This window comes from Citrobacter sp. Res13-Sevr-PEB04-36 (assembly GCF_015672735.1).
Taxonomy (GTDB): Bacteria; Pseudomonadota; Gammaproteobacteria; order Enterobacterales; family Enterobacteriaceae; genus Citrobacter.
Genome location: NZ_JADABY010000037.1, coordinates 57672 through 115342 on the forward strand (window position 1 = coordinate 57672; position 57671 = coordinate 115342).

A 57671-nucleotide genomic window follows, 5' to 3' on the forward strand; every position below is an offset into this window, starting at 1 on the left:
ACGGACGTGCACCAATAAAGGCAGGCAGGAACGAGTGGTGAATATTAATAATCTTATTCGGGAAGCGTGAAACAAATTCTGGGGTCAAGACACGCATATATTTCGCCAGTACCACATAATCCGGCTGGTGGGCATCAATAGCATCGGCCATTTTTTGGTCGTGCTCTTCGCGTGTTAATCCTTCGTGGCTGACCAGCTCAAAAGGAATATCAAAACGTTCAACCAGCGAGCGCAGCGTGTCGTGGTTGCCGATAACCGCCGCAATTTCAACATCGAGCCCGCCATAATTGGCTTTCATTAACAAATCACCCAGACAATGCGCTTCCTTGGTGACTAAAATAACGATACGGCGACGGCCTGCTGGCGTAAGTTCGCGAATGGATCCTTCAGGCAGGGCGCTGTCCAGATCGGTCAGCAACGTGACATCATTAAAAATGCCTTCCAGTTCCGTACGCATAAAAAAGCGCCCGGTACGGTGGTCAACAAACTCGTTGTTTTGCACGATGTTCAGTTCATGCTTGTAGCAAATATTGGTGATGCGTGCGATCAAACCTTTTTGGTCGGGGCAGATAGTGCGTAGAACTTTACGTTGTTGTGAATGCATTGCCGGGGTATTCCTGTTGAAAATGTTTGCGTAATAGATGCTGTCGGGCGTGGGTTAGCCGCAGCACTTTTTAAATTTTTTACCTGACCCGCAAGGGCAGGGATCGTTACGGCCAATTTGTGGGCGCGTACCATCAATATAATACCACTGGCCGTTTTCTTTTAAAAAACGAGAGCGCTCGATAATGGCCCCTGTTTTCCCCTGTTCGGAAAAACGTGCCACAAAGCTGACATAGCCGGTATTTTCTGTTTCCGACGTCGTCTGTTCAAAAACGGTAAGTCCGAGCCATTCGGTGTTGGCAAATCCCGCGCTAATATCATCGCGAAACGCAGCAGCATGACAGTCGGGATGCCAGGTCTTAATCAGGTAATCTGCGTCTTTCATCACAAAAGCACAGTAGCGAGAACGCATGAGGTGTGACGGCGTAGGTGCTACTTGCGCGCCAGACACATAACGGTAGCAACATAGGCTATACTCGACAGCGCTACCACAGGGACAAAGCTGAGACACAAAATACTCCCTGGAATAAAAATACGGCGTAAAAACGCCACGGTGGCACTATGTTAACTGAGCCGTAGTGATGTTGCTACGTCTGCAAGCCAGGGGAAGTCTGTAGGTACAATGAGAAAAATAAAAATTGGGCTGGCGCTAGGTTCCGGCGCGGCGCGCGGCTGGTCGCATATTGGTGTGATTAAGGCCCTGAAACACATGGGCATTGATATTGATATAGTTGCAGGGTGTTCTATCGGCTCGTTGGTTGGTGCCGCCTATGCCTGCAATAAATTACCTGCCCTCGAACAATGGGTCTGCTCGTTCAGCTATTGGGATGTATTACGTCTGATGGATCTCTCCTGGCGCAGAGGCGGATTGCTGCGCGGTGAACGCGTGTTTAATCAATACCGTAATGTCATGCCTGTGGCGTCAATCGAACAATGCCAACGTCGCTTTGCTACCGTTGCCACGAATCTGAGCACAGGTCGCGAGCTGTGGTTTACCGAAGGTGATTTACACCTTGCTGTCCGGGCTTCCTGCAGTATCCCTGGTCTGATGTCACCCGTTGCGCATAATGGCTACTGGCTGGTTGATGGCGCGGTGGTTAACCCTGTGCCGGTCTCGCTGACGCGCGCGCTGGGCGCCGACATCGTCATTGCAGTTGACCTGCAACATGATGCCCACCTCATGCAACAAGATCTGCTTTCCTTTAACGTCAGCAATGATACTGAGTCGAGCGATGATGAGCTTTCCTGGCATGCGCGTCTGAAAGAGCGGCTGAGCAACATTACCGCCCGACGAACCGTCACTGCGCCGACGGCGATGGAGATTATGACCACCTCTATTCAGGTGTTGGAAAACCGGCTTAAACGTAATCGTATGGCCGGCGACCCGCCAGACATTCTGATTCAACCATTTTGTCCGCAAATATCCACGCTGGACTTTCACCGTGCCGGCGCGGCGATCGCTGCCGGGCAGCTTGCGGTAGAGAAAAAAATGGATGAGTTGCTGCCACTGGTGAAGACCAACGTCTAACGCATTTTTTATCAACACTTAAGTCAATTCTGACAGGCGTGAGTAGCAATAGCATGCCACTATTGATTAAAGCCAGTCAGGGGGGAGAATATGACGCAGCCATTGGTCGGAAAACAGATTCTTATTGTTGAAGATGAGCCTGTATTTCGCTCACTTCTGGATTCTTGGTTTTCCTCTTTGGGAGCGACAACAGCTGTAGCGAGCGATGGGCTTGATGCGCTGGAATTATTGGGGCGCTTTACACCCGATCTGATGATCTGCGACCTTGCGATGCCGAGAATGAACGGTCTCAAACTGGTTGAATACCTGCGTAACCGTGGCGATCGGACACCAATCTTAGTTATCTCCGCGACAGAAAATATGTCCGATATTGCCAAAGCGCTTCGCCTCGGCGTTGATGACGTACTGTTGAAGCCGGTGAAAGACCTCAACCGGCTGCGAGAAACGGTTTTTGCGTGCCTCTATCCCAACATGTTTAACTCTCGCGTTGAAGAAGAGGAGCGGTTATTTCGTGACTGGGATGCCATGGTTGGCGACCCCGCCGCTGCGGCAAAACTGCTGCAAGAGTTGCAGCCGCCGGTTCAACAGGTTATTTCGCATTGTCGCATTAACTACCGCCAACTGGTTGCGGCCGATCAACCGGGTCTGGTACTCGATATTGCGCCGCTGTCAGAAAATGATCTTGCCTTCTATTGTCTTGATGTGACGCGGGCAGGGGATAATGGTGTGCTGGCGGCGCTGTTGCTGCGGGCGCTGTTTAATGGGCTGCTACAAGAGCAACTGGCACATCAGAATCAACGGTTGCCGGAGCTCGGCGCACTCCTGAAACAGGTTAACCATCTGCTACGACAAGCCAATCTTCCTGGACAGTTCCCGCTGCTGGTAGGGTACTACCATAGCGGATTAAAAAACCTGGTCCTGGTCTCTGCTGGTCTGAACGCGACCTTAAATACCGGCAGCCACAATGTGCAAATCAGCAATGGCGTCCCGTTGGGAACATTGGGGAACACATACCTTAACCAGCTAAGCCACCGCTGCGAGTCCTGGCAGTGCCAAATTTGGGGGGCTGGAGGTCGCCTGCGCCTGATGTTGTCTGCGGAATGAACAATTGAGAGGCAGGGGACGAAATTGCTTCACATCCCTGTCTTTTGGAGTGCTACTATCAGCGCCAGATTTATTCGTATTTATCTTAATTATAATGACGCGCGTCCTTTTCAGACCTGAAGCTTGTCGCGGTACTGATATACTCGGATGCGATACAGATTGATGAACACGTTCAATACATGAACAGTCCAGGAGAGTTTTAAATGGCTGCCCTTAATTCGAAAGTCAAAAAAGCCGTTATCCCTGTAGCGGGATTAGGAACCAGGATGTTACCGGCGACCAAGGCAATTCCTAAAGAGATGTTACCGCTGGTTGATAAACCATTAATTCAATACGTCGTCAACGAATGTATTGCTGCGGGTATCACTGAAATTGTCCTTGTGACTCACTCGTCTAAAAATTCTATTGAAAACCACTTTGATACCAGCTTTGAACTTGAAGCTATGCTGGAAAAACGTGTTAAGCGCCAGCTGCTGGAAGAAGTGCAATCTATTTGCCCTCCGCATGTGACAATTATGCAGGTACGCCAGGGGCTGGCAAAAGGTCTGGGACACGCTGTATTGTGCGCGCACCCGGTTGTTGGTGATGAACCCGTAGCGGTCATCCTGCCGGATGTTATTCTGGACGAATACGAATCTGATTTATCCCGCGATAACCTCGCTGAAATGATTAGTCGCTTTGATGAAACGGGCAGCAGCCAAATTATGGTGGAACCTGTAGAAGATGTGACCGCTTACGGTGTTGTGGATTGTAAGGGTGTTGAATTAGCGCCGGGTGAAAGCGTACCGATGGTTGGTGTTGTTGAAAAGCCGAAAGCCGACGTCGCGCCATCTAATCTTGCTGTTGTAGGTCGTTATGTTCTGAGCGCAGATATCTGGCCTCTGCTGGCAAAAACGCCTCCGGGCGCGGGTGACGAAATTCAGCTGACCGATGCAATCGATATGTTGATTGAAAAAGAAACGGTTGAAGCGTATCACATGAAGGGCAAAAGCCATGATTGTGGTAATAAGCTGGGTTATATGCAGGCGTTCGTCGAATATGGTATTCGTCATAATACCCTTGGCGCAGAATTTAAAGCCTGGCTTGAAGACGAAATGGGTATTAAAAAGTAACATCTCGTTATTAATCTGCACACAACGGCGCTGTTTATCTGGCGCCGTTTTTTTATACCTATATTGGGTAGGGTTGTGCGAAGTACAGGTAAAAAAAATCCCGCCAGTGGGCGGGATTTGAAGCAAACTAATTGTGGATTAATCCTTGATCAGGAAATCGTCCAGCTGTTTACCTTGTTCTTCCATCGCTTTTTTGATCACAGCTGGTGTACGACCCTGGCCGGTCCAGGTTTTCGTTTCGCCGTTTTCATCAACATAGCTATATTTAGCCGGACGTGCTGCGCGCTTAGCTTTAGCACCGGTTTTAACCGCAGCCATGCTATTCAGCAGTTCGTTCGGGTCAATACCGTCAGCAATCAGCATTTCACGATATTGTTGCAGTTTACGCGTGCGCTCTTCAACTTCAGCAGCGGCAGCGCTTTCTTCTTCGCGACGCTCGCTAACGACAACTTCTAATTTTTCCAGCATTTCTTCAAGCGTTTCCAGAGTGCATTCTCTCGCCTGCGCACGAAGAGTACGGATGTTGTTCAGAATTTTAAGTGCTTCGCTCATTGTAGTAATCTCAAACTTATATTGGGTGGGGTTTGTTGAGCTAATAATAGAGCGATAAATTCAGATGTGCAATAGCCAGGAATGTAAGGAATTCAAAATTGCGCTTTATTTAGTACCTGCATTAATTCTTCACCGTTAAATTTTCTACGATGTAGGGCATAAAAAAGGCTTATTGGTACGGTGGATACTCATCGTTCAGGAGTGAAATTTCAAGATTTAGGTCACATTTTACGGTGTTGCAATTGTATCTGTTTGCAGTAATTTCAACCTTTTGTATTAGTTTTGCTTACGGAAATTCGCTATTACGAGGACACCTCAGTGGGATTCAATAACAATAACCGCAGGGTTTCTTTATTGAACTGTGATGATAAGCATTGTTGATGAATTTCAAGGGCACTATTTGTGAAAGAATGTGTATATACCGTCATAAATCGGATTGTTCGAGCATTGGCGCTGTTCATTGGTCTTCGCCCTGAACTTAAGTATGTTCTCTAAGTCTTCCTGTAGTACGTCATATTTAGGGTGTCGATGAGTGATGTTGACGCGATGTTTTATACGAGTGTGGATGACAACGTCGCGCAGACATGTTTGTGAATTATGATACAATCCGCGCATATTTATTTACCCAGGTGAGGGCCGACGGTCAATGGCACAGCTATATTTTTACTATTCTGCTATGAATGCGGGGAAGTCGACCGCTTTGCTGCAATCTTCATACAATTACCAGGAACGTGGCATGCGTGCCGTTGTATATACAGCGGAAATTGACGATCGGTTTGGGGCAGGAAAAGTAAGTTCACGTATAGGTCTGTCGTCACCAGCAAAACTGTTTAACCAAAATTCATCATTGTTCGAAGAAATTCGCGCGGAGAATGCGCAACAAAGAATACATTGTGTGCTGGTCGACGAGTCGCAGTTTTTGACGCGCCAACAGGTTTATGAATTATCCGAGGTTGTCGATCAGCTGGATATTCCGGTTTTATGTTACGGGTTACGCACCGATTTTCGCGGTGAATTATTTGGTGGCAGCGAATACTTGCTTGCCTGGTCAGATAAGCTGGTCGAATTAAAGACCATTTGCTTCTGTGGGCGCAAGGCTAGCATGGTATTACGTCTTGATCAGGCTGGACGACCTTATAACGAGGGCGAGCAGGTGGTTATCGGCGGGAATGAGCGCTATGTATCAGTATGCCGCAAGCACTATAAAGAAGCGCAGTCTGAGGGCTCTCTGACGGCTATTCAGGAAAGACACAGCCACGATTAACCTGCGCTTTTCTGGGCGCTGATAACACGCAGGGTAGGCTTGCTGCATTCGCAGTGAGCGCTACCCTACAGTCACCTCTTCAGGCGCTTTACCCACACGTCTCTCAATACCCTACTGGCATGGCTATTCGCCGCAATGGCCTGCATGAGTATTTGCCCGATGAAGCTGCAACACGCAGACGAATAAATATCCGTCGGCATAGCCCTGTCTCTTGATCAGATCTCCTGATCAAGAGACAGGGCCTGGCTGGGGGTTTTCTGTGCACAAAAAAAAACGGTCCCGTGAAGGGACCGTTTAGGGTAATGCTAAAAGTCAGGCGTTTGAATTAAGCGGATTTCTTCGCTTTTTTCTCAGCTTTAGGCGCTGCAACTGCTTCAGTCTTAGCGGCAGTTTCACCTTCGCTGTATTCACGACCGTAGAAGGTATCCAGCAGGATCTGTTTCAGTTCAGAGATCAGTGGGTAGCGCGGGTTAGCGCCGGTGCACTGGTCGTCAAACGCATCTTCAGACAGTTTGTCAACGTGAGCCAGGAAGTCAGCTTCCTGAACGCCCGCTTCACGGATGGACTTAGGAATACCCAGTTCAGCTTTGATTTCATCCAGCCATGCCAGCAGTTTCTGGATTTTCGCTGCGGTACGGTCGCCCGGTGCGCTCAGACCCAGATGATCTGCGATTTCAGCGTAGCGACGACGTGCTTGCGGACGGTCGTACTGGCTGAAGGCAGTCTGTTTAGTCGGGTTGTCGTTCGCGTTATAACGAATAACGTTGCTGATCAGCAGGGCGTTCGCCAGACCGTGAGGAATGTGGAACTGTGAACCCAGTTTGTGCGCCATGGAGTGACATACACCGAGGAAGGCGTTAGCAAACGCGATACCGGCGATAGTCGCTGCACTGTGTACACGCTCACGTGCTACCGGGTTCTTAGAACCTTCGTGGTAGGACGCTGGCAGGTTTTCTTTCAGCAGTTTCAGTGCTTGCAGAGCTTGACCGTCAGAGAACTCAGAAGCCAGTACGGAAACGTAAGCTTCCAGGGCGTGAGTGACGGCATCCAGACCACCGAAAGCACACAGTGACTTCGGCATATCCATCACCAGGTTGGCGTCAACAATTGCCATGTCCGGGGTCAGCGCGTAGTCTGCCAGCGGATATTTCTGACCGGTCGCGTCGTCGGTAACAACCGCAAACGGAGTGACTTCAGAACCGGTACCAGAAGTGGTGGTGACGGCGATCATTTTCGCTTTTACACCCATTTTCGGGAACTTATAGATACGTTTACGGATGTCCATAAAGCGCAGTGCCAGTTCTTCGAAGTGGGTTTCTGGATGTTCGTACATGACCCACATGATTTTCGCAGCGTCCATCGGGGAACCGCCGCCCAGCGCGATGATCACGTCTGGTTTGAAGGAGTTAGCCAGCTCAGCACCTTTGCGCACAACGCTCAGCGTCGGGTCAGCTTCAACTTCAAAGAACACTTCAGTTTCAACGCCAGCAGCTTTCAGAACGGAAGTGATCTGATCAGCATAGCCGTTGTTGAACAGGAAGCGGTCGGTCACGATCAACGCACGTTTGTGACCATCGGTAATCACTTCATCCAGCGCGATTGGCAGTGAGCCACGGCGGAAGTAGATAGATTTCGGAAGTTTGTGCCACAACATGTTTTCAGCTCGCTTAGCAACGGTTTTCTTGTTGATCAGGTGCTTAGGACCAACGTTTTCAGAGATGGAGTTACCACCCCAGGAACCACAACCCAGAGTCAGGGAAGGTGCAAGCTTAAAGTTGTACAGGTCGCCGATACCACCCTGAGAAGCCGGGGTGTTGATCAGAATACGCGCAGTTTTCATCATCTGACCGAAGTGAGCAACGCGTTCTGGCTGGTTATCCTGGTCAGTGTACAGGCAAGACGTGTGACCGATACCGCCCATTGCAACCAGCTTTTCAGCTTTAACAACAGCGTCTTCGAAGTCTTTTGCACGGTACATTGCCAGCGTCGGAGACAGTTTTTCGTGAGCAAACGGTTCGCTCTCGTCAACAACTTTAACTTCACCAATCAGAATCTTGGTGTTAGTTGGCACGGAGAAACCGGCCAGCTCAGCGATTTTGTATGCCGGTTGACCTACGATAGCCGCGTTCAGTGCGCCATTTTTCAGGATAATGTCCTGAACAGCCTTCAGCTCTTTACCTTGCAGCATGTAGGCGCCGTGGCTGGCGAAACGTTCGCGAACGGCATCATAGACGGAGTCAACAACTACAACGGACTGTTCAGAAGCACAGATTACGCCGTTGTCGAAGGTTTTGGACATCAGTACTGATGCTACCGCACGTTTGATATCAGCCGTTTCGTCGATAACAACAGGGGTGTTACCTGCGCCTACGCCGATTGCCGGTTTACCGGAGCTGTATGCAGCTTTAACCATGCCTGGACCACCGGTCGCAAGGATCAGGTTAATGTCCGGGTGGTGCATCAGGGCGTTAGACAGTTCAACGGAAGGTTGATCGATCCAGCCAATCAGGTCTTTTGGTGCACCAGCAGCGATAGCAGCCTGCAGAACGATGTCTGCTGCTTTGTTGGTTGCATCTTTAGCACGCGGATGCGGAGAGAAGATAATGGCGTTACGCGTCTTCAGGCTGATCAGTGATTTGAAGATTGCGGTAGACGTTGGGTTAGTGGTCGGCACGATACCGCAGATGATACCAATCGGTTCAGCGATGGTGATGGTCCCGAAAGTATGGTCTTCAGCCAGAACTCCACAGGTTTTTTCATCTTTATAAGCGTTGTAGATATATTCAGATGCGAAGTGGTTTTTAATCACTTTATCTTCGACGATACCCATGCCGGATTCGGCAACGGCCATTTTCGCGAGAGGAATTCGAGCGTCTGCGGCAGCCAGAGCGGCGGCACGGAAGATTTTGTCAACCTGTTCTTGAGTGAAACTGGCATATTCACGCTGGGCTTTTTTTACGCGCTCTACAAGTGCGTTAAGTTCAGCGACATTAGTAACAGCCATAATGCTCTCCTGATAATGTTAAACTTTTTTAGTAAATCATCTGCTCGCTACGAGAGTATAGACAGATCGACGAAAATTTGTGTAACGTTTTGAAAATCAAACGGTTAATTAACGTTCACCTTGCATTGATTTACTAAAAGAGCTTATACGGTAGCGTCATCTAACTCTAACGCGTTTCCTCCAGGTGGCGTAAGCAAGGTTACTCACTTCTGAGTAGTAATTGCGTGATCTGGATCAAGTTTACGCAAAGCTGACACCTTTCAGCATGCTCTTTTAGCGGTTGTCGGCAAATGTTAATAAATGGATGTGGTGAATGAGGTTAACATTAGCATATTTAATACATATTAATAACACTGAGTATTGGTAGCACGTTTACAGAGATATACGCAGATAGAAGGTGAAGAATGCTGTCAAAAGGCGTATCGTCAGCGCGGTTTTTAACATTTTTTATGACTCATTTTATCCGGCTAACGCTTCGGAGCTAACCGTGATCCAAACGCTATTTGATTTTCCACTCTATTTTAAATTTTTCATTGGGTTATTTGCGTTGGTTAACCCCGTAGGGATCATCCCTGTCTTTATCAGCATGACCAGCTACCAAACCGCAACTGCGCGTAACAAGACCAACCTGACGGCAAACCTGTCGGTGGCGATCATCCTATGGACCTCGTTGTTCCTCGGGGATGGGATCCTGCAACTCTTCGGTATCTCGATTGATTCGTTCAGAATTGCTGGTGGGATTCTGGTAGTGACCATCGCGATGTCGATGATCAGCGGAAAACTCGGTGAAGATAAACAAAATAAACAGGAAAAATCAGAGACCGCCATCCGTGAGAGTGTCGGTGTTGTCCCGCTGGCATTGCCGTTGATGGCGGGACCGGGTGCGATAAGTTCAACCATCGTTTGGGGAACTCGCTACCACAGCGCATTAAACCTGTTCGGTTTCTTTGTGGCGATTGCCCTGTTTGCTCTGTGCTGTTGGGGGCTGTTTCGCATGGCGCCCTGGCTGGTACGCTTGCTGGGGCAAACGGGCATCAACGTCATTACGCGCATTATGGGCTTACTGCTCATGGCGTTAGGGATCGAATTTATCGTTACCGGTATTAAATCCATTTTCCCTGGCTTGCTTGCCTGACGGGACCGTTCGCTACTAACGGAGTTGACCACCAACTCCGTTCTTTTCATTATCAGTAAAACTTCTCACTAAAGTTGAAAATCAGCGTTGAAATTGTAAAAGAAGCCGATCGTCAACTCCTCCATTATGCATTGATTTAAAAGATAATTATTTTTTAATCTGCACCGCTAGACAGAGTGCCCTCTGTTATTTTGCTAACATCATACTCTGGGGCTTGCTGAAGGATTATCGAAATGTTATTAGTTATTTCAGCATCTATTTTAGATGAATGTGCTAATTAATAACCAATTGTTAAATTTATGTGCACATTCACGACAGATTGGTACCGGACAGGGTTGCCAATCCTGATAATGATGCAATAGATTGTTTATCATGGATTTATTATAAAAATATCTCATTTTGATACCCATTTTTGTGCAATTTTTTTTCGATAAAAGAGAATTGCTTAACAAATCTGTAAAATGTATTGGCGGTTAAGAAACGCATTTGATACTTTCCGGCCAGGTATTTTGCAGAAGATTTAACGTTGATGAGAATTGTTTCCATTTTTCTTCCATCAACAGAGTAACCACGTGTGTCCGGCAGGGGAGGCACGTAGATAATCGACGCAAGGCGGTCGTACGAATCGCCAAAATAAATAAAGTCGGTGATAGCAAGCAGTAAACAATAAACCACCTGACGGCAGAAAATCTCCGGTGCCGTACAGGGATCCGTACAGGATTAACAGTCTGGTTAAAAAACCAGCCATAATAATGAGGGAGTACAACACAATGACTAACATCACTAAAAAAAGTTTAGTAGCGGCGGGGATTCTATCTGCGCTAATCGCTGGGAATGTTGCCACGGCGGCAGAAGTACCCGCGGGAGTTCAACTGGCTGAAAAGCAGACGCTGGTGCGTAATAATGGCTCGGAAGTTCAGTCTCTCGATCCACACAAAATCGAAGGCGTACCGGAATCCAACATTAGTCGCGATCTGTTTGAAGGTTTATTAATCAGCGACGTTGATGGCAAGCCATCACCGGGTGTGGCTGAAAAATGGGAAAATAAAGATTTTAAAGTCTGGACGTTCCATCTGCGTAAAGACGCAAAATGGTCGGACGGCTCCCCCGTTACTGCACAAGATTTCGTATATAGCTGGCAGCGCCTGGCAAATCCAAATACCGCTTCTCCATATGCCAGCTATTTGCAGTATGGGCATATCGTTAATATTGACGATATTATCGCCGGTAAAAAACCGATCACCGATCTCGGTGTAAAAGCCATTGATGACCATACTTTTGAAGTCACACTCAGCGAACCGGTTCCGTATTTCTACAAACTGCTTGTTCACTCATCTGTTTCCCCGGTGCCTAAAGCGGTTGTGGAAAAATTTGGTGATAAATGGACCCAGCCTGCGAACATTGTTTCTAACGGCTCCTATAAATTAAAAGATTGGGTCGTCAACGAGCGCATTGTGCTTGAGCGTAATACCAACTACTGGGACAACGCCAAAACCGTGATTAACCAGGTAACCTACCTGCCAATTTCTTCTGAAGTGACTGATGTTAACCGCTATCGCAGCGGCGAAATCGACATGACCTACAACAACATGCCGATTGAGTTATTCCAGAAACTGAAAAAAGAGATCCCGAACGAAGTTCACGTTGACCCGTATCTGTGTACCTACTATTACGAAATTAATAACCAGAAACCGCCGTTCAACGATGTTCGTGTGCGTACTGCCCTGAAGATGGCGCTGGATCGTGACATTATCGTCAACAAAGTGAAGAATCAGGGCGATCTGCCAGCTTACAGCTTCACTCCGCCGTATACCGATGGCGCAAAACTGGTTGAGCCAGAGTGGTTCAAGTGGTCACAGGAAAAACGTAACGAAGAAGCGAAAAAACTGTTGGCTGAAGCTGGCTTTACTGCAGAAAAACCGCTGACCTTTGATCTGTTGTATAACACCTCCGATCTGCACAAGAAGCTGGCTATTGCAGCCGCTTCTATCTGGAAGAAAAATCTGGGGGCCAACGTTAAGCTGGAAAACCAGGAGTGGAAGACCTTCCTCGATACCCGTCATCAGGGTAACTACGATGTTTCTCGTGCCGGCTGGTGTGCGGATTACAACGAACCGACCTCTTTCCTTAACATGGTGCTGTCAGACAGCTCCAACAACACCGTTCACTATAAGAGCGCGGCATTTGATAAGCTGATTGCCGATACGCTGAAAGTGACTGACGAAGCGCAGCGCAGCGAGCTTTATTCGAAAGCTGAGCAGCAGTTGGATAAAGACTCTGCGATTGTACCGGTGTATTACTACGTCAATGCCCGTTTGGTGAAACCATGGGTAGGTGGATACTCCGGTAAAGACCCGATGGATAATATCCACGTTAAAGACTTGTATATTATCAAGCATTAATGGCAAGACGTGGGGCGACCATCGTTGCCCCACAGTGTCTTTTTCTTCGAACTATAAATACCTCTCTGGCCGCATAAATGGCTTAAAGAGGTATAAAGGCACACGCCAGAAGGTACGGGCAATGTTAAAATTTATATTACGTCGCTGTCTGGAAGCGATTCCGACGCTATTTATTCTTATTACGATCTCATTCTTTATGATGCGTCTTGCGCCGGGAAGTCCTTTCACCGGTGAACGCGCGTTGCCGCCAGAAGTACTGGCGAATATTGAAGCGAAATACCATCTTAATGACCCTATCACCACGCAGTATTTCAGCTACCTGAAGCAACTGGCGCATGGCGATTTTGGACCTTCCTTTAAGTATAAAGACTATACAGTTAACGATCTGGTTGCCTCGAGCTTTCCGGTTTCGGCGAAGCTGGGTGCCGCTGCCTTTATCCTGGCGGTACTCGTTGGCGTCAGTGCCGGAGTTATTGCTGCGTTGAAGCAAAATACGCGCTGGGATTACACGGTGATGGGGGTGGCGATGACCGGGGTGGTTATCCCCAGCTTTGTGGTGGCCCCCTTGTTAGTGATGATATTTGCAATAACGCTGAAATGGTTGCCCGGCGGTGGCTGGAACGGCGGGGCGCTGAAATTTATGATCTTGCCGATGGTGGCGTTGTCGCTGGCTTATATCGCCAGTATCGCCCGTATCACCCGCGGGTCGATGATTGAAGTGCTGCACTCCAACTTTATTCGTACCGCACGGGCGAAAGGCTTGCCGATGCGGCGGATTATTTTTCGTCACGCGTTAAAACCCGCACTGCTGCCGGTGTTGTCCTATATGGGCCCGGCATTCGTCGGCATTATTACGGGGTCGATGGTGATTGAAACTATCTATGGTTTGCCGGGTATTGGTCAATTGTTCGTTAACGGCGCGCTGAACCGCGACTACTCATTGGTATTGAGCCTGACCATTCTGGTCGGGGCGTTAACGATTGTGTTTAATGCGATTGTCGATGTGCTGTATGCCGTTATCGACCCGAAAATCCGTTACTGATACTGGAGCTCGCTATCTATGATGTTAAGTAAGAAAAACAGCGAGACGCTGGAGAATTTCAGTGAAAAGCTGGAGGTTGAAGGTCGCAGCCTGTGGCAGGATGCGCGTCGACGCTTTATGCATAACCGCGCGGCGGTAGCAAGTCTGGTGGTGCTGGTGGTTATCGCGCTATTTGTGACCCTCGCGCCAATGCTGTCGCAGTTTACCTATTTCGACACCGACTGGGGAATGATGTCCAGCGCGCCGGACAGTGAGTCCGGGCACTACTTCGGTACTGATTCCTCGGGGCGTGACCTGCTGGTACGCGTGGCAATTGGCGGACGTATTTCGCTGATGGTCGGGATTGCCGCGGCGCTGGTGGCGGTGATTGTCGGCACGTTGTACGGATCGCTGTCAGGTTATTTGGGCGGCAAAATTGACTCTGTCATGATGCGCCTGCTGGAAATCCTCAACTCCTTCCCATTCATGTTCTTCGTCATTTTGCTGGTGACCTTCTTTGGGCAAAACATTCTGCTGATTTTTGTGGCGATCGGTATGGTCTCCTGGCTGGATATGGCACGTATCGTGCGTGGCCAGACGCTGAGCCTGAAGCGCAAAGAGTTTATTGAGGCTGCGCAGGTGGGTGGGGTTTCGACCGTGCGCATTGTTATCCGCCATATTGTCCCGAACGTGCTGGGCGTGGTGGTGGTGTACGCATCACTATTAGTACCAAGCATGATCCTGTTCGAGTCCTTCCTGAGCTTCCTGGGATTGGGGACGCAAGAACCATTAAGTAGCTGGGGAGCGTTGTTAAGCGATGGCGCTAACTCAATGGAAGTCTCGCCGTGGCTGCTGCTGTTTCCGGCAGGTTTCCTGGTGGTGACGTTGTTCTGTTTCAACTTTATTGGCGATGGCCTGCGTGATGCCCTCGACCCGAAAGACCGTTAAGGAGTGCAGCCATGAGCGTAATTGAAACCTCGACCGCGCCGCTCGCGCAACAACAGGCTAACGCACTGCTGGACGTGAAAGATCTGCGCGTGACGTTTGCCACCCCCGATGGTGATGTCACAGCGGTAAACGATCTGAACTTTTCGCTGCGTGCCGGAGAAACACTGGGTATTGTCGGTGAATCTGGTTCGGGGAAATCGCAAACGGCGTTTGCCCTGATGGGACTGTTGGCGGCCAATGGTCGCATCGGCGGTTCCGCGACGTTCAACGGACGTGAAATTTTGAATTTACCGGAACGCGAGTTGAATAAACTGCGTGCCGAACAAATTTCGATGATCTTCCAGGACCCTATGACTTCCCTGAACCCGTATATGCGGGTCGGAGAGCAGTTAATGGAAGTGCTGATGCTGCATAAAGGCATGAGTAAGGCGGAAGCGTTTGAAGAGTCCGTCAGAATGCTGGATGCGGTCAAAATGCCGGAAGCGCGCAAGCGTATGAAGATGTACCCACACGAGTTTTCTGGCGGGATGCGCCAGCGTGTGATGATCGCTATGGCACTGCTGTGTCGGCCAAAGTTATTGATCGCCGATGAGCCGACAACCGCGCTCGATGTCACAGTCCAGGCGCAAATTATGACGCTGCTGAATGAACTGAAGAGCGAATTTAATACCGCGATTATTATGATCACCCACGATCTGGGGGTGGTTGCCGGGATTTGTGACAAGGTCCTGGTGATGTATGCCGGGCGTACTATGGAATATGGCAGCGCGCGCGATGTCTTTTACAAGCCCGTCCATCCGTATTCCATCGGTTTGCTCAACGCGGTGCCTCGTCTCGATGCTGAAGGGGAAGAGATGCTGACCATTCCTGGCAACCCGCCAAACCTGCTGCGTTTGCCTAAAGGGTGTCCGTTCCAGCCTCGTTGTCCGCACGCCATGGAAATCTGTAGCAGCGCTCCGCCGCTGGAAGAGTTTAGCCCAGGCCGTCTGCGCGCCTGCTTTAAACCGGTGGAGGAACTGGTATGACAACGGCAACTGAACAACGAAAAGTGCTGCTCGAAATTGCCGACCTTAAAGTCCATTTCGATATTAAAGACGGCAAGCAGTGGTTCTGGCAACCTTCAAAAACGCTGAAGGCGGTTGATGGCGTGACCCTGCGATTGTATGAAGGCGAAACCTTAGGCGTGGTGGGTGAATCAGGCTGTGGTAAATCTACTTTTGCCCGTGCGATTATCGGTCTGGTGAAAGCCACCGATGGCAAGGTAGCCTGGCTGGGTAAAGATTTGCTGGGTATGAAACCCGATGAGTGGCGGGCGGTACGCAGCGATATTCAGATGATTTTCCAGGACCCACTGGCCTCATTAAACCCACGTATGACCATCGGTGAAATTATCGCCGAACCGCTGCGCACTTATCATCCGAGCCTGTCAGGGCAGGAAGTGCGAGACCGTGTGAAGACGATGATGATGAAAGTGGGGTTGCTGCCGAATCTGATTAACCGCTATCCGCATGAATTTTCGGGCGGGCAGTGTCAGCGTATCGGGATTGCTCGCGCGCTGATCCTTGAGCCAAAATTGATTATTTGCGATGAACCGGTTTCCGCGCTGGATGTGTCGATTCAGGCGCAGGTAGTGAACCTGTTGCAACAACTACAGCGAGAAATGGGATTATCGTTAATCTTTATTGCCCATGACCTGGCGGTGGTTAAGCATATCTCTGACCGTGTGCTGGTGATGTACCTGGGGCATGCAGTGGAACTGGGCACCTATGACGAGGTGTACCATAATCCGCTGCATCCTTATACCAAAGCACTGATGTCGGCAGTACCAATTCCCGATCCCGACCAGGAGAGGAACAAAACCATCCAGCTACTGGAAGGCGAATTACCGTCACCAATCAATCCGCCGTCTGGCTGCGTGTTCCGTACCCGTTGTCCGATTGCCGGACCGGAATGTGCAAAAACGCGACCTGTTCTGGAAGGAAGTTTCCGCCACGCTGTTTCCTGCCTGAAAGTAGACCCGCTATAATCGGGAGGGCTGACAAAGGTCAGCCCTTCTTATAGGTGAGGTGAATGTGTCTGGTTTTGTGTCCTCTGTCCGCCGCGCTGTCTATCGTAAATTATTCGATTTAAACACGCGCTCAGGCCGCCGTTTTGAAGGTCTGTGCGCGCTGTTTGCGTTGCTTAGCGTCATTGTTATCTTCGTCGAGTCGGGCGTCGGGACGCAATATCATTTAACGTATGATGAATGGCGTTCTTTTGTCTGGCTGGAAATTTTTATTACTCTGGTCTTCACCGCCGAATACTTACTGCGATTATGCTGCTGGGCCAATCCGGCAAAATATGTGTTTAGTTTTTGGGGCATTATTGATTTGGCCACCATTCTGCCGCTGTATGTGATGTGGCTATGGCCAGAAATGAGTCTGAACTATGTGTTCGCCTGGCGAGCGATGCGGGCGATTCGAGTGCTACGGATCCTCAAATTGCTGCGTTTTATGCCCTCGCTGATGGTGTTTTGGGGAGCGATAAAAAGCGCGCGCCACCAGTTGATCCTGTTCTATTCATTTATCGCCATTTTGATGATCATTTTTGGTGCGCTGATGTACCTTATCGAAGGGCCGAAGTACGGATTTGATACGCTGAATGCGTCGGTGTACTGGGCAATCGTGACGGTAACGACGGTTGGGTATGGGGATATTGTGCCGCACACACCGTTGGGACGTATAGTGGCGTCGGTACTTATCCTGATCGGTTACTCCGTGATTGCGATACCTACAGGGTTGATTACCACACATATGAGCAGCGCGTTTCAGCATCGACAGAATCAGCGTCAATGCCCTCAGTGCCAACAGCATCAGCACGAGCACAGCGCGCAATTTTGTAACCGTTGCGGCAGTAAGCTTCCGGATTAAATAAAAAAAGCTGCGAGAGCAGCTTTTTTGTTTGGCTTATTCGCGCCAGAGAATATGGCAGAGCTTGTGATCTTTTTCGCGGCATAACAGGACGCGCGCGAAAATATCGTTAATCTCGCCATCTTCTGAATCAGCCAGCCCAATGACCACTTCGGCAAAGAAGTCAGGGTTCAGGTCAAAGTCGACATGCTCCTGCCAGTCTTCCGCTGGGTCAAATAACTCTGCGCCGCCGCGTTCTTCAAACTGCAAATTGAACAGCAGAACGTCAGCAGGGTCGAGATTGTCTGTCGCCAGTTCGAGAAAAATATCATAAGCCTGCTCAAGCGTTTCGTCTTCAGTCAGGCGATTGTTTAAATCCATATCCATAATGACTACCTGTTTACCGTCTCTTGGGCACGTTTTACAGCAACGGGCTAAAGAAGTAAAACAGTCGCTCGGTGATCCGTTGCCAGAGTGGCCTTTTTAACCACAACCGCGCATCAAGCAGGCGAGAACGGGAGATATAATCGTCCTGAACTGCCGCGAGATCGGCACCAAATCCGGCATCGTCAATCACCAGTGTGATTTCAAAATTCAGCCACAGACTGCGCATATCCAGGTTTACGGTACCGACCAGACTCAACTCGCCATCGACCAGCACACTCTTGGTATGCAACAAACCCCCTTCAAATTGGTAAATCTTAACGCCAGCTGCCAGCAGCTCGGTGAAAAAGGCCCGGCTTGCCCAGCCAACCAGCACGGAATCATTTTTACGGGGGAGAATAATGCTCACATCCACCCCACGCTGCGCCGCCGTACAGATAGCATGCAGCAGATCGTCGCTGGGCACGAAGTAGGGTGTGGTCATAATTAAATATTCACGCGCAGAGTATGCCGCGGTCAGTAACGCTTGATGGATCAAATCATCAGGAAAACCCGGGCCGGAGGCAATGGTATGAATCGTGTGCCCGCTGGCCTGCTCAAATGGCATAATATTGGCATCAGGGGGTGGAGGTAAAATGCGCTTACCGGTCTCAATCTCCCAGTCACAGGAATAGACAATCCCCATCGCGGTGGCGACCGGACCTTCCATCCTCGCCATCAGATCAACCCATTGTCCGACGCCGGCATCTTGCTTAAAGAAACGCGGGTCAACCATGTTCATACTGCCGGTGTAAGCAATATAATTGTCGATCATTATCATTTTACGGTGCTGTCGCAGGTCCATACGGCGTAAGAAGACACGCATCAAGTTAACCTTCAGCGCCTCGACGACTTCAATACCTGCATTACGCATCATTGCGGCCCACGGACTGCGGAAGAACGCCACGCTGCCTGCAGAGTCCAGCATCAAACGACAGTGAATACCGCGTCGCGCCGCGGCCATTAAGGATTCTGCAACCTGATCGGCCATGCCGCCGGGTTGCCAGATATAAAACACCATCTCAATATTGTGCCGCGCCAGTTGAATGTCACGGATCAACGCCTGCATTACGTCATCGGAACTGGTGAGTAACTGGAGTTGGTTTCCTTTAACGCCGCCAATGCCCTGACGGCGTTCGCACAGCTTAAAAAGAGAAGAGGCGACGCTGCTGTTCTCCTGAGCAAAAATATGCTTACAGGCTTTCAGATCGTTCAACCATTTGGCCGTTGAAGGCCACATTGCTCTGGCGCGCTCGGCACGACGTTTGCCCAGATGGAGTTCACCAAAGGACAGATAAGCAATGATCCCGACCAATGGCAGAATATAGATGATCAAAAGCCAGGCCATTGCGGAGGGCACTGCGCGTCGCTTCATTAAAATGCGTAATGTTACGCCAGCAATGAGTACCCAGTATCCCAGAATGACCAGCCAACTCACCACGGTGTAGAAGGTTGTCATAAATTTAAAAATCCTTTTGAAAGCGTATTGTTAAGAGTTTACGCATCAGGATTCATCTGGCAAATAAAAACACGGGAAAACTACTGGTCTGCATTCGGTCAGGCGGTATAATGTCCGCACTGTGACTGTAAGAGTAGTTAACATGAAGCGTAGTAGAACGGAAGTAGGGCGCTGGCGGATGCAGCGTCAGGCTAGCCGCCGTAAAGCGCGTTGGCTTGAAGGACAATCGCGCCGCAATATGCGCATCCACACCATCAGAAAGTGCATTCTAAACCATCAACGTAACTCGTTGCTGTTTGCAATCCACAGCATCTGATCAAAAAGGGCACCGCTGGTGGTGCCCAATGACCACAGCACAACCCGCTATCTTTTTCCCCTCGGGCAGTTCATATTCTGCGATATTCAATCGGCACGCTTATTCATTTATTGATTGCTCACGGCGGATGTATTTGTAACAATGCGCCAGAAATGACTAATTATTATAAATATTCACCAATAATTTTTGTACGATAATTGATAAATGGAGTTTAAATGAAGTATTTAATGGCGCTGATGCTGAGTATGATGTTGTCTGGCTGCACGGCAACTGACTGGATTGATGCTGCTGGTGGCATCATGCAGGCAACAGATAAAAATCAAAAAGATGCCAGGACTAAGCGAATAAATGCGGCTAATAAAGCTGCTGGATATTAAACCCTCAACGAGTTAATGCCACTTCTGGTGATGCAATCCAGAAGTGGTGTTGGATTTTCCAGATAGACAATATGGTGTATCATATTGTTTTAATTGATCATTTTAAACTGGTTTGATGTTTTAACTCGCATGGCAGATCACTTTGCAGAAGTGAAATCCATAATAAAATCATCACGAGAAACCGTTAGTTAATGGAGAATTGACAGCATTTCTCTGCTCTATTATACGTCTGTCGAAAAGGCCATCATTATATATAAAGCGATTCGCTGCATAACATTTACCAGATACTTTAATTCTCTAACCACTAAGTAGTACACGCCATGGCGGGTATTGAAAATTGCAATAATAAAGGTGCATTGATTGTTATCTATTCATATGCACCCTTTTGAATATTATAAGCGGATAGATAGTTACCCGATTTATTAATGTAGGCGTAACGTTGTTGCTTAAAATACTTTCTTATATGGTTTTACTGAAACTTGCGCATAAACCCCCGCAGCCACATAAGGGTCGGCTTCAGCCCACGCCTGTGCTGCTTCTAACGATTCAAATTCAGCAATGACGGTTGAGCCGGTAAATCCGGCCGCGCCTGGGTCGTTGCTATCCACGGCGGGCATAGGGCCTGCAGTCAACAGGCGACCTTCGTCATGGAGCAATTGCAGACGTGCCAGATGCGCTGGGCGTACGGAAAGACGTTTTTCGAGAGAATTGGCGATATCTTGAGCATAAATAACGTACAGCACGGATAGAGCTCCTTGAACGGTAAAAGTCGTTAATTACGTTATTGGAAAGGCCTTATAACTGCAACGGAAAGATAACTGATTTGTTAAGCCCCTACTTCAGAAGTGGGTTTTTATCATAAAATCGCGTTTTAAATGCCGCTTACCGTCATGGGCTTATTGAATATGATTGCTATTTGCATTTAAAATCAGGGCCTGGTTTTTTAACTGAAACGATTATGACTTCAATGACCCTTGATTTACCTCGTCGCTTTCCCTGGTCGACGTTCCTTTCCGTCGGCATTCATGGTGCTGTAGTGGCAGGTCTGCTGTATACCTCGGTACATCAGGTTATTGAACTGCCTGCGCCCGCGCAGCCGATTTCTATCACGATGGTCGCGCCTGCTGACCTCGAACCGCCGCAGGTCGTTCAACCGCCGCCGGAACCCGTCGTGGAGCCTGAACCGGAGCCCGAACCGATTCCTGAGCCGCCAAAAGAGGCTCCGGTCGTCATCGAGAAACCGAAGCCGAAGCCAAAACCGAAACCCAAACCGGTGAAGAAAGTGCAGGAACAGCCGAAGCGTGACGTTAAACCGGTTGAATCGCGCCCAGCTGCGCCGGTTGAAAACACCGCACCAGCGCGGTCGACCACCAGTACCGCACCAGCCACCAGCAAGCCGACAGTCAGTGCGCCTGCAGGCCCGCGTGCACTGAGTCGTAATCAGCCACAGTACCCTGCACGTGCGCAGGCGCTACGTATTGAAGGTCGCGTAAAAGTAAAATTTGACGTGACGTCTGATGGCCGGGTTGAGAATGTGGAGGTACTTTCCGCACAGCCTGCCAATATGTTTGAACGTGAAGTGAAGAATGCGATGCGTAGATGGCGCTATGAGGCAGGTAAACCTGGCTCAGGACTGGTGGTGAACATTGTCTTCCGCCTGAACGGTACCGCACAGATCGAGTAAGATGTTGGCCGGATGAGACGCTACGCCGCCATCCGGCAATTATCACTGTGATGGCCTGATAGCGACGTTAACGCGTCTAATCAGGATGATGCGGGGATCGGACGGGGTTTGCCGTCTTTATCGACAGCCACGTAGATAAACAACGCTTCGGTGGCTTTGTAGCGCTGTCCAATTGGCTCCGATGCTACTTTCTTAACCCAGACTTCAATATTAATGCTGATTGACGTGGTGCCGCGCTTCACGCAGCGGGCATAGCAACAGACCACGTCACCGACGGCAACCGGGCGTAAAAAACTCATTCCTTCCACTCGCACCGTGACCACACGGCCATGCGCGATTTCTTTGGCCTGAATAGCGCCACCGATATCCATTTGTGACATCAGCCAACCGCCAAAAATATCACCATTAGCATTGGTATCGGCAGGCATGGCCAGAGTACGTAAAACCAGCTCACCTTGAGGGGTGTTATTCGTTGTTGTCATTGTAGAACCGACTGTAGAGAAAGATTACAGGCGCGATGCTACTAGAATTTGTGGGCTGAGAACAGAGGGGATAAGGCGCGCAACGCGGTGTTAAGGTGAGAGAAGAACATGGTCGGGTAAAAATTCGCCAGATCTGTCGATCTGGCGAATGGTCATTATGATTTATCTTCCTGCGGTAGATGGCGGTAAATATAAACCCCGCTCAGCAGCGTGAAGATTAACGTCAGGGCAGTTAAGCCGAATACTTTGAAATTAACCCAGATATTTTGCGGCAACCAAAACGCGATGTAGATGTTCGCCAGGCCACACAGGAGGAAAAAGACGGCCCACGCCAGGTTTAGCTTCGACCATACCGGCTGCGGTAGTGTCAATTCTTTGCCTAACATGCGCTGAATCAGCGGTTTTTTCATCACCCACTGGCTTACCAGCAAGGCACCCGCAAACAGTCCATAAATCACGGTTACCTTCCACTTAATGAATTCATCGTTGTGGAAGAAAATGGTCAGACCGCCAAATACGGCCACCAGAATAAAGGTGATCAACGCCATCTTCTCGACCTTGCGATAGCGAACCCAGCTGTAAATCAACACAATGGCTGTCGCGACAATCAGTGCCGAGGTCGCCGCATAGATGTCATAAAGCTTATAAAAAGCGAAAAAGACAACCAGCGGTAAAAAATCAAGAAACTGCTTCATTCTTCGATTCCGTAATCAAAAAAGCATCGACCGTGAGGCCGGGATGCGTTCAGGGTTTATTGGCGAATCAGCATATACAGGCGGAACAAATAGATCAGCAGCACGGCAGAAATCATATTGCTCAGCGTATTCGCCACTACCGCGCCGACGTTCGGCGTGAGTACTGCAAACGTGGGGGCTAACAGCAACAGTGACGTTTTCGCCAACAACCAACCGATCACGGCGGGCGCAACCAGTCGCATATTAGACCACGACAGACGCATACTGTTGCGCATTGCCACAAAGACTCCCATCTTATCCTGAACCATCATCACTGGCGCAAGCGACAGCAGAATGGCCAGCAGGATGCCGGGTACAACGACCAGCATAATACCGATTTGCACCAGTAGGGTAGTCAGAAAAATCAGAATAAACAGCTTAGGTAATACCGGTGCACTAGCGCCAATCGCCCGAAGTGCGCTGACCCGATGGCCTGCCGAAATTAACTGAATCATCAGAATAATGCCGCCAGCGAGGATGGCATTACCGATAAGTCCAGAAAACGTCGAGGCCGCAGATGCGCGTAACAGGATTTGCTGCTGTTCCGGCGTCATGTTCTGCACCAGATCGAACAGTCCCACGCTATTGGTTATCTGATCCCCTTCACTGAGTTGCGCTATCTGCGCATCGCTGGGGGAAAAAGCATGCCCGAATACCACTGTGATAAACGCGCACAACAACGATACCAGCAAGATGGTAATGAATTGATTACGGAAAAAGTTTCCCGTGTCACGGTAAACGGACTTCGCCGTGATTGACATGCACTCTCCTTGAGTTTTGCAGGTGTTCATTTGCGGGCAATTGTACCCTGGATAACTCTACAGTGGCAGCATCGCGAGGTGTATGGAAAAGCATATCTTTGTAAAGCGCCGGTAATTTTTGGCTATGGCTTCAGCGTTATGCAACAACGCTGTTTGTTCTGTGTACACCATGGCGTCATTACGTCCGCATACCATTGATGAGGAAAATGCTCACATGATGGAAATATATCAAAATTGATCTGAATTAAGTTAACCAGGATTTTGAATGCAAGTTCTAACTTAATCTGGATCAATAAATGTTAAATTACAGGACTCAATGTGATCTGTGTTAGATCATTTATTACTCCATTGTAGGTATATTCATTCCGCTTTTATAACCATAACGATGGAGCGGACATGAAAAAATTAACAGTGGCAGCATTGGCATTAACAACTCTACTTTCCGGGAACGCATTTGCGCATGAAGCAGGAGAGTTCTTTATTCGCGCAGGTTCTGCAACCGTAAGACCGACGGAAGGCGCGGGCGGTACGCTGGGCAGTTTGGGTGGGTTTGACGTCAGCAATAACACGCAACTAGGGCTGACATTCACCTATATGGCGACCGACAATATCGGTGTTGAATTACTGGCAGCAACGCCGTTTCGTCATAAAATCGGCACCGCAACCACCGGTGATATCGCAACCGTTCACCATTTACCGCCAACGTTAATGGCGCAGTGGTACTTCGGTGACTCCAGCAGCAAGTTACGCCCTTATGTCGGCGTCGGCGTTAACTACACCACGTTCTTCGACGAAGGATTTAATGATAACGGTAAAAAAACCGGATTATCTGACCTGAGCCTGAAAGACTCCTGGGGGGCGGCGGGGCAGGTGGGGATGGACTACTTAATCAACCGTGACTGGCTGATTAACATGTCGGTCTGGTACATGGATATCGACACCACTGCAAGTTACAAACTGGCTGGCGCGCAGCAGCGTGACAGCGTACGCCTTGATCCGTGGGTGTTTATGTTCTCTGCGGGTTATCGTTTTTAACCTCTTGATTCAAAAACTGAAATGCTGGTCGTACTTCGACCAGCTTTTTGTGTCCTGATTTTCCCTTCCTGCCTTTTCACCTTTCGATGAAATGCTACTCTTTAAGCAAACCTGCTTTGAGAGCATTCACGATGGAGTTGACCCGCCAACTGCTGCAGCAAAAAATTTCACTTCTGGAATCATCAACTAACGATGACATGGCAGATTTCACCCTGTATGCTGCGCGCGCGCTGCTGGTGTATATGGGCCGGGTGGAGAGCCTGGAAAAAAGCCTTGCCGTACCGATAAAACTCCCTTTTTGTAGCGCCAGTCCGGTTTGTGAAATTGAAGCCGGCTATGCCGCAGGGGTAAGTGATTGCCGAGAGGCCATTCGCCGGGCAGGCTATCCGATTGATGGTGATGATTAGTTTGCGAATTTGTTAATAAAAGTGTGCTTTTCATGTATAAATCTGTAACTTAGCGCTCAGGTAACTGATTTGGTCATGCTGTTAACTATCAGGGTGGACTCGTGAAGATTGTGCAGGATAAGCTCAGAAACAGGCAGGCTTTGCTGGTCTCGGGTGTCATTACACTGATATTTACGTCACTATTCCTTTTTATCATTTACGAGCAGCGTACAGCCACCGCGAGTGAAGGCATTAATCGGTTGCAGACGCGTCTCATGGACATCTTTAACGACAATGAACTGATCGCGGATGCCATCGGTGAGCGCTATCACCACACCATTAATGGCGGGCGATGTGGCGATATGTCGCGCTTTGTTCCACGCGAGGCGGGGGAATGGGGGATTAACGCCGACCGAAAGCGGGTACATTCGGCGTCTGGAACCATTATCGCTAAGCAGGCTAATCAACAGGCTCTATGTATGTTTACCGCCGCAGAGTTTATCCGCGGAATGGTGAATGAGCTCAATCCGGGCACCTTCGACGCACATCGCTATATCATCGCCAAAGATGCGGGTTATTTTTACTGGTTTACCCCGTCCGATTCGCGCAATTTTACTTTTTCTGATTCTGAGATGGCGCTGAATATTGCCAACTTTTTCTATCCGCCGGTCGATTTTTATACCCGACTACTGCAAAAGAACGTCAAAAATAAAGCCCTTAGTTCGACCAATTTTTATACCGATAAAATCACCGGTGATAAGGCGTACAGTGTCGTGAGCTATATTTACGATCTGTCAGGTGATGACATCTCCGATCATATTGTGGCCTATCTGGTCTATGATCATTCGAAATCTGAACTGCAAGAAGCGTTGGCAAACGCCTTTGATTACCAGCTTCCACCTGGGCTCAACGTGGCGATGGTGAATTTACTCAACAACGAGAGTCTTTGTTTAGCCGGTAAATGTGTCGCGATAAACAACGCCCACGTCAGGTTGTTGTCAGATAAATACGCGCTGCACTACTCGATATCGCTCGGTCGTTTTATGGTGGGTGATGCTCATGCCGGGATTGTGATTCTACTGGCGCCGTTCTTCTTTATTATCATTAGTTTTTCGTTAAAGTCGTGGCTGAATGAAAGTGACCTCAAGGTATATATCGATTCCCTGACTGGGTGCTTTAACCGGCGCATCCTCGACATTATTAAGCGCCGGGATTTATCCCATTGTTCGGTGGTGCTACTGGATTGTAATAAGTTCAAGGCAGTCAACGACACCTGGGGCCATGCGGCAGGGGATCGTGCGCTGCAAACCATCGCCAACAGAATGCTGTCTAATACCCGAACCAGCCACGACCTGGTGATTCGGACCGGTGGGGATGAGTTTATGATCCTACTGTTTCGCTCTCAGGCGAGTGACGCTATCGCCATTGCCGAGCGTATTAGTGGGCAGGTTAATAATCACGTATTTGTGGTGGAGGGGCACACTGTGCCGCTGTCTGTGTCATGGGGAATTGCGGAAGTGAACGGTGAACTGGATGTGGCTATTCAGAACGCGGATAACGCGATGTACAAAATGAAGCAGGCGAAAGAAGAGTAAAACCGCCAGATTTACGCTGGCGGTTGTGGCTTCTTACTGATGAGTGGCGGCTTTCATCGCGCTGACAAAGGCTTTTAGCTCTGCCAGCATTTGTTCCGGTGCGGCGACGTTTTTCTCAATGATTTTCACAATCGCCGAGCCGGAAATCGCCCCGGCAGCCCCCGCTTCAATCGCTCCCGTGACCTGCTCAGGCGCAGAGATACCAAAGCCTTGCAGCGACGGCGGCGCATCGTACTGTTTTAGCTTTTCGACCAGATGATGCAGCGGCAACGCGGCACGATTTTCAGCGCCAGTCACGCCAGCACGAGACAACAGATAGGTATAACCGCGCCCATGGGACGCAATCTGGCGCAGCAGGTCGTCATTGGCGTTAGGCGGGCAGATGAAAATGGGGGCCACGTTGTGGCGCAGCGCTGCCGCCCTGAATGGTGCGGACTCTTCAACCGGCACATCGGCGACTAATACCGAATCCACCCCGACTTTTTCACACTGTGCGTAAAACGCATCAATACCCTTACTGAACACCAGGTTGGCATACATCAGCAGACCAATGGGAATAGTCGGGTGTTTTTGTCGGATCAGCGCGAGCATTTCGAAGCATTGCGACGGCGTGACGCCAGCGGCAAAAGCACGTAAGGTCGCGTCCTGAATAGTTGGGCCGTCAGCCAACGGGTCGGAGAAGGGAATTCCGAGTTCGAGTGCGTCGGCACCGGCTTCGATCAACGTATCAATAATCTTCAGCGACTGTTCAACAGAAGGGTCGCCGAGGGTGACGAAGGGGACAAATGCACCTTCTTTGCGGTCCTTCAGCTGTGCAAACAGGTTTTCATAACGTTCCATCAGATTTCCCCTCGTGCTTTCAGAATATCGTGTACGGTAAAGATGTCTTTGTCGCCGCGACCGGAGAGGTTAACCACCAGCAGCTGCTCTTTTTCCGGATCCTCGCGCATCATTTTCAACGCGTGCGCCAGGGCATGTGATGATTCCAGGGCCGGAATGATCCCTTCATGCAGGCACAGGGTCTTGAAGGCTTCCAGCGCTTCGTCATCGGTAATTGACACGTAATCGGCGCGGCCAATGCTGTTCAGGTAGGCATGCTGTGGCCCGACAGACGGGAAATCCAGACCGGCAGAAATCGAGTAGGACTCTTCGATTTGTCCCTCTTCGGTTTGCATCATCGGCGATTTCATGCCGAAGTAAATCCCGACGCGACCATGCTTCAACGGCGCGCCGTGTTCACCGGATTCAATCCCATGTCCGCCCGGTTCAACGCCAATCAGCCCGACGCTGGTGTCATTAATAAAGTCCGCAAACATACCGATAGCATTCGACCCACCACCCACGCAGGCGATAACGGCATCTGGCAGACGACCTTCTTTTTCGAGGATCTGCGCTTTGGTTTCTTCACCGATCATGCGCTGGAACTCACGTACAATGGTCGGGAAAGGATGCGGGCCCGCCGCTGTACCAAGCATATAGTGCGCAGTATCGTAGCTGCCAGACCAGTCGCGCAGCGCTTCGTTACAGGCATCTTTCAGTGTGGCGGAGCCGCTGTGTACCGGGATCACCTCGGCGCCCATCAGCCGCATACGGAACACGTTAGGAGATTGACGTTCGATGTCTTTCGCACCCATATAGATGCGACACTTCAGGCCAAGCAAGGCACAGGCGAGCGCGGAGGCTACGCCGTGTTGACCGGCTCCTGTTTCAGCGATGATCTCCGTTTTACCCATACGTTTTGCCAGCAGCGCCTGACCCAACACCTGGTTGGTCTTGTGCGCACCACCGTGCAGCAAGTCTTCACGCTTCAGATACAGCGTGGTGCGAGTGCCCGCAGTAATGTTTTGGCATTTGGTCAGCGCAGTAGGACGGCCTGCATAGTTTTTCAGCAGGTCGGTAAACTGCGCCTGAAACTCAGGATCTTTCTGTGCGCTGACGAAGGCTTCTTCCAGCTGGCACAGGGCAGGCATCAGAATCTGTGGCACATACATGCCGCCAAATTCACCAAAATAGGGGTTGAGTAATGTTGTCATGTCCTTTTCCTTAATATGCGCGCAGTGTTTGAAAGACCGAGGCCAGCAGACGCGCATCTTTGATGCCCGGCTGTGACTCTACGCCAGAATTGAAATCGAGACCGGCACAGCCGGTTTTAGCCGCTTCGACGCAGTTATCTGCACCGAGTCCGCCAGCCAGTAAAACGTTATCCAGTGATTGTCCACCCAACAGGGACCAGTCAAAGCGCTGTCCGCTGCCGCCCTGGCCATTGTCGAAAACGTATTTATCAACACGCTGATAGCTGCGGGCTGGCAGTGACTCGCCCACGCTTAGTGCTTTCCAGATTTGCACCTGTTGCGGTAATGCCGAGCGCAATGTGTCGACATAGGTCTGATCCTCGTTCCCGTGCAGCTGCACGGCTGTCAGTGACAAATGCCCGACGGTGGCGCACACGTCATCGATATTGCTGTCGCAAAACACGCCAACGTACTGCAGCGGCGCACCGGTCATGACCTCACGCGCCTGATCAACACTGACTGCACGTGGTGACGAAGGAACAAAAATCAGGCCACCATAAATTGCGCCGGATTCATACGCCGTGTGGGCATCCTGCGCGCGCGTCAGGCCGCAGACTTTATTCTCGCCGAGCAAAACGCGACGCACCGCGGCATGCAGGTCCTGATGCGACATCAGCGCGGAGCCAATCAGAAAACCGTTGGCGAAATGGCTGAGTTCGCGCACCTGGCCGTAGGTATTAATGCCGGACTCGCTGATGACGGTCACGCCGTGGCCCAGTCGTGGTGCCAGTTGGCGGGTGCGATTGAGGTCAATCGACAGGTCGCGCAGGTCGCGGTTGTTAATGCCCACGACTTTTGCGCCAAGCGCAATGGCACGTTCTAGCTCTTCTTCGTTGCTGACCTCGGTCAGTACGCCCATTTTCAGGCTGTGCGCCACGGCGGCAAGCTGACGATATTGTTCGTCATCCAGCACGGACAACATCAGTAAACAGGCGTCAGCCTGGTAGTGACGGGCCAGGTAAATCTGGTAAGGATCGATAATAAAGTCTTTACACAGAATCGGCTGCGGTGCGATGCGGCTGACGATGGGCAGGAAATCAAAGCTTCCCTGGAAATATTTCTCGTCGGTTAGCACGGAAATCGCCGAGGCATAATGTTTATACACACCCGCAATGTGTGCCGGGTCAAAGTCATCACGGATCACGCCTTTTGACGGAGAGGCTTTTTTGCACTCCAGAATAAACGCGGTACGCGCGCCTTGCAGCGCATCATAAAAGTGTCGCGAGCTGGGCTGAACATCATTTTGAAAGCTGGCCAGCGGTTGTTGTTGTTTGCGGGCTTCTACCCAAATCGCCTTGTCTGCGACAATTTTCGCTAAAACGGTTTGCATCATTTACCCTCTTGCTGCCAGGGCGGTGACCCGGTCATAGGCCGCACCGCTACGCAGGACATTAATCACGATTTGTGCGTTGGCTTTTAAATCTTCTTCGCCGTGCAGGCGCATTAACATGGCGACATTCGCCGCCACGGCGGCCTCGTGCGCGGCTTCACCTTTACCTTGTAACAAGCGACTGAGAATGTCACGGTTTTCTTCCGGCGTGCCGCCCGCCAGCTGTTCCTGGTGATATGGCGTCAGGCCAAAGTCGTCTGCCGTTAGCTGATAGCTCTTGATTTCACCGTCATGCAATTCGGCCACAATGGTCGGTGCATGCAGTGAAACTTCATCCATTCCGCCGCTGTGCACCACGGCTGCACGCTGATATCCCAGCACGCGCAGGGTTTCGGCAATGGGCAGTACCAGTTCCGGGCTGTAGACGCCGATCAGCGCCAGTGGCGGATGCGCAGGGTTAATCAGCGGTCCGAGCACGTTAAAAAGCGTGCGGGTTTTGAGCTGCTGGCGAACCGGCATGGCGTGACGAAAACCGGTGTGATATTTCGGCGCAAACAGGAAACATACGCCCAGTTCGTCAAGCGCCAGACGCGACTTATCGGCATTCATATCCAGGTTGATGCCAAAGGCTGCCAGCAGATCGGATGATCCTGATTTACTGGAGACGCTACGGTTACCGTGCTTCGCCACCTTTAACCCACAGGCCGCGGCGACAAACGCGCTGGCGGTGGAAATGTTGATGCTGTTGCTGCCGTCACCGCCGGTCCCGACAATGTCGGCAAACAGATAGTCCGGACGCGGGAAAGGCGCGGCGTTCTCCAGCAGGGCCGTCGCCGCCCCGGCAATTTCATTCGGATGCTCACCGCGCACTTTCATGCTGACCAGTGCGGCAGCCAGTTGTTCCGGCTTCAGTTCACCGCGCACAACCGCAGAGAACAATTGGTGGCTCTCCTGCTGGGACAGCGTCTGGGCCTGATACAGTTTTTCGAGAATAGGTTGCAGCGTGTTGGTTTGTTCAAGCTTCTGCTGCGCCCAGGCCAGCGTTTGCTCCAGCAGACGCGCGCCCTGAGTGGTGAGAATTGATTCCGGATGGAACTGGAATCCGCACACGCGGTCGGTGTCGTGGCGAACCGCCATCACCATACCGTTGAAGTGGGCGTTAATGGTTAAGCCCGCCGGGACGTTGCTGCCGACCAGTGAATGGTAACGTGCCACCGGCAGGGGATTAGCCAGACCGGCGAACATTTCCTGGCCGTCGTGTTCGATGCTGGAGGCTTTACCGTGCAGGATTTCTCCCGCCTGACCCACATACCCGCCGTAGGCTTCGACAATCGCCTGATGCCCAAGGCAAATCCCGATGATCGGCAACTTGCCGCGCAGGCGAGTTAATAACTCCGGCATGCAGCCCGCTTCGCTTGGCGCCCCCGGACCTGGTGAGAGCATCAGTACCGGGTTTTTCATGGTCGCCAGGCGGTCAATTAAAGTCTGTGCAGGGATATGGTTGCGGTAAATCACTACGTTGTGGCCGTTGGTACGCAGCTGATCTGCCAGGTTATAGGTAAAAGAGTCGATGTTATCGAGCAGCAGAATATCAGCCATTAGAAAATCTCCTGTGCATGGTGCGCGGTGGCGATAGCACGCAGAACCGCACGCGCTTTATTACGGGTTTCATCGGCTTCAGACTGCGGTACAGAATCCAGAACAATCCCGGCACCGGCCTGCACGGTGGCGATACCGTCTTCTACCAGGGCAGAACGAATCACAATACAGGTGTCCAGATCGCCGTGGGCGGTGAAGTAACCGACCGCACCGCCATAGCTACCGCGGCGGCGACCTTCAGCCTCGGCGATGAGCTGCATGGCGCGCACTTTCGGCGCACCGCTCAGCGTGCCCATATTCATACAGGCACGGTATGCATGCAGGACGTCAAGGTCGTGACGAAGTTCGCCGACCACGCGGGAAACCAGGTGCATCACGAAGGAATAACGGTCAACTTTGGTCAGGTCGGCCACGTAGCGACTGCCCGGGGTGCAGATACGCGCCAGGTCATTACGCGCCAGGTCCACCAGCATCAGGTGTTCGGAAAGTTCTTTATGGTCTGTGCGCATTTCCAGCTCAATACGGCTGTCGAGATCGCGATCCAGCGAGCCGTCAGCACGACGACCGCGCGGGCGGGTCCCGGCGATCGGGTAGATCTCAATCTGGCGGCTGGTGGCATCGTATTTCAGCGAACTTTCCGGCGAGGCGCCGAACAACGTGAAATCGTTATCCTGCATGAAAAACATGTACGGGCTGGGATTACTCTTTTTCAGCACATAATAGGCAGCAAGTGGTGACGGGCAGGGCAGCGAAAAGCGGCGGGAAGGCACCACCTGGAAAATCTCACCGGCACGAATGGCTTTTTGCAAACTGCGCACGACGGTACCGAACTCTTCATCGCTCTGATTACACTCGCAGCGCATTTCTGGTACTTCGATAACGGGCAGCAGCGGCGCGGGTTCGGTTAACTGCTGGCTCAACTGCGCCAGTCGGTGGGCCAGACGCTGTTTTTCTTCCTCGCAGGGCGTGAACACGCTGGCCTGAATACGGGTGCTTTTTTTCTGGTGGTCAATGACCATCAGGGTTTCGGCCAGGTAGAAGCAGTAATCAGGGCAGCGGTTGCCGGCTTCAAGCTGGGGTAAATCTTCGAATCCGGCGACCAGATCGTAGGAAAACAGACCGCCGAAGAACATAGCTTCACGCTCCTGCTCTGGCACGTTAACCAGTTCCTGCATTAAACGGAACGTGTCAAAGACCGACAGGGAACATAAGCGGGCATCTTCATCCAGCAGTGGGCTGACAGCCGGGAAGCGCAGCTGACGGGTATTCGGCTGTTGTTGGTTTTCAACGCCAGCGGGCAGGGCAGCATCCAGCAACGGGAGCAGGGAGGCGCCATTCGCCGACAATGCCTGAATAGTGACGGTGTCACCTAAGGCGGTAATACGCAGCGCGCTGTCGACCAGCAGCAGGCTCTTCAGGTCGTCCTTGCTGTCGATATCGGCGGATTCCAGTAACAACGTCGCCGGGCGCGCACCACAAACCTGATGAAACAGCTCGGTCGGGTTGTTACGGTAGGCTGCGTCACAGGCCAGCAGTTCGAGTGTCGGTTTTTGTGTTTGCATCGTTATTCTCATTAATTTTGTTCAAAAAAAAGCCCGCTTAGTTGGCGGGCCGGGTATCTGGTTGCATATTGCAGACGTAAGACACTGCCCGAAATCAGGAAGTGCGCCACCCACCGTGCAGGACATATGTTGCTTTCATCTCAGATACCTTCTTTCTTCATGTGAACTTACGTACTAGTTAACTAGTTCAATGGAATAAAGTCAACACCTGATTTCAGTAAATTTGTTAAAACGCTATGATGAGCGTGATACAACATTTATTGAAACGGGAGCCGCCTTGAGCGACACGAATTACGCAGTGATTTACGACCTGCACAGTCATACAACGGCGTCCGATGGACGATTGACGCCTGAAGCGTTGGTACACCGTGCGGTAGAGATGCGAGTCGGAACACTGGCGATCACCGATCATGACACTACGGCAGCGATTCCGGCGGCAAGAGAAGAAATTTCACGTTCAGGTTTAGCGTTGAAGTTGATAGCGGGCGTTGAAATTTCCACGGTCTGGGAAAACCACGAAATCCACATCGTCGGTCTGAATATTGATATTGACCACCCCATGATGTGTGCGTTTCTGGCAGAACAAACCGCGCGTCGTCAGCAGCGTGCGCAGCTGATTGCTGAGCGGCTGGACAAAGCACATATCCCGGGCGCGTGGGAAGGCGCGTTACGTCTGGCTGACGGCGGGGCCGTCACGAGAGGCCATTTTGCGCGTTTCCTGGTCGAGAGCGGCAAAGCCACGACCATGGCAGACGTGTTTAAAAAATACCTTGCCCGTGGGAAAACCGGTTACGTTCCGCCGCAGTGGTGTACAATAGAACAAGCTATTGATGTCATTCATCATTCTGGCGGTAAGGCGGTGCTGGCCCATCCTGGTCGGTACGATCTTAGCGCTAAGTGGCTGAAAAGACTGGTTGCCTGGTTTGCCGAACATCACGGTGACGCGATGGAAGTGGCGCAGTGTCAACAGTCTCCCAATGAGCGTACCCATCTGGCGACCCTGGCGCGCCAGCATCAGCTGTGGGCATCACAAGGGTCTGATTTTCATCAGCCATGCCCGTGGATTGAATTGGGTCGCAAGCTCTGGTTGCCCGCAGGCGTTGAAGGCGTCTGGCAGCTTTGGGAACAGCCCGAGATCACAGAGAGGAAAGTATGAGTCAGTTTTTTTATATCCACCCTGATAACCCACAGCAACGCCTGATCAATCAGGCCGTTGAAATTGTGCGTAAAGGTGGGGTGATCGTTTATCCCACTGATTCCGGCTACGCGCTGGGCTGCAAAATCGAAGACAAAGGGGCGATGGAGCGTATTTGCCGTATCCGTCACCTGCCAGATGGACACAACTTCACGCTGATGTGCCGTGACCTGTCCGAACTGTCGACCTATTCGTTCGTGGACAACGTTGCTTTTCGTTTAATTAAAAACAATACGCCGGGCAACTACACCTTCATTCTGAAAGGTACGAAAGAAGTGCCGCGCCGGTTGCTGCAGGAAAAACGTAAAACTATCGGTCTGCGCGTACCGTCCAATCCGATTGCGCTCGCGTTGCTGGAAGCGTTGGGCGAGCCTATGCTCTCTACATCGCTGATGCTGCCGGGCAGCGAATTTACTGAGTCCGATCCCGAAGAAATCAAAGATCGTCTGGAGAAGCAGGTGGATTTGATTATCCACGGCGGGTATCTCGGTCAGCAGCCCACCACGGTTATTGATTTAACCGATGATTCGCCGGTAGTGTTGCGCGAAGGCGTTGGTGACGTTAAACCTTTCTTATAAGGGCGCAACTCGGTATACTACGCGGCCTTAAAATGGCGCTAACTGGCGCCGTTGATTCTCCTGTTCGACGCCTGTGAAGGCGACACCTAAAGGAAGCTCTATGAGCGAAAAGTTACAAAAAGTGCTGGCGCGTGCTGGCCACGGCTCTCGTCGTGAAATTGAAACCATCATTGCAGCAGGTCGCGTGAGCGTTGACGGCAAAATTGCCACGCTTGGCGATCGCGTTGATGTGACGCCGGGTCTGAAAATACGAATCGACGGTCATCTGATTTCGGTAAAAGAATCTGCAGAACAAATCTGTCGCGTTCTGGCGTATTACAAGCCGGAAGGTGAACTGTGTACCCGTAACGACCCGGAAGGTCGTCCGACCGTGTTTGACCGCCTGCCAAAGCTGCGCGATGCGCGCTGGATTGCCGTGGGTCGTCTGGACGTGAATACCTGTGGTTTACTGCTGTTCACCACCGATGGTGAACTGGCGAACCGTCTGATGCACCCGAGCCGTGAAGTTGAGCGTGAATACGCGGTGCGTGTGTTTGGCCAGGTGGATGAAACGAAACTGCGCGACCTGAGTCGTGGCGTGCAGCTGGAAGATGGTCCGGCCGCATTTAAAACCATCAAGTTCAGCGGCGGCGAAGGCATTAACCAGTGGTATAACGTCACCCTGACCGAAGGGCGCAACCGTGAAGTACGTCGCCTGTGGGAAGCTGTTGGTGTGCAGGTAAGCCGTTTGATTCGCGTACGTTACGGTGATATTCCGCTGCCGAAGGGCCTGCCGCGTGGTGGCTGGACGGAGCTTGACCTCGCCCAGACAAACTATCTGCGTCAACTGGTGGAACTGCAGCCGGAAACCAGCTCGAAGGTTGCCGTTGAGAAAGACCGTCGTCGTATGAAAGCGAACCAGATCCGCCGTGCGGTTAAACGTCACACCCAGGTCGGCGGTAGCCGTCGTCCGGGCGGTCGCAGCAACAACGGTTAATCATGAGTAGGCCTGATAAGCAAAGCGCCATCAGGCGTTAGCGTGGAGCCGGATGCGGCGCAAATGCCTTATCCGGCCTACACTCAATAATCGATCCCTATTTGGGCTTTCACGCCCGCTTCAAACGCATGCTTGACCGGGCGCAACTCGCTGACCGTGTCGGCTAATTCCAGAATATCGCGATGACATCCGCGACCGGTAATAATCACCGTCTGGTGTGACGGGCGAGCGCTTAAAGCACTGAGCACCTCTTCCAGCGGCAGATAGTCATACGCCACCATGTACGTTAATTCATCCAGAACGACCATATCCAACGTGGGATCGGCCAGCATCCGCTTACCATGCTCCCACACAGCCAGACAGGCAGCGGTGTCAGAATCTCGGTTTTGTGTTTCCCAGGTGAATCCCGTTGCCATCACTTGAAACTCCACACCGTGGGGTTCCAGTAAGTTTCGTTCGCCGTTGGGCCACGTGCCTTTAATGAATTGCACCACGCCGACTTTTTTACCGTGACCGACCGCGCGCGTGGCGGTACCAAATGCGGCGGTGGTTTTCCCCTTACCGTTGCCGGTAAAGACGATGATGATACCGCGCTCGTCTTTTGCTGCGGCAACGCGGGCGTCAACCCGGTCCTTTACACGTTGCTGACGCTGCTGATAACGTTCTTCACTCATTGGGCTATTCCTGGTCTACGGCCCGGCTGGGCGTCGAAGGTCATACCGGTTTTACGCCGGCTGTCGTCGCCCATCAGCCACAGGTACAGCGGCATAATGTCGGCGGGTGTTTTTAATTTCTGCGGATCTTCTGTTGGGAATGCGCTGGCTCGCATGCCGGTGCGCGTACCGCCTGGATTAATACAGTTTACGCGTAAATGACGGTTCTGATACTCGTCTGCCAGCACTTGCATCATGCCTTCGGTAGCAAATTTAGACGTGGCATAGGCTCCCCAGTTAGCGCGCCCCTGACGACCGACGCTGGACGAGGTAAAGACCAGCGATCCGGAATCAGACTTAAGCAACAAAGGAAGCAGCGCCTGAGTCAGCATAAAGGTGGCATTGACGTTCACCTGCATCACCTCCTGCCAGACCTGTGGAGTTTGTTCGCTCATTGGGCAGATTTCACCCAGTAGTCCGGCATTATGCAAAACGCCGTCCAGACGTGGATAATGGGCGGCGATTCGCTGCGCCAGTTCATGGCACTCAGCGGAAGTACAGGTTAGCAGATCCAGCCTAAACCACTGTGCAGGCGTGCCGTTTTCTGCGGCAACAGCCTGGGCAACGTGACGGAGTTTATCTTCATTGCGCCCAAGCAGAATAACGGTCGCGCCGTAGCGGGCATAGGTAAGCGCAGCTTCTCGACCGATGCCATCGCTGGCTCCGGTGACCAGAATAATGCGGTCCTGTAACAGATCTTGTTTAGGTTGGTAATGCACGGCTACTCCTCGGCGACGCTCTGGCCATCCCGTTTTCTATAACTTGTCGGTTTTATGCCTTAAACCCTGCTACTTTTCAATCAGCCAAAGGTAATAACACCGTAAAATGAACACTTTGTCATGCTTTTTACAGATTACCATGCGGATGGATGAAGCAAGACGGGCTAACATGCCTGTTGTACACTGAGCAAAAGTTGCGTTGTTTAACCAAGGTGGGATTCGTGGAATTGTTGTCTGAATATGGGCTGTTTTTGGCAAAAATCGTCACTGTGGTGGTGGCGATTGCGGTGATTGTTATGCTGATCGTCAATGCGACACAACGCAAGCGTCAGCGTGGTGAGCTACGGGTCATCAATCTCAGTGAACAATATAAAGAGATGAAAGAAGACCTGGCGATGTCTTTACTGGACAGCCACCAACAAAAACTCTGGCATAAAGCGCAGAAAAAAAAGCACAAGCTGGAAGCGAAGGCGGCCAAAGCCAAAGCAAAATTGGGGGAGAATACACTGTCGGGTAAACCGCGCGTCTGGGTACTTGATTTCAAAGGTAGTATGGATGCCCATGAAGTCAGTGCGCTGCGTGAAGAGGTAACGGCGGTGCTGGCAGTAGTAAAACCGCAGGATCAGGTGGTTATTCGTCTGGAAAGTCCCGGAGGCGTAGTCCACGGCTATGGGTTGGCGGCATCGCAATTGCAGCGTCTGCGCGATAAGCAGATCCCACTAACGGTGACGGTCGATAAGGTTGCCGCCAGCGGTGGATATATGATGGCTTGCGTGGCTGACAAAATAGTCTCGGCGCCGTTTGCCATTGTGGGCTCAATTGGCGTGGTGGCGCAGATCCCTAACTTTAACCGTTTCCTGAAAGGCAAAGACATTGATATCGAACTGCACACTGCCGGTCAGTATAAACGGACGCTGACGCTGCTTGGTGAGAACACGGAAGAGGGACGACAGAAATTCCGCGAAGATTTGAACGAAACGCATCACCTGTTTAAAGATTTTGTGCACCGTATGCGTCCGACTCTGGACATTGAACAGGTTGCCACCGGGGAACACTGGTTCGGCCAACAGGCGCTGGAAAACGGGCTGGTGGATGAGATCAATACCAGCGACGAGGTGATCCTGAGTTTGATGGACGGGCGCGAAGTGCTCAACGTACGCTATCTACAGCGTAAAAAACTGATGGACCGTTTCACCGGTAGCGCGGCGGAAAGCGCCGATCGCTTGCTGCTGCGCTGGTGGCAGCGTGGACAAAAACCGCTGATGTAACATCTTTATTGCCGGATGGCGATGCTAACGCGTCTTATCCGGCCTACAGGTTTGGATCAACGTAGACCGAGTAAGGCGCGGCTGCCATCCGGCAAGTCATTTCCCGCTTTAATCGATCAGGTGATACTTTTCAGAAAGGACATGTGCCAGGTGTTTAAACATATTAAACACCGCTGTGCTTTTGGGCGTAGGAAGCCCTTGCTCATCTAAAAAGTAATCTCCGCTGAAAACCAGCACGCCATAGCGCTGCGTCACACCGGTGGCGACAATCCCCGCCAGCGTGTCTTCATGCTCACGAATGATTTTGTTGGCTTCAATCAGCAGCGTTTCGCGATCGATGGGTTGAGTATCTTTATGCATTATTTACTCCTTAAACAAGGACATTAGTCTACGCCGAGCCCGCCTTATGGGCAAATATTCCCTGATTAAAACGGTGGTCTTATATCAGTGTCTCGACTGGCGAGATTTGTTTTTGCATGCTAATAAAGTTGCGTAACGCATTTTATCAGGTACAGTGTGACGCTTTCGTCAATCTGGCAACAGATTTGCTTGACATTCGACCAATATTCCGTCGTGCTTTAGCGAATTCGTGAAAAAAATCCTGTTAACTCAGTTACATGGGAGTTACATTACGAACCCGTAAACGGTACCAGGGTTGATATCCGCCGACGCAGAGACCATATCGATGTCTCGTCGCCAGTGGAAGGTGAATCAACGCGCGACGCATTCCTGGAAGAATCAAATTAGGTAAAGGTGAATATGGGTAAAGCTCTTGTCATCGTTGAGTCCCCGGCAAAAGCCAAAACGATCAACAAGTATCTGGGTAATGACTACGTGGTGAAATCCAGCGTCGGTCATATCCGTGATTTGCCGACCAGTGGCTCAGCAACTAAAAAGAGCGCCGACTCAACCTCCACCAAAACGGCTAAAAAGCCCAAAAAGGATGAACGTGGCGCTCTCGTCAACCGTATGGGGGTTGACCCGTGGCACGACTGGGATGCGCACTATGAAGTGCTGCCCGGTAAAGAGAAGGTCGTCTCTGAACTGAAACAACTGGCTGAAAAAGCCGACCACATCTATCTCGCAACCGACCTTGACCGCGAAGGGGAAGCCATTGCATGGCACCTGCGGGAAGTGATCGGGGGCGACGACACCCGCTACAGTCGCGTGGTGTTTAATGAAATTACCAAAAATGCCATTCAGCAGGCGTTTGAAAAACCGGGCGAACTGAACATCGACCGTGTAAATGCGCAACAGGCGCGCCGCTTTATGGACCGCGTTGTGGGCTATATGGTGTCGCCGCTGCTGTGGAAAAAGATTGCTCGTGGCCTGTCTGCCGGTCGCGTACAGTCGGTCGCCGTGCGCCTGGTGGTTGAGCGTGAACGTGAGATCAAGGCATTCGTTCCGGAAGAATTTTGGGAAATAGATGCCAGCACCACGACGCCTTCCGGTGACGCGCTGCCGCTCGAAGTCACGCATCACAACGATAAGCCATTCCGTCCGGTTAACCGCGAACAGACGCTTGCGGCGGTAAGCCTGCTGGAAAAAGCACGTTACAGCGTGCTGGAGCGTGAAGATAAGCCGACCAGCAGCAAACCTGGCGCGCCGTTCATCACCTCAACGCTGCAACAGGCTGCCAGCACCCGTTTGGGCTTTGGCGTGAAGAAAACCATGATGATGGCGCAGCGCTTGTATGAAGCGGGCTACATCACCTATATGCGTACTGACTCAACTAATCTGAGTCAGGATGCGGTTTCCATGGTCCGTGATTACATCGGCGAAAACTTTGGTAAAAAGTATTTGCCGGAGAGCGCGAATCAGTACGCCAGCAAAGAAAACTCGCAGGAAGCGCACGAAGCTATCCGTCCTTCAGACGTCGCTGTACTGGCGGAATCGCTGAAAGATATGGAAGCTGATGCGCAAAAACTGTATCAGCTGATTTGGCGTCAGTTTGTCGCCTGTCAGATGACGCCGGCTAAATATGACTCCACCACACTGACCGTTGGCGCGGGTGATTACCGCCTGAAAGCGCGTGGTCGTATTCTGCGGTTTGATGGCTGGACGAAGGTCATGCCAGCCCTGCGTAAAGGCGATGAAGATCGTATCTTACCGGCAGTGGATAAAGGCGATGTGCTGACATTGGTCGAACTGACGCCAGCACAGCACTTTACCAAACCGCCTGCGCGCTTCAGCGAAGCCTCACTGGTTAAAGAACTTGAAAAGCGTGGTATCGGTCGTCCATCTACCTATGCGTCGATCATCTCTACGATTCAGGATCGTGGCTATGTCCGTGTTGAGAACCGTCGTTTCTACGCAGAAAAAATGGGCGAAATTGTCACCGATCGTCTGGAAGAGAACTTCCGCGAATTGATGAACTACGATTTCACCGCGCAGATGGAAAACAGTCTCGACCAGGTGGCGAAGCATGAAGCCGAGTGGAAGGGCGTGCTCGACAACTTCTTCAGTGATTTTACTCAGCAACTGGAAAAAGCCGAGAAAGATCCTGAAGAGGGCGGTATGCGTCCGAACCAGATGGTGCTGACCAGTATCGACTGTCCAACCTGTAGTCGTCAGATGGGTATCCGTACGGCCAGTACCGGTGTATTCCTTGGTTGTTCCGGCTACGCGCTGCCTCCGAAGGAGCGCTGCAAAACCACCATTAACCTGGTGCCGGAAAATGAAGTGCTGAACGTGCTGGAAGGCGACGACGCGGAAACCAACGCGTTACGCGCGAAGCGCCGTTGCCAGAAGTGCGGCACGGCGATGGACAGCTACCTCATCGATCCAAAACGTAAACTGCATGTGTGTGGTAACAACCCAACCTGCGACGGTTACGAAATCGAAGAGGGCGAGTTCCGTATCAAGGGTTACGACGGTCCGATCGTCGAGTGCGAGAAATGCGGTTCTGAAATGCATCTGAAAATGGGGCGTTTCGGTAAATACATGGCGTGTACTAACGACGAGTGTAAAAACACCCGTAAGATCCTGCGTAACGGCGAAGTTGCGCCACCGAAGGAAGATCCGGTCCCGCTGCCGGAACTGCCGTGTGAAAAATCCGACGCGTATTTCGTGTTGCGTGATGGCGCTGCAGGTATTTTTCTGGCAGCGAACACCTTCCCGAAATCTCGTGAGACGCGCGCGCCGTTAGTGGAAGAGTTGTACCGCTTCCGCGATCGTTTACCGGAAAAACTGCGCTACCTCGCGGATGCGCCGCAAACCGATCCGGATGGCAACAAATCGATGGTGCGTTTCAGCCGTAAAACCAAGCAGCAGTACGTGGCTGCTGAGAAAGACGGTAAGGCGACCGGTTGGTCCGCATTCTTCGTTGACGGTAAATGGGTCGAAGGTAAGAAGTAACAGCCTGTCAGCAGAACTTCTCCTGAAAGGGTCGCGTAAGCGGCCCTTTTTTATAGGGGACGGTATCTATACAGCTCAGATTAAAATGATATAGTGGTTATAGTTAACAAACTTTTTATTATTAAATCGTATTAGCAGCGCGATACAGCCTGCTCATAAACGATGGTCTGATGCCGCTAATCTGGATGGTCTAACATGAAATTACAGCAACTTCGCTATATTGTTGAGGTGGTTAACCACAACCTTAATGTCTCCTCAACGGCTGAAGGGCTCTATACCTCCCAGCCGGGTATCAGTAAGCAAGTTCGTATGTTGGAAGACGAACTGGGTATCCAGATTTTTGCCCGTAGCGGTAAGCACCTGACGCAGGTTACCCCGGCGGGGCAAGAAGTCATTCGTATTGCGCGCGAAGTGTTGTCTAAAGTGGACGCCATTAAATCAGTTGCCGGTGAACATACCTGGCCGGACAAAGGCTCGCTGTATATTGCGACCACCCACACCCAGGCCCGCTATGCGCTGCCAAACGTGATTAAAGGCTTTATCGAGCGCTATCCTCGCGTTTCTTTGCATATGCATCAAGGGTCGCCGACGCAAATTGCGGAAGCCGTGTCGAAAGGTAACGCAGATTTTGCCATTGCGACCGAAGCGCTGCACTTGTACGACGATTTGGTGATGCTGCCGTGCTATCACTGGAATCGTTCGATCGTCGTCACGCCGGACCACCCGCTGGCGGGCAAATCCTCCGTGTCGATTGAAGAACTTGCGCAATACCCGCTGGTGACCTACACCTTTGGCTTTACCGGACGTTCAGAACTGGACACCGCGTTTAACCGGGCGGGCCTGGAACCACGTATTGTCTTTACCGCGACCGATGCTGATGTCATTAAAACCTACGTAAGGCTCGGGCTGGGCGTGGGCGTGATTGCCAGCATGGCGGTCGATCCTGTTTCCGATCCGGATTTGGTACGCGTTGACGCGCATGATGTCTTCAGCCATAGCACCACCAAAATTGGTTTTCGTCGTAGTACGTTCCTGCGTAGCTACATGTATGATTTTATTCAGCGTTTTGCGCCGCATCTGACGCGCGACGTGGTGGACACGGCGGTCGCGTTACGTTCTAACGATGATATAGAAGCGATGTTTAAAGATATTAAATTGCCGGAAAAATAATGACGGGGCAGGTATCGCCGGTAGCGCTGTACGATAAGCGTTACCGGTGGGTGAGTCGAAATTAATTATATTAACCGCATATTATTTAAGGGGAATATTCGCTAAAGTAGTTTTAAATTAGAAAAGCTGCTCAAAACCCTGTCAAATATTTATATCGGATCAAACAATTGATTTATTCACGGATCAGAATTCGAAAATTAACTGGCTTTTTCACGCCATTTTCTTTAGGATTTCTCTTATCTGATGATTAATTGTACCAATCGTTTGGTGCCAATATGATAAGTGATTTCGATAGTATGAGGTTAGCGATGCCTTCTGGAAACCAGCCAGCACGCCGGGATCCCGCGCTGAAACGTAAAGCATGGTTCACGGTCTTTCTCGGTTCAGTCCTGTTCTGGATTGTGGTTGCACTGGTGATTTGGAACGTGTGGGGCTAGAGATGTCCGTCCAGCAACAGCAGCCCAAGTCTCCAGCTTCTCAGCAGAATAATGAGCACGCGCAGGAGACGACCACTGAATCTGGGAAGAATGTTCCTGACGAGTGGCAACTTTCCCCACAACAGCGGGCTTTTATCGATCTCTTCGATGAAGACGAAGAACAAAAATAATCATCAACACGCGTTGTAGACTTATTCTGATTAACCACCATTTTTAATGACGTAATTCCAGCGCAATCGGCACGCATATAAAACAGTGAATGACTGGTTGCGTGCTTCATTGCACCACAATTGAGCCTCATCCACCTTCATGTCTTAATTCTTCTTTACCGCCATTCATATCTTCCGCTTTTATCAATTTGAGTTGTTATCAAAGCGTTACATTTTGTTTGTGTTATCTTTAATACTAACCCTGAGAAAAATCAGGGATCCCACCCTGTCATTAAAGGAGGAGCTATGTCGTCGACCCTACGCGAAGCCAGTAAGGACACATTGCAGGTTAAAGATAAAACCTACCATTACTACAGTTTGCCTCTGGCCGCCAAATCACTGGGTGATATCACCCGTCTGCCCAAATCGCTAAAAGTCTTGCTGGAAAACCTGCTGCGCTGGCAGGACGGTGATTCAGTTACTGAAGAAGATATTCATTCTCTGGCGCGATGGCTGGACAATGCCCATGCCGATCGCGAGATTGCGTATCGACCCGCTCGTGTGCTGATGCAGGATTTTACCGGCGTTCCGGCGGTGGTCGATCTGGCGGCCATGCGCGAAGCGGTTAAACGCCTTGGCGGTGATACGGCGAAAGTGAACCCACTTTCCCCTGTTGATCTGGTTATTGACCACTCGGTGACGGTGGATCGTTTTGGTGACGATGATGCTTTCGAAGAGAACGTACGCCTGGAAATGGAGCGCAACCACGAGCGCTATGTGTTTCTGAAATGGGGGCAGCAAGCGTTCAGTCGCTTTAGCGTTGTGCCGCCGGGGACGGGGATCTGTCACCAGGTTAACCTCGAATACCTGGGAAAAGCGGTGTGGAGTGAATTGCAGAATGACGAGTGGGTGGCTTACCCGGATACGCTGGTCGGTACCGACTCCCATACTACGATGATTAACGGCCTCGGCGTACTGGGGTGGGGCGTGGGAGGGATTGAAGCGGAAGCCGCAATGCTGGGGCAGCCGGTCTCGATGCTGATCCCGGATGTCGTGGGTTTCAAACTGGACGGGAAACTGCGTGAGGGGATTACCGCCACCGACCTGGTCCTGACCGTAACCCAGATGCTGCGTAAGCACGGCGTGGTCGGGAAATTTGTTGAATTCTATGGTGATGGCCTCGATACGCTGCCTCTGGCCGATCGTGCCACCATCGCCAATATGGCGCCGGAATATGGCGCGACCTGCGGTTTCTTCCCTATTGATGGCGTCACACTCGAATATATGCGCCTGAGTGGCCGCAGCGAAGAGCAAGTCGAACTGGTCGAGTCCTACGCCAAAGCGCAGGGGATGTGGCGTAATACAGGCGATGCGCCGGTGTTTACCAGTTCGCTGGAACTGAACATGGCCGATGTGGAAGCCAGCCTGGCCGGACCGAAGCGTCCGCAGGATCGGGTTGCACTGGGAGATGTCCCGAAAGCATTTGCGGCAAGCAATGAACTTGAGCTGAACAGTTCACACAAAGACCGCCAGCCGGTGGGCTATGTTCTGAACGGTCATCAATACCAGCTACCGGATGGTGCAGTGGTGATTGCGGCCATTACCTCCTGTACCAATACTTCAAACCCGAGTGTATTGATGGCGGCGGGTTTACTGGCGAAAAAAGCGGTCACTCTCGGTCTGAAACGTCAGCCGTGGGTAAAAGCCTCGCTGGCTCCTGGCTCAAAAGTGGTGTCTGACTATCTGGCACAGGCTCGACTGACACCGTATCTCGATGAACTGGGGTTCAATCTGGTTGGATACGGCTGTACCACCTGTATCGGCAACTCAGGCCCGTTACCCGATCCGATCGAAACAGCGATTAAAAAAGGCGACCTTACGGTGGGGGCGGTACTTTCCGGTAACCGTAACTTTGAAGGGCGTATTCATCCGTTGGTAAAAACGAACTGGCTGGCGTCTCCGCCGCTGGTCGTGGCCTATGCCCTTGCGGGCAATATGAACATCAACCTGACCAAAGATCCGCTCGGTCATGACCAAAAAGGCGATCCCGTTTATCTGAAAGATATTTGGCCTTCGGCACGGGAAATTGCCCGCGCTGTTGAACAGGTATCCACGGAGATGTTCCACAAAGAGTATGCGGAAGTGTTTGAAGGCACGCCAGAATGGAAAGCGATCAATGTTGATCGTGCAGATACCTACGGCTGGCAGTCCGATTCGACCTATATTCGCCTTTCGCCGTTCTTTGATGGCATGCAGGCTATGCCGGACCCGGTACAGGATATTCATGGTGCGCGTATTCTGGCGATGCTGGGGGATTCGGTGACCACCGACCATATTTCTCCCGCAGGGAGTATTAAGGCGGACAGTCCAGCAGGACGTTATCTGCAGAGTCACGGCGTCGAACGTCGGGATTTTAACTCCTATGGTTCACGACGTGGAAACCATGAAGTGATGATGCGCGGTACATTTGCCAACATTCGTATTCGCAATGAAATGGTTCCAGGTATTGAAGGGGGGATGACTCGCCATTTACCGGGGACGGAGGTGGTGGCCATTTACGATGCCGCCATGCGTTATCAGCAGGAGAACGTACCACTGGCGGTGATTGCCGGTAAGGAGTACGGTTCTGGCTCCAGTCGCGATTGGGCGGCGAAAGGCCCTCGTTTACTGGGTATTCGCGTGGTCATTGCGGAATCGTTTGAACGTATTCACCGATCCAACCTGATTGGCATGGGGATCCTGCCGCTGGAGTTCCCACAAGGGGTCACGCGTAAAACGTTGGGGCTCACCGGTGAAGAAGTGATTGATATTACTGATTTGCAAAAGATTCAACCGGGCGCAACAATTGCGGTGAATATGGTGCGCGCAGATGGCAGCAAAGAGGTAATTTTGTGTCGCTGCCGCATCGATACCGCCACGGAGTTAACCTACTACCAGAACGACGGTATTTTGCACTATGTGATTCGTAATATGCTGAAGTAAAAAGTGAAAAGCCTGCGTAAGCAGGCTTTTCATGGAGGCAGGCGCATGTGCAATTATCGGGTGGTTACTCGCTCAATAAATGGCCCATTTTGGCAGCTTTGGTATCCAGATAATGCGCATTTTTCGGGTTCCGTCCTACGATCAGCGGTACGCGCTCGACAATATTAATGCCCGCTTCAGTCAGAATTTCTACTTTCTTCGGGTTATTGGTCAGCAGTCGTACAGCATCTACGCCCAGTAGCTTAAACATATCTGCGCACAGGGTGAAATCGCGTTCGTCGGCGGCAAAACCTAACTGGTGGTTGGCTTCAACGGTATCGTAGCCTTGATCCTGCAATGCATAGGCGCGGATTTTATTCAGCAGACCGATGTTGCGTCCTTCCTGACGATGGTAGAGCAGAATACCACGGCCTTCTTCAGCAATATGCGAGAGCGCAGCCTCCAGTTGGAAACCGCAATCGCAACGCAGGCTAAACAGCGCATCGCCGGTCAGACATTCGGAATGGACGCGTGCCAGGACCGGTGTTTGACCAGAAATATCGCCAAAAACCAGCGCAACATGATCGTGCCCGGTTGCCAGTTCTTCAAATCCCACCATCAGGAAATCACCCCATGGGGTTGGCAGTTTGGCTTCTGCCACACGTTTAAGCTGCATGTATTTCTCCAGATTACGCGGCACTCTTCATGCCGTCGCCTATTGGCATCCTCTATTGCACTATTTTGCCATAAGCATGCGGTGTTCGCCTAATTGCGACGGTGCTTTCGCATTTGCAATGGCACAAAATTGTCAATTTCCCCGACGCGCACTTTTTTCGGTTATGATTGTGAGACTTATCGACGAAAGGAGATGTAATGCTTTCTATCGCAAAGCGAACTGCCGTAGGCGCGGCACTGTTGCTGATCATGCCGATGTCCGTATGGATATCTGGCTGGAGTTGGCAACCAGGGCACAATGTCTGGTGGTTAAAATCCTTATACTGGATAACGGAGACGGTGACCCAACCCTGGGGAATTATTACGCATGTTTCCCTGTGTGTGTGGTTTCTGTGGTGTTTGCGATTTCGTCTGAAAGCCGCGATGATGCTGTTCGCGATCCTTGCCGGGGCAATTTTGATCGGCCAGGGGGTAAAGTCCTGGGTAAAAGAAAGAGTTCAGGAGCCCAGACCCTTTGTGGTTTGGCTGGAAAAAACGCACCATGTTCCTGTCGATGAGTTCTACACTTTAAAGCGTAAAGAACGCGGACATTTAGTAAAAGAACAATTATCAGGACAGCAGGAGATTCCGACCTTTTTACGTCAGCACTGGCAAAAAGAAACGGGCTTCGCATTTCCCTCCGGACATACCATGTTTGCTGCAAGCTGGGCTTTACTGGCTGTGGGGCTGTTATGGCCGCGCAGACGCACGCTGACAATTGTTTTCTTGTTGGTTTGGGCTACGGGCGTGATGGGGAGTCGCTTGCTGCTGGGCATGCACTGGCCGCGTGATTTAGTGGTAGCTACGTTGATATCGTGGTTACTTGTCACGCTGGCGGCATGGCTTGCACAGCGGGTCTGTGGACCCTTAACACCGCCGGTGCAGGAACAACAAGAAATCGCGCAGCGTGAACAAGAAAGCTGACTGCGATTGATTTTTCGCGTTTTGCCCTTAAATCATAGAGAGTCAGGCGCTTTTCCGTTTCGCACTCGTCGCGAAAATGGTAATTTAAAGGGCTCAACGCGGTAAGTTGTACACGATTTATTCGCTCAAACCACATAACGGGAAGTAATGTGAAATATTTACTCATTTTCTTACTGGTGTTGGCGATTTTTGTTATTTCGGTGACATTAGGTGCGCAAAACGATCAACAGGTAACGTTTAACTACCTGCTGGCTCAAGGGGAGTATCGTATTTCTACGCTGCTTGCCGTGTTGTTTGCCGCGGGATTTGCCATTGGTTGGCTAATTTGTGGCCTTTTCTGGCTGAAGGTCCGCGTATCTCTTGCGCGTGCCGAACGTAAAATTAAACGACTGGAAAACCAGCTTACGCCTGCGACCGACGTTGCGGTATCTGCCGATTCGTCGGTTGTGAAGGAATAATTATTTATGCTGGAGTTGTTGTTTCTGCTTTTACCTGTAGCCGCTGCCTATGGGTGGTATATGGGTCGCAGAAGTGCGCAACAAACAAAACAGGACGAAGCTAACCGTTTGTCGCGAGACTATGTCGCCGGGGTTAACTTCCTCCTGAGTAACCAACAAGATAAAGCGGTGGATCTGTTCCTCGATATGTTGAAAGAGGATACCGGCACCGTTGAGGCTCATCTCACCCTCGGAAACCTGTTCCGCTCGCGCGGTGAAGTCGATCGTGCTATCCGTATACATCAAACTCTCATGGAAAGTGCGTCGCTGACCTACGAACAGCGTTTGCTGGCTGTGCAGCAACTGGGACGCGACTACATGGCCGCAGGTCTGTATGACCGCGCGGAAGACATGTTCAATCAGCTCACTGATGAGACCGATTTCCGCGTAGGGGCGCTGCAGCAACTGTTGCAGATTTATCAGGCAACCAGTGAGTGGCAAAAGGCTATTGACGTTGCGGAACGCCTGGTGAAGCTCGGCAAAGATAAACAGCGTATCGAGATCGCACACTTTTACTGCGAACTGGCCCTCCAGCAACTAGGTAGCGACGACATGGATCGCGCCATGACGTTGCTGAGAAAAGGTGCGGCAGCTGACAAAAACAGTGCACGGGTTTCCATCATGATGGGGCGCGTGTATATGATGAAAGGGGACTATGCGAAGGCGGTCGAAAGCCTGCAACGTGTTATTTCCCAGGACAAAGAGCTGGTCAGCGAAACGCTGGACATGCTACAGAGTTGCTACCAGCAACTTGGTAAAAACGACGAGTGGGCGGAGTTCTTACGCCGCGCTGTAGAGGAAAATACCGGTGCGGCCGCTGAGTTGATGCTGGCGGATATCCTTGAAGCGCGTGAGGGTAGCGATACGGCGCAGGTCTATATCACCCGTCAGTTGCAGCGTCATCCCACAATGCGCGTCTTTCACAAACTGATGGACTATCACCTCAATGAAGCAGAAGAAGGGCGCGCCAAAGAGAGCCTGATGGTGCTGCGGGATATGGTTGGCGAGCAGGTGCGCAGCAAGCCTCGCTATCGCTGTCAGAAATGTGGGTTTACCGCCTACACGCTGTACTGGCATTGCCCGTCCTGTCGTTCATGGTCAACCATTAAGCCAATTCGCGGTCTTGATGGCTTGTAATTAAAAAAACACTCACTTTAGTTACAACATCCTTATTTGTTATTACCACTACCTACGCATTACCTCCGTGCCACATCGCCTCGCAGAAATGTAATCGAACCTGTTAATTTTCTATGACCACAGGTAGAATGCACGCCGTTTACCCATTTCGTGCCGCAAGGTGCCCCTCTTCAGGAAGGTCTGGTTATGACGTTTACTGCTTCATCTTCTTCCCGTGCTGTTACTGATTCTCCTGTCGTTGTCGCTCTGGATTACAATAATCGCGATAAAGCGTTAGCTTTTGTCGACAGAATTGATCCCCGTGATTGCCGTTTGAAAGTGGGCAAAGAGATGTTCACACTTTACGGGCCTCAACTGGTGCGAGACCTGCAACAGCGAGGGTTTGATGTATTTCTGGATCTAAAATTCCACGATATTCCCAATACCACAGCACATGCCGTGGCGGCTGCGGCGGACCTTGGCGTGTGGATGGTCAACGTTCATGCCTCGGGTGGGGCACGTATGATGACTGCGGCCCGTGAAGCCTTAGTTCCATTTGGTAATGACGCACCGCTGTTAATTGCGGTGACGGTGTTGACCAGTATGGAAGCCAGCGACCTTGCCGATCTTGGCGTGACGTTGTCACCGGCTGAGCATGCGGAACGACTGGCTCGTTTGACGCAAAATTGCGGGCTGGACGGAGTTGTTTGCTCGGCACAGGAAGCGGTACGATTCAAGCAAGAATTGGGTCAGGCCTTTAAGTTGGTCACGCCAGGTATTCGTCCTGAAGGCAGTGATGCGGGCGACCAGCGTCGTATTATGACGCCGCATCAGGCGCTGTTAGCGGGTGTGGATTATATGGTGATTGGCCGTCCAGTCACGCAGTCGGTGGACCCGGCTCAGACACTGAAGACGATCAACGCTTCACTGAAGTAAGGTGTGTAAATGAATGACGATAATTCTCGCCTGGTCTACTCCACTGAGTCCGGGCGTATTGATGAACCTAAAGTGGCGCCAGAGCGTCCTAAGGGTGATGGTATTGTGCGTATTCAACGCCAAACCAGCGGTCGAAAAGGTAAGGGCGTTTGCCTGATCACCGGTATTGACCTGGACGATAGCGAATTGATCAAATTAGCTGCTGAGTTGAAGAAAAAATGTGGCTGCGGTGGGGCAGTGAAAGAAGGCGTAATTGAAATACAGGGCGACAAACGCGACCTGATTAAATCCTTGCTGGAAACCAAAGGCATGAAAGTAAAACTGGCTGGCGGTTAATAAAAAAAGCCACGAAATAATTCGTGGCTTTATTATTAACAATGTAAATAGTACGGTTGTGAAAAAGTAAACGTATTATTATATCGAGCCGGTCAACCGTAGATTATTTACCCACCTGGTGGCCGATAATACCACCTACTGCAGCACCACCCAGCGTTCCCAGCGTGCTGCCGTCCGTCAGGACTGCACCACCAATGGCACCTGCACCCGCACCAATTGCGGTATTACGGTCGCGTTTAGACCAGTTAGAGCAGGCACTCAAAGACATTGCCAGAGTAATCGCCAGAATGGCAGCGGTCATTTTTTTGCTCGTTACTAACATAATACTTTCTCCTGAATGATTGATTCACGGAATCCAGTCACCTTTAATAATAGCGCTAAATTAAGGCTGTTAAAGGTATTTCCGCGAAACCGTTTAGCGCAGGGCATTACGCTCAATCACCTGTTGATGATTGTTTGTTCCTGTTATATCGCTAACATTAATTTTACGACATTGTCCTGTTAACGACAGGTAAAAAGTCTTAATTGGACTGTCAGATAAGTCTCAGAGAGAAGATGATTTGCCGGCAGGCAAATCATCGGGTGGCGTATTATGCGTGGGTATCGATGATGTTAACGGTTAACCCTGAATGCTCCAGCTGCATTTGAACGCTGGCACTGAGTTTTGCGTCAGTTACAACACGACTGAACCGCTCCAGCGGACCTAGTGTGTAAGGATGAATAGCATCAAATTTCGAACTGTCGGTGAGTACAATCACTTCTGCGCCTTTTTCCAGCACAGCATTAACCACATCAGAGCGCATCATATCGCGGCCGGTGAAGCCGGTTTCAGGCTGCCAGCCATCAATACCAATAAAGGCCTTACTAAAGTGAACCTGCTGGATAAACTGGCGCGTTAACGGCCCAACCATGCTTTCACTTTTTTTCTGATAGATCCCGCCGAGGAGGATCACTTCGCAAGGCGTTTCTTTGAGCAGGTGAGCGATATAGCTACTGACTGTAATGATGGTGACGTCTTTTTGCTCCGCAAGCGTTCTGGCCAGCAGTGCATTACTGCTACCGTTCTCAATGAATATGGACTCGCCCGGATTAACCAACGAGGCGGCAAACTCGGCCAGCTCACGTTTAAGGGTGAAATTGGTCATCATGCGCGTTTCTACATCGTCACTGTTGAGTGAAACCGCGAAGCCGTGCGCACGGCGTAAATAACTCTGTTTTTCCAGCGTGTTCAGATCCTGTCGAATCGTCACTTCTGAGACACCGGTGATTTTAGCTAGCTCAGCTACGCTCATCTGGCCTTTATCGGTCACCATCTGCAAAATAGATTGTTGTCGGGAATTCATAGTATTAATTTTTATAGCGATATTGTATCGGAAATTAAACGGAAGCTGTGCTATCAGCAGTCTGATGTCAGCCCCCACATTAAAAGAACAAAGCCGTCAGATCTCCCACGGAGCTTTGTGTTTTTTTGACAAAGACGCTGCTTCTTCATTGACCATGTTTAACAGTTCCGCCTTAAGAATTTCGAGGTTGTGGATGGCTGAGTGGGTGTCGCCTGCAACAAGGATATCCAGCACGGTATCAATGCGTTCGGCCAGTCGTTGTGCGTCGATATCTGGCATGGTCATCATCCTGGTGTCAAAAAATTTGAATTTCATGATGCAGAAATTCATGACAAAAGAGAAGGGAAAAATAGTATTAACCTGTACGAACGGAAAATATTATATATTCCGTGATTACAGACAGATACGATAGTCACGAAATGTCCATTTTTCGGTATTTCACCACGGTTATTCCTGCATTGTTAGCGCAATTTCTTATTCAGATGCCGCTTGTACCAGCGTTCAAACGCAGCGGCTGGCATTGGCTTGGCAAACAAAAAACCCTGACGCTCATTGACACCATTCTTGGTCAAAAAGGCATCCTCTTTCGCGCTTTCCACACCTTCAGCGATCACTTGCAGGTTGAGGGCCTGCGCTACCGCAACAATGGCGCGAACCAGCGACTGCGAAATAGATTGTTTGTGGATGTCCCTGACAAAGGTCTGATCCAGTTTAATCGCATCCAGCGGGAAGCGGGCAAGCTGAGAAAGTGAAGAGTAGCCTGTGCCAAAATCATCCAGATGGATCTGGGCGCCAAGCTGGCTAAACTGCTGAATAACGGACAGCGCCAGCTGTTCATTCTCAATCAAACTGCTTTCCGTTAATTCGACGTCGATTGGGCAATATTCAAAATTCAGATCGTGCAGAACCTGCTTCAAGTCGGTGAACAGCGTTTGATCCGCCAGTTGACGTGCCGAAACGTTTACCGCCACGCGCAGATTGATCCCCTTATCGCGCCACTTCGCTACCTGGCGCACAACGTCCAGAATCACCCAGCGCCCCAGCGGGACAATCAGCCCTGACTCTTCGGCGTAAGAGATAAATTCCAGCGGCGGAATTAACCCACGCTCCGGCGACTGCCAGCGGACCAGCGCCTCCAGGCTGCGGACTTCACCCCGCCAGGTTATTTTGGGCTGGTAGTGGATCAGCAACTGATCGTTTTCCAGCGCTTTACGTAGGTTAGTATCCAGCCAAAGGTATTCAAATACCCGCTGATTCATTTCAGGGGAGAAAACGCAAAACTGTCCGCGTCCGCCTTCTTTGGCGGTATACATGGCGGTATCCGCGTTACGAATCACGTTTTCGCTGTCATTACCATGTTGAGGCGCCAGAGAAATGCCGATAGAACAACCGGTATACACTTCGATTAGACTGATACGGAATGGCAGGCGCAGACGGGTCAGAATACGCGAGGCCGTAGCCTCAAGGGCGCTCTGGGAAGTTTGTGTGGCCAGGATAATAAACTCATCGCCGCCGAAGCGGGCCAGTAGCTGGTTATCCTCAAGACAGCTGAGGATCGCCAGCGAGACGCCCTGTAAAAGCTGATCACCAAACATATGTCCGTAGGCATCGTTCACTTTTTTAAAATTATCGAGGTCGAGATATATAATGCCAACCTGCGTGTCTCCTGCGTTCTCAATGGCCTCGCTAATCATTTCATGAATGGCGTTACGGTTAGGTAATCCAGTGATGGAGTCGGTATTTGCCAGCACGCGCAGGCGCTCCTGGGCGCGTCGTTCTTCGGTAATATCGGTTCCGGAACAGATCAGAAAGATTTCGTTCTTACCACTGCCGTTATGCACGAATTTATTGCGAAACAGGAACAGGCGTTGCCCTTTACAGGTCTTCACCCAACGTTCAACTTCATACGAGTTACCTTCGCGGAAAAAAACGTCAATGTTGCGTCTTGATGCCGCAGCTTCACGTCTGCTCATAAACAGGGTGAAGACGCTCTGACCGATGACTTCTCGTTCTTTTAGCCCGGTATACTCTTCGCACAGCCGATTAAACCGCTGAATGTTGCCCTGTCGGTCAAGAATAACGATAACGGAATTGGCTTCTGATACGACCTGTTCAGCAAACGATAATCCTTGTGCCAGATCGCGAGCGACAGAAGGCGTGTCATCCCAGGCGGATGCGCTGCCAGCCCATTCTCGTTTATTTACCCTCCGCCCGACCAGGTGCACGGGAATGTCATCCGTGTCGATGGGTAAGGTCATCAACAGGCTTGAAGTAATCACCGTCATTTCTCGAATGCGGTCGGCTTGTTCAGGCGATAATTCGATGGTTTGGTCTGCTTCGGTCGCTTCGCCAATGGAGAAATGCAGGATGTTACAATCCTCTGACAAACGCCAGTAGGGGTTGTGAGTACCCACGTAGCTATACAACGTAACCAACTCCCGAACGTCTTTCATGATGTGTACTATCCCGTTTAAAGCGCATAGAGCCTCAAAAGTAAGAGTAGCCATGATTCATACAGGGCGATTATGGCTGAACGTATTGTTTTATTTATATATTTATGTGTAATCCAGATTCAGGAAAAAGCAAAGTCGTAGAACGGAAAAAGAGCAAAAATAAATCAAACTGGATGAAGGAAGTGTAGTGCGTGGTGGCGTTTCGGGGGGGAAAAGAAAACGACCTTTCACAAAAAGAGAAAGGCCGTTGAGTTTATGGGTGCTATGCGGCTGGGCGAGCGATAACGCTGCGGGTTTCCATTCGTACCTCGGCGATGGTCACGTCGATCACCTCAGTGACTTTGTAGACCACTTCACCTTTGATCTGTACCGTGCCGTTTTCCTGACTGCATACCAGTTCATCGCGGACCGCGTGCAGGAAAGGTGCCGGGATAAACGCGACGGCGCCATTGTCGACTAAACGCACGCGCATACCGCCGCGGCTGACATCGATGATTTCAGCGGCAAAGCGGGTGTCGGTGCCGGCTTTGTCACTCAGGAAACGTGCGTACAGCCAGTCACCGACGTCACGTTCTGCCATCCGGTTCAGGCGACGGCGTTCAGCCATCTGCACGGTAATATCATCCTGTGGACGGGAGATGGTTTCGCCTTTAATCACCGCTTTCAGCAGACGGTGGTTGATCATATCGCCATACTTACGGATAGGGGAGGTCCAGGTGGCATAAGCCTCCAGACCCAGCCCAAAATGCGGACCTGGCTCGACGCTGATTTCAGCGTAGGACTGGAAACGGCGAATACGGCTATCGAGGAAACCGGAAGGCTGCGCATCCAGTTCACGACGCAGCTTGCAGAAACCTTCCAGCGTCAGCACTTCTTCAGCATCCACGTGCATACCGTGGGTTTTCAGCAGGGCGGCCAACGCTTCAGCATTTGCCGGATCGAAGCCCATGTGTACGTTATAAATCCCGAAGCCCAGCTTGTCGCGAAGCACACGCGCTGCGCAGATGTTCGCCGCAATCATCGACTCTTCTACGATACGGTTAGCAATGCGGCGAGGCTCTGCCACGATATCCAGCACTTCACCTTTTTCGCCAAGGACAAAACGGTAATCAGGACGATCTTTAAATACCAGGGCGTGGTTATGACGCCACTCGCCACGGCTCAGGCAGATACGCTGTAGCAGACGGATCTGCTCGGCAATTGCGTCGTTTTCAGGCTGCCAGCTATTATTCCCTTCCAGCCAGTCAGACACGTTGTCATAGGCCAGTTTCGCTTTGGATTTAATAGTCGCAGTGAAGAAGGTGATGTCGTCTTCAATGGTACCGTCAGCGGCAATGGTCATGCGGCAGGCCAGTACCGGACGCACTTCGTTCGCCCGCAGTGAGCACAGGTCGTCCGACAGCTCTCGTGGCAACATCGGGATATTGAAGCCCGGCAGATAGTTGGTGAACGCGCGAATCTTCGCGGTATTATCCAGCTTGCTGCCTTCGGCAATCCAGGCTGTAGGATCGGCAATCGCGACGGTTAATTGCAGTTTGCCATCCGCCAGTTCTTCGGCGTACAGCGCATCGTCCATATCTTCAGTGCTGGCGCTGTCAATGGTGACGAAATTGAGTGCGGTAAGATCCTGACGTTCCAGCCCTTCATCCAGCATCTCGGTGGCGATGCCATCCGGTGCTTCTTTTTCGAGGTTATGTCGCGCCAGCGTAACCCACCATGGGACGAAGTGATCGTCAGCAAAGGTGATGAACTGGGTTAATTCAGCGTAGAAGGTGCGGTCGCCTTTCAGCGGATGGCGACGCATTTCTGCGACGGCCCAGTCACCTTCCTTAAATTCATGTTCCACGCCGCGAGCGGCACGGCACGGGATAGCGTCTTTCAGTAACGGATGATCTGGCACAATGGACAGACGATCGTTCTTACCCTGAACTTTACCCACGAAACGCGTCAGGAACGGTTCGACCAGTTCTTCCGGCTCGGCAGACTCGCGATCTTTTTCGCTATGGATTACCGCGATAATGCGGTCACCATGCATCACTTTTTTCATCTGCGGCGGTGGAATGAAATAGCTTTTTTGTGCATCGACTTCCAGGAAGCCAAAGCCTTTTTCCGTGGCTTTTACCACCCCTTCAGCACGCGGCGTCTGGGAATGTAGTTGCTGTTTAAGCTGCGCTAGCAGCGGGTTGTCCTGAAGCATAATTGTCTATTTTCGTGGCCAAAAGAGCGGCTGACAGTTTTACGCGAAACTGCCAGTCGCAGCAAGCGCTCTTTCAATGAGCGGAGCGGTTAGTGAGTCTCGCCCAGCGCGATTTTCAAGCGATTCAACCATCCGCACAATCCGGTCCAGGCCAGTAAGTTAATGGCCTGTTCTGATGAAACACCCTGTTCAAATAACGGGGTTAACAGTGCGGCGCTAAAACGATCGGGCGCCCGGGTTAGCCATTGTACCGCTT

General features: G+C 51.0%; 57 protein-coding genes, 1 pseudogene and 1 other annotated feature (2 of these 59 cut by a window edge). Of the genes and pseudogenes, 31 read left to right on the forward strand and 27 right to left on the reverse strand.

What is annotated here, in order from left to right:
* Positions 1 to 604, reverse strand: partial view of a formyltetrahydrofolate deformylase gene (purU, locus tag IMQ48_RS10615; RefSeq protein ID WP_045443630.1) — the 5' portion only. It extends 239 nt beyond the left edge of the window; the window shows 604 of its 843 coding nt (coding positions 1-604); it begins with the start codon at positions 602 to 604; the stop codon falls past the left edge of the window.
* A gap of 54 nt (positions 605 to 658) precedes the next feature.
* Positions 659 to 1114 carry a YchJ family protein gene (locus IMQ48_RS10620; RefSeq protein ID WP_196208999.1) on the reverse strand — a complete coding sequence of 152 codons (456 nt, stop codon included), beginning with the start codon at positions 1112 to 1114 and terminating at the stop codon, positions 659 to 661.
* A 111-nt stretch (positions 1115 to 1225) separates the two neighbouring features.
* Here IMQ48_RS10620 and rssA point away from each other — a divergent pair, with 111 nt between their 5' ends.
* The 3 genes from rssA (at position 1226) to galU (ending at position 4347) form a co-directional block, all read left to right on the forward strand.
* On the forward strand, positions 1226 to 2131 hold the full coding sequence (gene rssA / locus IMQ48_RS10625) for a patatin-like phospholipase RssA (RefSeq protein ID WP_196209000.1): 906 nt from the start codon (positions 1226 to 1228) through the stop codon (positions 2129 to 2131).
* Positions 2132 to 2221: 90 nt separating this feature from the next.
* A complete protein-coding gene (gene rssB / locus IMQ48_RS10630) occupies positions 2222 to 3235 on the forward strand; it encodes a two-component system response regulator RssB (protein WP_196209001.1) in 1014 nt (337 codons plus the stop codon).
* Positions 3236 to 3438: 203 nt separating this feature from the next.
* Positions 3439 to 4347 carry a UTP--glucose-1-phosphate uridylyltransferase GalU gene (galU, locus tag IMQ48_RS10635; RefSeq protein WP_096756793.1) on the forward strand — a complete coding sequence of 303 codons (909 nt, stop codon included), beginning with the start codon at positions 3439 to 3441 and terminating at the stop codon, positions 4345 to 4347.
* A gap of 138 nt (positions 4348 to 4485) precedes the next feature.
* On the opposite strand, the gene hns is transcribed toward galU, so the two are convergent.
* Complete coding sequence (gene hns / locus IMQ48_RS10640; RefSeq protein WP_096756794.1) at positions 4486 to 4899, reverse strand: histone-like nucleoid-structuring protein H-NS; 414 nt, start codon at positions 4897 to 4899, stop codon at positions 4486 to 4488.
* Positions 4900 to 5545: 646 nt separating this feature from the next.
* Here hns and tdk point away from each other — a divergent pair.
* Positions 5546 to 6163 carry a thymidine kinase gene (gene tdk / locus IMQ48_RS10645; RefSeq protein WP_005126397.1) on the forward strand — a complete coding sequence of 206 codons (618 nt, stop codon included), beginning with the start codon at positions 5546 to 5548 and terminating at the stop codon, positions 6161 to 6163.
* A gap of 325 nt (positions 6164 to 6488) precedes the next feature.
* Here the strand turns inward: tdk and adhE are convergent, their stop codons facing one another.
* A complete protein-coding gene (adhE, locus tag IMQ48_RS10650) occupies positions 6489 to 9167 on the reverse strand; it encodes a bifunctional acetaldehyde-CoA/alcohol dehydrogenase (protein WP_196209002.1) in 2679 nt (892 codons plus the stop codon).
* A 487-nt stretch (positions 9168 to 9654) separates the two neighbouring features.
* On the opposite strand from adhE, the gene IMQ48_RS10655 reads away from it, so the two are divergent.
* Complete coding sequence (locus tag IMQ48_RS10655) at positions 9655 to 10302, forward strand: YchE family NAAT transporter (RefSeq protein ID WP_196209003.1); 648 nt, start codon at positions 9655 to 9657, stop codon at positions 10300 to 10302.
* A gap of 381 nt (positions 10303 to 10683) precedes the next feature.
* Here IMQ48_RS10655 and IMQ48_RS10660 read toward each other — a convergent pair whose 3' ends face one another.
* Complete coding sequence (locus IMQ48_RS10660) at positions 10684 to 10848, reverse strand: hypothetical protein (RefSeq protein ID WP_196209004.1); 165 nt, start codon at positions 10846 to 10848, stop codon at positions 10684 to 10686.
* Positions 10849 to 11072: 224 nt separating this feature from the next.
* On the opposite strand from IMQ48_RS10660, the gene oppA reads away from it, so the two are divergent.
* From oppA to IMQ48_RS10690, 6 genes are all read left to right on the forward strand, one after another.
* Positions 11073 to 12704 carry an oligopeptide ABC transporter substrate-binding protein OppA gene (gene oppA / locus IMQ48_RS10665; RefSeq protein WP_196209005.1) on the forward strand — a complete coding sequence of 544 codons (1632 nt, stop codon included), beginning with the start codon at positions 11073 to 11075 and terminating at the stop codon, positions 12702 to 12704.
* A gap of 121 nt (positions 12705 to 12825) precedes the next feature.
* Positions 12826 to 13746 (forward strand): oligopeptide ABC transporter permease OppB, encoded by a 921-nt coding sequence (oppB, locus tag IMQ48_RS10670; protein ID WP_096756798.1) that lies wholly within the window; start codon positions 12826 to 12828, stop codon positions 13744 to 13746.
* 18 nt (positions 13747 to 13764) lie between these two features.
* Positions 13765 to 14673, forward strand: a complete 909-nt coding sequence (oppC, locus tag IMQ48_RS10675) for an oligopeptide ABC transporter permease OppC (protein ID WP_196209006.1) — start codon at positions 13765 to 13767, stop codon at positions 14671 to 14673.
* Between the two features lie 11 nt (positions 14674 to 14684).
* Complete coding sequence (gene oppD / locus IMQ48_RS10680) at positions 14685 to 15698, forward strand: murein tripeptide/oligopeptide ABC transporter ATP-binding protein OppD (RefSeq protein ID WP_135322074.1); 1014 nt, start codon at positions 14685 to 14687, stop codon at positions 15696 to 15698.
* Entirely contained in the window at positions 15695 to 16699 is a 1005-nt protein-coding gene (gene oppF / locus IMQ48_RS10685; RefSeq protein WP_135322073.1) for a murein tripeptide/oligopeptide ABC transporter ATP-binding protein OppF, read from the forward strand. The genes oppD and oppF overlap by 4 nt, the downstream gene beginning before the upstream one ends.
* A gap of 46 nt (positions 16700 to 16745) precedes the next feature.
* Positions 16746 to 17582, forward strand: a complete 837-nt coding sequence (locus tag IMQ48_RS10690) for an ion transporter (RefSeq protein WP_196209007.1) — start codon at positions 16746 to 16748, stop codon at positions 17580 to 17582.
* Between the two features lie 36 nt (positions 17583 to 17618).
* Here the strand turns inward: IMQ48_RS10690 and IMQ48_RS10695 are convergent, their stop codons facing one another.
* Both IMQ48_RS10695 and cls read right to left on the reverse strand, forming a co-directional pair.
* Complete coding sequence (locus IMQ48_RS10695; protein WP_096756803.1) at positions 17619 to 17948, reverse strand: HI1450 family dsDNA-mimic protein; 330 nt, start codon at positions 17946 to 17948, stop codon at positions 17619 to 17621.
* A gap of 34 nt (positions 17949 to 17982) precedes the next feature.
* Complete coding sequence (gene cls / locus IMQ48_RS10700; RefSeq protein WP_196209008.1) at positions 17983 to 19443, reverse strand: cardiolipin synthase; 1461 nt, start codon at positions 19441 to 19443, stop codon at positions 17983 to 17985.
* A 142-nt stretch (positions 19444 to 19585) separates the two neighbouring features.
* On the opposite strand from cls, the gene IMQ48_RS10705 reads away from it, so the two are divergent.
* Complete coding sequence (locus IMQ48_RS10705) at positions 19586 to 19759, forward strand: YciY family protein (protein WP_094301000.1); 174 nt, start codon at positions 19586 to 19588, stop codon at positions 19757 to 19759.
* A 215-nt stretch (positions 19760 to 19974) separates the two neighbouring features.
* Entirely contained in the window at positions 19975 to 20136 is a 162-nt protein-coding gene (locus tag IMQ48_RS10710) for a hypothetical protein (protein WP_196209009.1), read from the forward strand.
* 446 nt (positions 20137 to 20582) lie between these two features.
* Here the strand turns inward: IMQ48_RS10710 and IMQ48_RS10715 are convergent, their stop codons facing one another.
* Positions 20583 to 20879, reverse strand: coding sequence for a YciI family protein (locus IMQ48_RS10715; protein ID WP_196209010.1), 297 nt, complete (start codon positions 20877 to 20879; stop codon positions 20583 to 20585).
* Between the two features lie 215 nt (positions 20880 to 21094).
* Between IMQ48_RS10715 and tonB the strand changes: the two genes are divergently transcribed.
* Positions 21095 to 21820, forward strand: coding sequence for a TonB system transport protein TonB (tonB, locus tag IMQ48_RS10720; RefSeq protein ID WP_196209011.1), 726 nt, complete (start codon positions 21095 to 21097; stop codon positions 21818 to 21820).
* Between the two features lie 80 nt (positions 21821 to 21900).
* Here the strand turns inward: tonB and yciA are convergent, their stop codons facing one another.
* The 4 genes and pseudogenes from yciA to IMQ48_RS23050 all read right to left on the reverse strand — a co-directional run.
* Positions 21901 to 22302, reverse strand: coding sequence for an acyl-CoA thioester hydrolase YciA (yciA, locus tag IMQ48_RS10725; protein ID WP_196209012.1), 402 nt, complete (start codon positions 22300 to 22302; stop codon positions 21901 to 21903).
* Positions 22303 to 22457: 155 nt separating this feature from the next.
* Positions 22458 to 22997 carry a septation protein A gene (locus IMQ48_RS10730; protein ID WP_196209013.1) on the reverse strand — a complete coding sequence of 180 codons (540 nt, stop codon included), beginning with the start codon at positions 22995 to 22997 and terminating at the stop codon, positions 22458 to 22460.
* A gap of 56 nt (positions 22998 to 23053) precedes the next feature.
* Positions 23054 to 23797 (reverse strand): YciC family protein, encoded by a 744-nt coding sequence (locus tag IMQ48_RS10735; protein WP_196209014.1) that lies wholly within the window; start codon positions 23795 to 23797, stop codon positions 23054 to 23056.
* A 28-nt stretch (positions 23798 to 23825) separates the two neighbouring features.
* Positions 23826 to 23912 (reverse strand): annotated as a pseudogene (locus tag IMQ48_RS23050) (YkgJ family cysteine cluster protein); the annotation flags it as partial.
* 281 nt (positions 23913 to 24193) lie between these two features.
* Between IMQ48_RS23050 and ompW the strand changes: the two are divergent.
* The 3 genes from ompW to IMQ48_RS10750 all read left to right on the forward strand — a co-directional run bounded on the left by ompW (position 24194) and on the right by IMQ48_RS10750 (position 26813).
* Complete coding sequence (ompW, locus tag IMQ48_RS10740; protein ID WP_196209015.1) at positions 24194 to 24832, forward strand: outer membrane protein OmpW; 639 nt, start codon at positions 24194 to 24196, stop codon at positions 24830 to 24832.
* Positions 24833 to 24963: 131 nt separating this feature from the next.
* Positions 24964 to 25239, forward strand: a complete 276-nt coding sequence (locus tag IMQ48_RS10745) for a hypothetical protein (RefSeq protein WP_196209016.1) — start codon at positions 24964 to 24966, stop codon at positions 25237 to 25239.
* Between the two features lie 101 nt (positions 25240 to 25340).
* Positions 25341 to 26813 carry a GGDEF domain-containing protein gene (locus tag IMQ48_RS10750; protein ID WP_196209017.1) on the forward strand — a complete coding sequence of 491 codons (1473 nt, stop codon included), beginning with the start codon at positions 25341 to 25343 and terminating at the stop codon, positions 26811 to 26813.
* Positions 26814 to 26846: 33 nt separating this feature from the next.
* On the opposite strand, the gene trpA is transcribed toward IMQ48_RS10750, so the two are convergent.
* From trpA to IMQ48_RS10775, 5 genes are read right to left on the reverse strand one after another with little or no spacing between them, the layout of a single operon-like run.
* Positions 26847 to 27653 (reverse strand): tryptophan synthase subunit alpha, encoded by an 807-nt coding sequence (gene trpA / locus IMQ48_RS10755; RefSeq protein WP_196209018.1) that lies wholly within the window; start codon positions 27651 to 27653, stop codon positions 26847 to 26849.
* Entirely contained in the window at positions 27653 to 28846 is a 1194-nt protein-coding gene (gene trpB, locus IMQ48_RS10760; RefSeq protein ID WP_196209019.1) for a tryptophan synthase subunit beta, read from the reverse strand. Before trpB ends, trpA begins: the two co-directional genes overlap by 1 nt.
* 10 nt (positions 28847 to 28856) lie before the next feature.
* A complete protein-coding gene (gene trpCF, locus IMQ48_RS10765; protein ID WP_370551851.1) occupies positions 28857 to 30218 on the reverse strand; it encodes a bifunctional indole-3-glycerol-phosphate synthase TrpC/phosphoribosylanthranilate isomerase TrpF in 1362 nt (453 codons plus the stop codon).
* Positions 30219 to 31814, reverse strand: coding sequence for a bifunctional anthranilate synthase glutamate amidotransferase component TrpG/anthranilate phosphoribosyltransferase TrpD (gene trpD, locus IMQ48_RS10770; protein ID WP_096756814.1), 1596 nt, complete (start codon positions 31812 to 31814; stop codon positions 30219 to 30221).
* A complete protein-coding gene (locus IMQ48_RS10775; RefSeq protein ID WP_196209020.1) occupies positions 31814 to 33376 on the reverse strand; it encodes an anthranilate synthase component 1 in 1563 nt (520 codons plus the stop codon). The genes trpD and IMQ48_RS10775 overlap by 1 nt, the downstream gene beginning before the upstream one ends.
* Before the next feature lie 23 nt (positions 33377 to 33399).
* Positions 33400 to 33494 (reverse strand) — a sequence feature (Trp leader region).
* Positions 33495 to 33653: 159 nt separating this feature from the next.
* Between IMQ48_RS10775 and rnm the strand changes: the two genes are divergently transcribed.
* From rnm to rluB, 3 genes are all read left to right on the forward strand, one after another.
* The gene (gene rnm / locus IMQ48_RS10780; protein ID WP_196209021.1) at positions 33654 to 34532 is read left to right on the forward strand and encodes an RNase AM; all 879 of its coding nucleotides are present in this window, start codon (positions 33654 to 33656) and stop codon (positions 34530 to 34532) included.
* Positions 34529 to 35149 carry an L-threonylcarbamoyladenylate synthase gene (locus IMQ48_RS10785; RefSeq protein ID WP_096756817.1) on the forward strand — a complete coding sequence of 207 codons (621 nt, stop codon included), beginning with the start codon at positions 34529 to 34531 and terminating at the stop codon, positions 35147 to 35149. Before rnm ends, IMQ48_RS10785 begins: the two co-directional genes overlap by 4 nt.
* Before the next feature lie 100 nt (positions 35150 to 35249).
* Positions 35250 to 36125, forward strand: a complete 876-nt coding sequence (gene rluB, locus IMQ48_RS10790) for a 23S rRNA pseudouridine(2605) synthase RluB (RefSeq protein WP_196209022.1) — start codon at positions 35250 to 35252, stop codon at positions 36123 to 36125.
* A gap of 83 nt (positions 36126 to 36208) precedes the next feature.
* Here the strand turns inward: rluB and cobO are convergent, their stop codons facing one another.
* Positions 36209 to 36799 (reverse strand): cob(I)yrinic acid a,c-diamide adenosyltransferase, encoded by a 591-nt coding sequence (cobO, locus tag IMQ48_RS10795; RefSeq protein ID WP_196209023.1) that lies wholly within the window; start codon positions 36797 to 36799, stop codon positions 36209 to 36211.
* Positions 36796 to 37557, reverse strand: coding sequence for a YciK family oxidoreductase (locus IMQ48_RS10800; protein ID WP_196209024.1), 762 nt, complete (start codon positions 37555 to 37557; stop codon positions 36796 to 36798). Before IMQ48_RS10800 ends, cobO begins: the two co-directional genes overlap by 4 nt.
* Before the next feature lie 221 nt (positions 37558 to 37778).
* On the opposite strand from IMQ48_RS10800, the gene sohB reads away from it, so the two are divergent.
* Positions 37779 to 38825, forward strand: coding sequence for a protease SohB (gene sohB, locus IMQ48_RS10805; protein WP_196209025.1), 1047 nt, complete (start codon positions 37779 to 37781; stop codon positions 38823 to 38825).
* 108 nt (positions 38826 to 38933) lie between these two features.
* On the opposite strand, the gene IMQ48_RS10810 is transcribed toward sohB, so the two are convergent.
* On the reverse strand, positions 38934 to 39185 hold the full coding sequence (locus IMQ48_RS10810) for a YciN family protein (protein WP_196209026.1): 252 nt from the start codon (positions 39183 to 39185) through the stop codon (positions 38934 to 38936).
* Between the two features lie 399 nt (positions 39186 to 39584).
* On the opposite strand from IMQ48_RS10810, the gene topA reads away from it, so the two are divergent.
* The 5 genes from topA to acnA all read left to right on the forward strand — a co-directional run bounded on the left by topA (position 39585) and on the right by acnA (position 46920).
* Positions 39585 to 42182 (forward strand): type I DNA topoisomerase, encoded by a 2598-nt coding sequence (gene topA / locus IMQ48_RS10815; protein WP_196209027.1) that lies wholly within the window; start codon positions 39585 to 39587, stop codon positions 42180 to 42182.
* A gap of 195 nt (positions 42183 to 42377) precedes the next feature.
* Positions 42378 to 43352: an HTH-type transcriptional regulator CysB gene (cysB, locus tag IMQ48_RS10820; protein WP_045443507.1), complete on the forward strand. Its 975-nt coding sequence runs from the start codon at positions 42378 to 42380 to the stop codon at positions 43350 to 43352.
* A 296-nt stretch (positions 43353 to 43648) separates the two neighbouring features.
* Complete coding sequence (locus IMQ48_RS10825; protein WP_230326373.1) at positions 43649 to 43789, forward strand: YmiA family putative membrane protein; 141 nt, start codon at positions 43649 to 43651, stop codon at positions 43787 to 43789.
* A 2-nt stretch (positions 43790 to 43791) separates the two neighbouring features.
* Positions 43792 to 43959, forward strand: coding sequence for a hypothetical protein (locus IMQ48_RS10830; RefSeq protein ID WP_196209029.1), 168 nt, complete (start codon positions 43792 to 43794; stop codon positions 43957 to 43959).
* 285 nt (positions 43960 to 44244) lie between these two features.
* Complete coding sequence (acnA, locus tag IMQ48_RS10835) at positions 44245 to 46920, forward strand: aconitate hydratase AcnA (RefSeq protein WP_196209030.1); 2676 nt, start codon at positions 44245 to 44247, stop codon at positions 46918 to 46920.
* Positions 46921 to 46984: 64 nt separating this feature from the next.
* Here the strand turns inward: acnA and ribA are convergent, their stop codons facing one another.
* Positions 46985 to 47575 (reverse strand): GTP cyclohydrolase II, encoded by a 591-nt coding sequence (gene ribA, locus IMQ48_RS10840; protein WP_196209031.1) that lies wholly within the window; start codon positions 47573 to 47575, stop codon positions 46985 to 46987.
* Between the two features lie 197 nt (positions 47576 to 47772).
* Between ribA and pgpB the strand changes: the two genes are divergently transcribed.
* The 5 genes from pgpB to yciH all read left to right on the forward strand — a co-directional run bounded on the left by pgpB (position 47773) and on the right by yciH (position 51422).
* Positions 47773 to 48537, forward strand: a complete 765-nt coding sequence (gene pgpB, locus IMQ48_RS10845) for a phosphatidylglycerophosphatase B (protein ID WP_196209032.1) — start codon at positions 47773 to 47775, stop codon at positions 48535 to 48537.
* Between the two features lie 149 nt (positions 48538 to 48686).
* Positions 48687 to 48995, forward strand: coding sequence for a LapA family protein (locus IMQ48_RS10850; RefSeq protein WP_003020595.1), 309 nt, complete (start codon positions 48687 to 48689; stop codon positions 48993 to 48995).
* Between the two features lie 6 nt (positions 48996 to 49001).
* Positions 49002 to 50171 (forward strand): lipopolysaccharide assembly protein LapB, encoded by a 1170-nt coding sequence (gene lapB / locus IMQ48_RS10855; RefSeq protein ID WP_196209033.1) that lies wholly within the window; start codon positions 49002 to 49004, stop codon positions 50169 to 50171.
* Positions 50172 to 50357: 186 nt separating this feature from the next.
* Positions 50358 to 51086, forward strand: a complete 729-nt coding sequence (gene pyrF / locus IMQ48_RS10860; RefSeq protein ID WP_196209034.1) for an orotidine-5'-phosphate decarboxylase — start codon at positions 50358 to 50360, stop codon at positions 51084 to 51086.
* A gap of 9 nt (positions 51087 to 51095) precedes the next feature.
* Positions 51096 to 51422: a stress response translation initiation inhibitor YciH gene (gene yciH, locus IMQ48_RS10865; RefSeq protein WP_196209035.1), complete on the forward strand. Its 327-nt coding sequence runs from the start codon at positions 51096 to 51098 to the stop codon at positions 51420 to 51422.
* A 103-nt stretch (positions 51423 to 51525) separates the two neighbouring features.
* Here the strand turns inward: yciH and osmB are convergent, their stop codons facing one another.
* The 6 genes from osmB to IMQ48_RS10895 all read right to left on the reverse strand — a co-directional run.
* Positions 51526 to 51744: an osmotically-inducible lipoprotein OsmB gene (gene osmB, locus IMQ48_RS10870; RefSeq protein ID WP_003020583.1), complete on the reverse strand. Its 219-nt coding sequence runs from the start codon at positions 51742 to 51744 to the stop codon at positions 51526 to 51528.
* Positions 51745 to 52012: 268 nt separating this feature from the next.
* Entirely contained in the window at positions 52013 to 52765 is a 753-nt protein-coding gene (locus IMQ48_RS10875; RefSeq protein WP_196209036.1) for a DNA-binding transcriptional regulator YciT, read from the reverse strand.
* Between the two features lie 96 nt (positions 52766 to 52861).
* Positions 52862 to 53044 (reverse strand): hypothetical protein, encoded by a 183-nt coding sequence (locus tag IMQ48_RS10880; protein ID WP_196209037.1) that lies wholly within the window; start codon positions 53042 to 53044, stop codon positions 52862 to 52864.
* Between the two features lie 182 nt (positions 53045 to 53226).
* Positions 53227 to 55218 (reverse strand): cyclic di-GMP phosphodiesterase, encoded by a 1992-nt coding sequence (gene pdeR, locus IMQ48_RS10885; RefSeq protein WP_196209038.1) that lies wholly within the window; start codon positions 55216 to 55218, stop codon positions 53227 to 53229.
* A gap of 262 nt (positions 55219 to 55480) precedes the next feature.
* Positions 55481 to 57415 carry an exoribonuclease II gene (locus IMQ48_RS10890; RefSeq protein ID WP_196209039.1) on the reverse strand — a complete coding sequence of 645 codons (1935 nt, stop codon included), beginning with the start codon at positions 57413 to 57415 and terminating at the stop codon, positions 55481 to 55483.
* Positions 57416 to 57504: 89 nt separating this feature from the next.
* Positions 57505 to 57671 carry the final stretch of a carboxymuconolactone decarboxylase family protein gene (locus IMQ48_RS10895; RefSeq protein ID WP_196209040.1) on the reverse strand. Its footprint extends 991 nt past the window's final position, so the window shows 167 of its 1158 coding nt (coding positions 992-1158); the start codon falls outside the window, past its right edge; its stop codon occupies positions 57505 to 57507.

Coding starts and splice junctions, on each gene's coding strand:
- ompW (WP_196209015.1), top strand. CDS start 24,194: ATGAAAAAATTAACAGTGGCAGCATTGGCATTAACAACTCTACTTTCC.
- trpA (WP_196209018.1), bottom strand. CDS start 27,653: ATGGAACGTTATGAAAACCTGTTTGCACAGCTGAAGGACCGCAAAGAA.
- acnA (WP_196209030.1), top strand. CDS start 44,245: ATGTCGTCGACCCTACGCGAAGCCAGTAAGGACACATTGCAGGTTAAA.
- yciA (WP_196209012.1), bottom strand. CDS start 22,302: ATGACAACAACGAATAACACCCCTCAAGGTGAGCTGGTTTTACGTACT.
- osmB (WP_003020583.1), bottom strand. CDS start 51,744: ATGTTAGTAACGAGCAAAAAAATGACCGCTGCCATTCTGGCGATTACT.
- oppF (WP_135322073.1), top strand. CDS start 15,695: ATGACAACGGCAACTGAACAACGAAAAGTGCTGCTCGAAATTGCCGAC.
- IMQ48_RS10825 (WP_230326373.1), top strand. CDS start 43,649: ATGAGGTTAGCGATGCCTTCTGGAAACCAGCCAGCACGCCGGGATCCC.
- IMQ48_RS10880 (WP_196209037.1), bottom strand. CDS start 53,044: ATGCCAGATATCGACGCACAACGACTGGCCGAACGCATTGATACCGTG.
- IMQ48_RS10875 (WP_196209036.1), bottom strand. CDS start 52,765: ATGAATTCCCGACAACAATCTATTTTGCAGATGGTGACCGATAAAGGC.
- tonB (WP_196209011.1), top strand. CDS start 21,095: ATGACTTCAATGACCCTTGATTTACCTCGTCGCTTTCCCTGGTCGACG.
- topA (WP_196209027.1), top strand. CDS start 39,585: ATGGGTAAAGCTCTTGTCATCGTTGAGTCCCCGGCAAAAGCCAAAACG.
- trpB (WP_196209019.1), bottom strand. CDS start 28,846: ATGACAACATTACTCAACCCCTATTTTGGTGAATTTGGCGGCATGTAT.
- IMQ48_RS10810 (WP_196209026.1), bottom strand. CDS start 39,185: ATGCATAAAGATACTCAACCCATCGATCGCGAAACGCTGCTGATTGAA.
- IMQ48_RS10890 (WP_196209039.1), bottom strand. CDS start 57,415: ATGCTTCAGGACAACCCGCTGCTAGCGCAGCTTAAACAGCAACTACAT.
- pyrF (WP_196209034.1), top strand. CDS start 50,358: ATGACGTTTACTGCTTCATCTTCTTCCCGTGCTGTTACTGATTCTCCT.
- IMQ48_RS10710 (WP_196209009.1), top strand. CDS start 19,975: ATGAAGTATTTAATGGCGCTGATGCTGAGTATGATGTTGTCTGGCTGC.
- pdeR (WP_196209038.1), bottom strand. CDS start 55,218: ATGAAAGACGTTCGGGAGTTGGTTACGTTGTATAGCTACGTGGGTACT.
- cls (WP_196209008.1), bottom strand. CDS start 19,443: ATGACAACCTTCTACACCGTGGTGAGTTGGCTGGTCATTCTGGGATAC.
- adhE (WP_196209002.1), bottom strand. CDS start 9,167: ATGGCTGTTACTAATGTCGCTGAACTTAACGCACTTGTAGAGCGCGTA.
- lapB (WP_196209033.1), top strand. CDS start 49,002: ATGCTGGAGTTGTTGTTTCTGCTTTTACCTGTAGCCGCTGCCTATGGG.
- pgpB (WP_196209032.1), top strand. CDS start 47,773: ATGCTTTCTATCGCAAAGCGAACTGCCGTAGGCGCGGCACTGTTGCTG.
- IMQ48_RS10775 (WP_196209020.1), bottom strand. CDS start 33,376: ATGCAAACACAAAAACCGACACTCGAACTGCTGGCCTGTGACGCAGCC.
- oppB (WP_096756798.1), top strand. CDS start 12,826: ATGTTAAAATTTATATTACGTCGCTGTCTGGAAGCGATTCCGACGCTA.
- yciH (WP_196209035.1), top strand. CDS start 51,096: ATGAATGACGATAATTCTCGCCTGGTCTACTCCACTGAGTCCGGGCGT.
- trpCF (WP_370551851.1), bottom strand. CDS start 30,218: ATGATGCAAACCGTTTTAGCGAAAATTGTCGCAGACAAGGCGATTTGG.
- IMQ48_RS10705 (WP_094301000.1), top strand. CDS start 19,586: ATGAAGCGTAGTAGAACGGAAGTAGGGCGCTGGCGGATGCAGCGTCAG.
- IMQ48_RS10695 (WP_096756803.1), bottom strand. CDS start 17,948: ATGGATATGGATTTAAACAATCGCCTGACTGAAGACGAAACGCTTGAG.
- IMQ48_RS10735 (WP_196209014.1), bottom strand. CDS start 23,797: ATGTCAATCACGGCGAAGTCCGTTTACCGTGACACGGGAAACTTTTTC.
- galU (WP_096756793.1), top strand. CDS start 3,439: ATGGCTGCCCTTAATTCGAAAGTCAAAAAAGCCGTTATCCCTGTAGCG.
- hns (WP_096756794.1), bottom strand. CDS start 4,899: ATGAGCGAAGCACTTAAAATTCTGAACAACATCCGTACTCTTCGTGCG.
- tdk (WP_005126397.1), top strand. CDS start 5,546: ATGGCACAGCTATATTTTTACTATTCTGCTATGAATGCGGGGAAGTCG.
- rssB (WP_196209001.1), top strand. CDS start 2,222: ATGACGCAGCCATTGGTCGGAAAACAGATTCTTATTGTTGAAGATGAG.
- rssA (WP_196209000.1), top strand. CDS start 1,226: ATGAGAAAAATAAAAATTGGGCTGGCGCTAGGTTCCGGCGCGGCGCGC.
- rluB (WP_196209022.1), top strand. CDS start 35,250: ATGAGCGAAAAGTTACAAAAAGTGCTGGCGCGTGCTGGCCACGGCTCT.
- cobO (WP_196209023.1), bottom strand. CDS start 36,799: ATGAGTGAAGAACGTTATCAGCAGCGTCAGCAACGTGTAAAGGACCGG.
- oppD (WP_135322074.1), top strand. CDS start 14,685: ATGAGCGTAATTGAAACCTCGACCGCGCCGCTCGCGCAACAACAGGCT.
- IMQ48_RS10830 (WP_196209029.1), top strand. CDS start 43,792: ATGTCCGTCCAGCAACAGCAGCCCAAGTCTCCAGCTTCTCAGCAGAAT.
- trpD (WP_096756814.1), bottom strand. CDS start 31,814: ATGGCTGATATTCTGCTGCTCGATAACATCGACTCTTTTACCTATAAC.
- IMQ48_RS10730 (WP_196209013.1), bottom strand. CDS start 22,997: ATGAAGCAGTTTCTTGATTTTTTACCGCTGGTTGTCTTTTTCGCTTTT.
- oppC (WP_196209006.1), top strand. CDS start 13,765: ATGATGTTAAGTAAGAAAAACAGCGAGACGCTGGAGAATTTCAGTGAA.
- IMQ48_RS10660 (WP_196209004.1), bottom strand. CDS start 10,848: ATGGAAACAATTCTCATCAACGTTAAATCTTCTGCAAAATACCTGGCC.
- oppA (WP_196209005.1), top strand. CDS start 11,073: ATGACTAACATCACTAAAAAAAGTTTAGTAGCGGCGGGGATTCTATCT.
- ribA (WP_196209031.1), bottom strand. CDS start 47,575: ATGCAGCTTAAACGTGTGGCAGAAGCCAAACTGCCAACCCCATGGGGT.
- cysB (WP_045443507.1), top strand. CDS start 42,378: ATGAAATTACAGCAACTTCGCTATATTGTTGAGGTGGTTAACCACAAC.
- IMQ48_RS10745 (WP_196209016.1), top strand. CDS start 24,964: ATGGAGTTGACCCGCCAACTGCTGCAGCAAAAAATTTCACTTCTGGAA.
- IMQ48_RS10785 (WP_096756817.1), top strand. CDS start 34,529: ATGAGTCAGTTTTTTTATATCCACCCTGATAACCCACAGCAACGCCTG.